Below are 57,671 nucleotides of genomic sequence, written 5' to 3' on the forward strand. Positions count from 1 at the left end.
TTTTATTACCTCACTTACAGGTAAAGTGTACTAGTCTATTTGACATTAATGATGTCTATATCCTGTTTTATTAAATGTGTCTTTTCTATTAAAATAATTCAATATTGCCTTGTGTCCTAAACGAATTTTGACATGTTCAACCTTCCATTCTTCACCACAGACAATTGCTTTAAAACTTAAATAATTCTTTTTTAATTCTTCTTTATCTATCTGCAAATCTGTTGAATACCGAAGATTTTCATAACAAGTTGGACAACAAATAAACTCAAAAATATCTTCACCATCTTTATATTTATAAAGTCTCATCCCTGTTAATTCAGTGTGCACTTTTGCACCACAAAGAGGACACCTTCTGGCATATCCGCCAATTACTTTATCCTTAACGTGTTGTGGTTTACACATAAAATCTTTCACACTATTAAAATTATTATAATCTAAAGTGCTTGCTTTGTTTGTTACGATACTTTCATCTAGTGAATTATACTCAATTGTATATGTATATTCAAAATTCTATCTGGTATATTTTTCTGCTGTCCTTGTAATACTCAATGATAATGAGAAATTATCTAAGAAAAATTTCTTTAAGCAATCAACAACATCATGCTCAGAAGTTATGTTTTCGTTAATTAATAGAACATTTTGGTCTTCTAAACTAAAAGGAATTACTTGTCCTTTTATTGCTACTCCTCCTATAAAGTCATTTAATTAACACTAATTATAATTCGCATTATTATTAATATTATCTATAACGCTCTTAATCTCCATCCAAGTTTGAATATCATTTCCAAACAAATCTGCAACAGAACCTTTATCTGTAAATGGTGATTGTTGTAAAACACTCATATCTTTCATTAAACCATTTCTTACAATATATTCTACAATTTGATTTACAAAATAGATTTGTTCAGAATTAAGATTTCTTTCATCTAAATATTTAGAAAAAGCATCTTTGGCAGCATTCATATCCAAGCCAACAATTTCTCGAACAAATTCGCAGATAGGCTTTTCTCCTACTTCTGAATAATAGTCTTTCTTAGAACCTAATTCTTTCCATAAGATATTTTCTAAAGAAACTAAATCTGTACTACTTAATGGTTTGTTTTCTTTGATTTTCAAAATCACAGGATTATCTTTTTGATGTTGGCGAATATAATACTCAATTTTAGATTTATAATTCTTTAAATCATCATTCTCTAATTCTGAATCATTAAATTGAACATCTAAAATATCATCTTCAAAATTAGTTTCATAAGATAATCCTTGTCTTGGAATATATTTAATTAAATCTCTTAATCTTAAACGAATATTTTCAAATTCATCTATACCACTATATTCTAAATAATTCGTATTTAAGATAGCATGAATAATTTCGCTTTCCTTTTCAATTGCAGGAATATTCGATACTTTAGATAAACCTGTTACCTTTTTTAATAAATCTTTAATTCTACGCTTACTCTGTTTCTCCGCCAAATGAGCTAATTCAATACCATACATTAAAGCATCAAATCGCACAGCACTTACCTCATCTTCATCTGGTAAGATTAGTGGTGCTAATTCTTGACGCACCATCAAACAATCTTCATAAGTAAGCATTTGATAATGATCTGGATTCGAATAGAGATCCACATATTTTAAATGTTGTCTAACATCAAAACGATTACGATCCAGCTCTTTTACTTTACTAACCATATAATCGACAAGTTCTTTACGCCATTTTTTTAATTCATCCGTTTGATAATTCAAAGCTTGTAATTTATAAGCAATCTCAAACTTTAATGCAAAAACAGCTCCCTGTACTGCAAGCATATTCGGTGTTGCACTTCCTGTCTTCATTCTGAAAAATTCAAAATTACCACAGAAATCAAAAATCAAGAACTTATCTTTATCTTTTCCATCTAAAAGTCCAGGACATAATCTTGTTCCACGACCAATCATTTGCCAAAATTTAGCCTTACTCATTACTTTTTTAAAGAAAATCAGATTCACACATTCAGGCACATCAATACCAGTGTCTAACATATCAACTGAAATCGCAATTTGAGGTAATTTTTTTGGATCAGAAAACTGGTCAATTAACGTCTGAGAATAGTTGATTTTATTATCAATGACTTCTGCATAACCTTTTAATTCAGGATAATCCTTATTAAAAATTTCTAGAATAAATTCTGCATGCTTATGATTTTTCGCAAAAATAATTGTTTTACCAATTTTTTGCCCATAATCAATACGAATACCATATTTAAATAAAGTTGCTAATACCTTACGCACTGTATCTTTATTAAAAACATATTGGTTTATAGCTGAAGCACTAATAACTTCTGGAACATTCCCCTCTTCATCGACAAATGTTTCTTCATACTCTTCTTTTTCATCATTATCCAATTCATCCCAATGAATTCCGTTCTTCATAAATTCTGTAGAACATTCTATAGATTTATAATCAACTAAAAATTCATCTTTTACAGCCTGAGCTAATTCATAACCATATGTCGGAATTCCATTTTCTAATTCAAAAACTTCATATGTATTCTTATCAATTTCATCTTTAGGTGTTGCCGTTAAACCAACTAAAGGTGCATCAAAATATGAAAATATATCTCTATACTTGTTATAAATAGATCTATGCGCTTCATCACAAATAATCAAATCAAAATGCCCGCAAGTAAATAATTTCTTTCCTTCATCCTTAATCGTATCTATACAACCAATCATTGTTTGGTAAGTCGAAAATACTGCATGTGCATTATAATTTTCCTTATCTTCCACTAAATTTGTAGCCGAGAGGTCCGGCAACAAATTCACAAAACTACGTTTTGCCTGTGTAACTAAGGAGTTACGATCTGCCAAGAATAAAATATTCTTTATCCAGCCATTATTTAATAGCACATCAACTAAACTAATAACCGTTCTGGTTTTGCCTGATCCAGTAGCCATGACTAATAAAGCTTTTCTTCTATTCCCCTTATCAAAGGCTTCACATACAGCACGAACTGCAGCTTCCTGATAATAACGACCAGCTATATTCTTATTAATCGCAATATAATTCAAATGAGATTTTGTTCTTCTCAAATTAAAATACTTTTCTAAATCACGTTTTGAATAAATACTCGATACTCTTCTTTCAGGATAATCATTATCTATTATGCGTGTTTCAAAGCCATTCGTAATAAAGATTACTGGTCTTCTTTTATATTTCTTCTCTAATAAATCCGCATACAATTTTGCTTGTTGTCTTCCTACCGCAGGATCTTTACAACTTCTCTTAGCTTCAATTACCGCTAATGGAATATTCATATCATCATATAGAACATAATCCGCATAGCCAACTTCTGACTTATTTGGCATACCATCAAGTTCAACTTCATTAATCCAGTCTTTACCTTCAATCCATCCAGCATCCATCAACATCGCATCAATATATAATTTACGTGTTTTAAATTCAGATAAATCTAATGGTTTTGAAACATATGTCTCTTGTTGTTGAACACGACGAGAACTCAATTCCTCTTTCAAAGATTTATTTTCAGCAATCAAAGCCTCTAAATCAACATCAGGAACCACTTTAACAGGAGTCACTTCCTCTTGTTCTAATAATGATTCGTCAAATTCTCTTTCTTCGTAATTATCACCATAACAATACGCAATAAAATCAGTAAAATAGAACAAGTTACGTAAACATATTTTGGCAATACTAGCCGTTTTTGTCGTTGAAGTATGAACTGCTTCATTTCCATATCGACGGATAAACTCAATTCGTTTCCAAATATCATCATCCATGATTGATTTAAAAGCTCGTGTATTCATTAATGTATGCAAATTATCCTGGTATGGAACATCCAAATCTGCATCTACTGAATACATCCACTTAATGCCTGCCTCTAGTGCACGTCTACAGTTGATAATACACGTACTAACATCAATCTTATACGTCTTTTCTGCAACAATAGCTATATCTACAAAGCTATCAAAATCTTTTTCTTTCTTTAAATAATCGAAGTTAGTCATATACTACCTCTCTTTCTAGTTCTATAATACTCTTCTTAATATCAAACCTTGATTTATCGACTTGTTGGATGAAGTCAGCAAATTGATTTTGTAAATCAATCGGTGGTTGATATATATTAAAATCTAATACATCTTTCTGATTAATGCTTGCTTGATTTACTGCTTTTTTTGCATGATTAACAATCTGATCATATATAAACTGACTACACAACAATTTACAAATATATACTGAATTATAAGTTTCTGGATCAAAATGCATTCTCATCATATTAGATTCATACACTGTATCTTCCAAAAGCCCTTTTATATGTGCACATTTTCCTAAATATTCAATACTATTCACTCGATTAATGACAATGTCATCTTCTAAAAGTAGATATTTCTGTTTTTCCGTTTCAGAACATTTTAGTCTTTTTAATGAAGCAAAATCAGTAACTATTCCATCATAAAATCCATCTATTCTTAAAATTGGAATACCTGATCTATCTGTAACATAATCTGACTGTGGTTTATACAATCCATTTTGTGGTTCAACTGTAACAGCATCTTTTATTTTTAGTTTTTCCCATTTCAAAGGATTAGTATATGGATCACCAAACATCTCTATAAATCGGGCTTTAACTAATGAATCAAGTTTATCTATGGTTTTCTTTCTTAATTCTATTAACTCTAAAGAAATATTCATTAAATTCACAATATACTTTTGTTCCACAATAGAAGGCAATTCAACTAGTACATCTGTTAAATTTCCTAATTTAATATACTTAATAACTCCACCGATTGATTGTTTCCTAAGTTCTCCTATATATCCTTCTAAAAAATGATATAAGTAAGGCATATAAAGCAGGCCATTACTATTATCCTCTATAATATAGGTTCTTTGATAGGCATCAAATTTACCATTATAGTACTTAACATTTAAATCACCATTTCCGGCAACTAATACACATTCACAATCATAAGAATAGCTATTTATTCTTAATGGATCCTTCGAGCAAGTAAAAAAAGGATATTTCCCGTCTGCAGAAGAAGCGTTAGCATCAAGTTTACCTGTTTTTATTTTTGTTATTTCACCAACTTTTACCTTCATCTATATTCAGTAAATCCGAATTTACCTCTGCAAAGATTATCATACATGACATTTAAGCAACAAATTTTCTATGGGATTCTTTAACATTATTTTGGTTTACCATTGCATAATGCATTGTAGTATCTATTTGAGAATGTCCTAATAGACTTTGTACTTGTTCTATAGGCATGCCTTTATCAATTGCCTTAGTAGCAACTGTTCGTCTAAATTTGTGTGGATGCACTTTATTAATGCCAAGTTTTCTACCTAATTGACGAAGTCTTATCTCGACTCCACTAATATTCAATCTGTCATGCGGTGCATCTAATGAAACAAATAACGCTACATTGTCATCATTTCTAGAATTAATATAGTTTCTTAAATGAATCTTTGTTCTGGCATCAAAATAAACCGGTCTTTCTTTATTACCTTTACCAAAGACAACACACTCTCTATTCTCAAAATCAATATCATTTATGTTTAATCTAACTAGTTCACCAACACGCATACCGGTAGATGAAAGAAGATCGATAATTGCTAAATCCCTTAGATTATTACAATTATCTCTTAACAATTCTAAAGTTTCATCTGAATATGTTTCTTTAATAACTTTATCAGTTTTTATTTTATGAATTCTTTTCATTGGACTTTTCAAAATATAATTTTCTTCTTCCAACCAAGAGAAAAAACTACTTAAATTTCTTCTAATGTTATCAATACTTGCTTTGGAACAATTATTAATCTTCTGATATTCAGTCAAATACATTCTTAGATCATCTGTTGTTAAATGAGTAACATTCTTAGTAATCATCGAATCCATTTTAATTAAAGTAGCATAATAATATTTTGTAGTTCTTTCACTGCAACCTTCAATTTCTTTAGCAGCAATAAATTTATTTATAAGTTCTATATTCGTGAATTCACAAATATGGATATCCGTATCTTCAACCACTTTTATTTCTACTTTATCTAAGCAACGACATAATACAGTATGTAAAACATCTAACTGAGAATTATCTAAATAATTCAATAATGACTGTTCTATTTCTTGTATGATTGTATTTTTCATGCTAATAACCTCCATTACCAACATCTCTACAACCATAAATTTTAACTATCTTATCCAAAATATTCTTGCATTAAACTATCATATAATTGCTGTGTCTTTTCTAATGACTTCTTAACTTCTTCCCTTGATTTATCGACTTGTTTAACAAAGTTATCAAATTTTCTTTGGATATTTAAATCTGGATTCATCACTTTAATTGTTCTTACTTTTTGTATGCCAAAAGCAGCTTGTGAAGTGGAATTTTTAGCTTCAGCAAACTGTCTATCTACGTAACCAGATTCCAATGAATATTTTAAAAAATAAGGACTTACCAAATTGTTATTTGGTTGAACTAAAACAACATTTGCTGATAAAGTATAATCATCACGTGGTGGAATAAATACTGGATTACCTATAGTCCCTATCTTTCCAATTACAAAATCACCATCATGTAGCGTATATCTTTTCGATTGTTCTTCTAAAATTTTCCGACTAACTTTCCGGGCACCTTCAAAATCTATCCTTCCCGTCTTATAGTTACAATCCCTTATGCTAATATAAGGAATTCCACTTTCATCTATAGGTGGTGTTCTATGGCTCGGTTGCGGATCTATGGTATCAGCAACTTCTCCTACTTGATGAATTGGATATTTAGCAGACCCATCCAAAGGATCACCAAACATCTCTATAAATCGGGCTTTGGTTAATGAACCAAATAATTCTAATTCTCTATTTAACTTTTCTATGTTTTCCGTTATTGTATCCAGATGAGAAACAATTTTTTCTTGAGTGGTTAAGTCTGGAACTTTGCTAACATTTATCTCCTCAATATATTTCTTATTTGTATGTTTCAATCCAGCACCTTTGAATCCAGCTTCCAACACACTCATATGCGATTTAAAGAAATAGTATAAATATTTACATTTTATTTTAGAATTAGGAAATAGCACTAAGCAATCCGTTGAGACACTAAATTTCCCATTATAATAATGAAGTGTCGCATTACCACCAGTTCCCATAATAATAGCTTCTTTATCAAATTGAAAATCTGTATAACGTTTATTTTCATCTGCGCTCGAAGTAAAAAATAAATATTTAGCATTTTCAACAGCTTCTCCAGCTTTTATTCTTGATTTTGGAGCATATGAACATAGGTCCTTAATTTTCATTCGCTTCTACAAATCCGAATTTATCATTCAGATTCTTCCTCCTTTCCATCATTCAACAAAGCCTTTAACTCTGCCAAATTCTTATCAATTTCTCTATTTAAAGCTTCAATATCAGCTAAAATTTCACTTGTTGGTGGATATTCTACCTTTTCATAGACAACTTCTTTATATTTATTGATAGATAGATCATAATCATTATCAATAATCTCTTGCTTATCAACCAAGAAACTTTGTTCAGTACGCTTTCTTTCTACTTCTTTATCTAAATTCTTGAATCTTTCTAAAATGTCTGGAATATCACTTTCTTTTACAGGAGCACGTTTATCATCTAACGAGAATCCATCGGCTTTCATGTCATAGAACCAAACTTTATCAGTTCCACCATGACCGGTCTTTGTGAAAATCAAAATACCGGTTGATACACCAGCATATGGTTTAAATACACCTGATGGCATTGAAATAACTGCTACAAGACGATTATCGTCAACAATAGCTTGTCGAATAGCTTTGTGTGCTTTACTTGAACCAAATAAAACTCCATCCGGAACAATACATGCACATCTTCCACCAACTTTTAACATACGAATAAACAATGCTAAGAATAATAATTCAGTTTTCTTAGTTTTCGCAATCTTTAATAAGTCTGTTGAAACAGAATCATAATCTAAAGACCCTTTAAAAGGTGGATTGGCTAAAATCATAGAGTACTTATTGTTATCTGTATTTTGATCTGATAAACTATCGCGATATTCAATATTTGGAGATTCAACACCATGCGTCATCATATTCATTGCTCCAATACGAAGCATAGTTCTATCCATATCAAAACCATTAAACATATGATTCATAAAATGATCACGATTCTGTTTATTCATCAAAATGTCATTTCTATATTTTTCCATTAAATAATCACTAGCAACCACCAAAAATCCACTTGTACCACATGCTGGATCACAAATTAATTCTTGAGGTGTTGGATTCATTAATTCAACCATCATACGAATAATATGACGAGGCGTTCTGAACTGTCCATTACGTCCTGCTGAAGCAATCTTAGACAATAAGTATTCATATACATCACCACGAATATCCATACTTGTAGTTTTATCCATTAAGCTATAAATCTCATCCAAAGAATCAATGACCTTAGATAATACTAATGCTGTTGGAATTTTAAAAATTGCATCATCCATATATTTAGAATAGGCACTATCCTTATCACTATGTAAAATCTTTATAAATGGAAAAACCCATTCCTGCATAATTTCATATTGTTTATTCGCAGGATAATCATGGAACGTAGACCATTTCAATTGATTTCCATCAATACTACGCTCACCAATCATTACCTCATCGGCAAATACACTTGTATACGGAATCCCTAGCATATTAGACTCCTTTGCCTTTTTATTATCTGCAACATCCAAATCACGAATAAACATCAAATATGTTATTTGCTCAATAACCTCTAATGGATTTGTTAATCCACCTGCCGCAAACACATCCCAAAGCGCATCAATTTTATTTTTAATTTCTCCTGTAACCATAACTCTCTCCTACTTAATCAATTCCACTACATCATCAAATGAGCAATCCAAACAATCGCAAATACGAATCAATGTATCCATAGATACAGTTTCCTGTTTAGATAATTTTGCGAGTGTAGCCGGTGTTAACTTAGCTTCTTTCGCTAAATCCGTCTTTTTCATGCCCTTATCAATCAATAATTTAAATAGCTTATTATAACTTATCTGCATAAAACGGTCCTCTCTTAGAATCTATTATACGTGAAACGCTTACAGTTATAAATAACAAATGTTTAGAAATGTGAATATTTTGTCAACAAAAGTTAAGCATTATTAAAAATACACTTTTCTAACAAAAAATAACTAGAACAACCTAGTTACTTTACAATATGTTCATACACCCTACAACTTGTTATGTGATCATCTAATTTAATGTCTACAGACGTATATTCTTAAATACCTTAAATGTAATCAATCATAAAACAGATATCAAATTTCTGTTATTTACTGAATTTTATTTATCAACAAAAATAAAAAACAGGATTCTAAAACCCTGCTTATAATTAATCATTATGTGTATACACTTTTGGCGATGAATCTTTTCCATAAATTCTAGGATTATGCTCGTAAATTTTATTACTATCTTTTAGGATATTTTCAATAAATCCGATAAAACTCTCTGCAACTTCTTCTGAATCACTTTCACAATTAAACTTTGTATTGTATACGATTCGTTTATTTCCAACACAATAATTACCATCACCTTTATTCGGATACATTATGTGTAAATCGCCATTTGAAGAACGATAATTTAAAGTTTCTAAACGTGGATAGGCTACAAATTGGATCTTATCCAAATAACAATTCAATTTATCTTCATCAAAACATAATGTCTGAAACTCTAATATAAAGATAATTTGATTAACATCCATTTCAATCCACTTGTGATTTTTAGCACATGTCCTTCCAGATTGTACTCTATTTAAAAATTTCCAGTCGTTTGATAATTCTTTTTTATTAAGATTTTCACGAATATTTTTCATATACTCTTCAATCTTACGGATTTCTGGAACGATATGATAATTAAGTGTCCTCTCATCAAAGCTAATATAAAACGGCTGTGCAATCGCACCATCATATTTATAACAATTTCCTAATTTAACTTTTTTAAAAATAGCTTTTTTACCCTTTTAAATCATCTAATACATGATTATTATTTATTAATGCATGGTACATCATTAAACCACCTAATCCTTTCTCTATTCTTTTATTTGTTGCCTTTAATATCTCTTCATTCTAAGTCCGATAATTTCTTATTTCCCCAGACATATTCTTCGTTATATTTGTTTCTCATAACCTTAAGCAATGCAGCAAGATAATCCATATAAAGCTGATATCTCACTACAGGATTTGGACGCTCCGTCCATTCTTCAGCGGAACGATCTTCTACTTTCTCAAGTTTTTCAAAGTTTTGAATATATCTAATTAATCGTTCACGCTCTTTTATCATTTCTTGATAATAAACATTTTTAAATTTCTCCACATACACCTAAGGTCCAATCATCATAAACGTTATCCTCCATCCTTTTTAGAATTTCTTCACAATCATGAAGAAACCTCTCTATAATTAACTCTTATAAGCTATTTCAAGCAAGACTTGCATCACCAAAAAGATTTAATGAACATTCTCATTTATTTAATATAATATCGCAAAGACTATTTTTTCAAACTGTATAGGAATATATATCCAACTTTTAAAGCCAATTTTTAGTCATCCCTATTCAATTGCAGATTACCGTTTTAATGCGTTATGATACTCTTCTACATCATTATAGTCACAAGGATCAATGTTTGTATGTTCATTGTTTGGATCATACTTGTTTTTCCAAGCTTTTCTTAAATTGATTTGATGCTTATACTGAATTAAATTGTCATAATTAGACGCATCAATTTTAGAATACTTACCTTCTGGATCACATTCTTTGATCCAATTGAGTCGATCATTTAATTCAACTAAATAATCATCAATAGTAGTGAATTTATCAAAGTTAAAACCATTAAATTGATGCTTAGAATCAAATGTCTCTTGCCAATCTAGTATTAATGCATTTCTGTAATCTTCTTCAGTATCATAATCATCTACATCAATATTTGTTTTAAAGCTTGGATCATACTTATCTTGCCAACAAGATCTTAGTGCATCCAAATACTCTTCTTCACAATCATAATCACTAGGATCTAATTTATATACATTATCCTTGTCATATTTATTCATCCAATTCTTTTTATTTTCAATTGCATTCGAATAATCATCCTTATTTGAATATTCATTTGGATCTATAGAACTAAACTCATTAAAATAATCATACTTACGTTTCCATAATTGTCGTAATGCATCTACATACTCATCTTCATCATCAAATTGACTAGGATCTACATTATATTCATCATTTGAATCATGCTCGTCCTTCCACTCTTTACACTCATCTATTCGATCCTTATACTCATTTACATCATCAATCAATTCTAAATCAATATATTCAAACTCATCATAAGGATCCAATTCCTTTTTCCAAGCCCGCTTTAAAGCCTTAACATAATACTCCTCATACTCAAAATCACATGGATTCACTTCAAATTCACAATCACAATCCCATTGATCACGCCATTCTAATCGACTTTTATATTCAACCACATCACAAGCATAATCATCATAATTTGAATATTTAGACACATCCACATAGTCTTCAAGCTCACATTCAGGATCTTCTAAATCCTGCCACTTTTCACGAAGTGCATTCACATATTCTTTGCTAGTAAAATAATCATATTGATTCACATCAAATTGATGATTCGCATTATACTTCTTTTCCCAACGATCCTGACGCATCATTGTACCAATCGCAAATCGTATTATTCTTTTTCTACTTATCATATTCCCAAGTTCCTTTTATACAATTATACACCAATAAAGCCGCCTTATTATAGGCGACTTAGACATCAATTTTATTATTCATCATTACTTTGAGATTTCTAGAAAGCGACTATTTCAACAACTCCATAATTTCATCTTCACTCTTAGATAATGATTTAGAAACAAACTCTAAACTCATCCCATTTGCAAGCATCGCTTTAATCCCTTGTTTCATTACTTGGTTCATCTGCTCAATTTGTCTATTTGCATCTTCTACTTTCTTATCAGCTTCTTCCACTTGTTTTCGAACGTCTTCTTGTGCTTTTCGAACATCTTCTAGCTCTTTTCGAACGTCTTCTTCTGCTTTTCGAACGTCTTCTTGTGCTTTTCGAACCTTTTCTTTTGCTTTTTGAAGCTCTTCAAGTTCAAGCTGTAGTTCGATTCGTTCTTCATTTTCATGCAGTTTTTGAAAATCTTCTATTATTTTTTTCCAACGATCATCCGATATAGTTTCTACACGTTTCTCTAACATCTGAATCACCTCATCACTTTCTATCATCATCTTAATCTTACTATCTTCCATTCCTTTATGGCAATTCAAAAAGTAATAAATCATCTTTTCCTGTTCATTCATGTCTTCTAGCGGCTTATTTAAATCTACTTTTGGCATTTCAATTGTACGTAACTTCATACGATCTTCTTTTTCTTCTTTCACAAAAGGTAAGTCACCATCACATTTGTACCTGAATGTATTACATATATTATCGTTATCAAAAATATTCACATTAAAGAAAATCATAACTATGGTTTCCTTTAGTTGACTGTAGCTTTTCCCCTCCATATCTTGTGAGCCATGAAGTCTAGCCGAATAATAAGGAAAGCGATTCATTAAATTATCTTTGGTTTGTCTTAACTGCATTTCTAAATCTACCATCGTTTGATCATCAAATTCAACTAACAGATCCAAACGTGGACTTTTCATTTTACTAAAGTCTTTTACCATTTCTGAATTCTTTACAACAACTTTATTCACACTCCTTTCTAAAAATACCGTAAGTAATGATTTTAAGGCATCATTAGCCTCTTTACAATCTTCGCCAAACACATACTTAAAGGCGAAATCATTTAATAAATTTGCACTCCTCATGAGCACCTCTTTTCTAGTAGGCATTTCATTTAAATCATTCATCTAAAATATTTGAATGTGTATTCGTATATTTACTTGTAGTTTGAACACTTTTTGTAACAATGATTCGTTAGATAAATGAACTATTATCACTCACATGTCAAAGACCAAAAAAAATTATACCTTCATTTTTAAAACTTCAAAGCAGGATTTAACGATCGAATCAACTAAGTGTATTAAACACCAAATGTTAGATTGCCTACATACTCTTATACGAAAAAAAAGACACTTTTTCGAAAAAAATTTAACTTTTTGCATAAAAAAACTAGAATCCATAGACTCTAGCTTTTCTGTTTATTCAAAATATCCGTTAATACCACAAACAAATCTTCAATATTAATTGGTTTTGCGATATGACCATCCATACCAACATCTATCGCTTTTTTCTTGTCTTCCTCAAACGCATTAGCCGTTATTGCCACAATAGGTATGCATGCTTTTGCCTTATCTTGTAAGTTTCTAATTTCACACGTAGCTTTATATCCATCCATTTTAGGCATTTGAATATCCATTAAAATGACATCATATGTACCAACCGGATTTTCTATGACCCTATTCACACACTCAATACCATTCTTTACACGATCTACAAAAAGTCCTGCACGCTCTAATATGGTTTGTGCAATCTCGGCATTTAAATCATTATCCTCAGCCAAAAGAATATGTTTACCATTAAAAATTGCATTATCAACTTCACAATTCTCTTCTTGTTTATCCAAATAATATTTTTCATCCGCCATTTTATATTTCAACGTGACAATAAACGTACTCCCCTTACCAAGAACACTCTTCACATCAATCGTACCACCAAGAAGATCCACATATTTCTTTACAATGGCCATACCAAGACCTGTACCACTAATTTTACTAGATATCATTCTTTCTCTTGAAAAAGATTCAAAAATCTTCTCCAAATACTCCTGACTCATACCAATACCCGTATCCATAATGCTTGTACGAACAATCATATATCCAGGCTCATCGCATGAAAGCTCATCCACATTCACTTCAACAGAACCATTTGAAGGCGTATACTTAAGGGCATTACTTAAAATATTCACAAAAATTTCTTCAACCTTAGTCACATCGGCCATGACATGTTTATGCTCCACATTAAAAGTGTACCTCACATGAATATTCTTTTTCTTCGCCTCATCCTCAAACATCTCAATCAATCTTTGTCTTATATCCTCAATATTCGCATAGTTTTCATCCAATTCCATATGACCACTTTCTATGCGAGCCATATCTAAAACGTTATTAATAATTGATAGAAGAATATTCCCCGCCTTTTGAAGTTTATTTAAATGCTCGAAAACCTTAGGCAAATCATTATCCTTCAACTCATTCTTCATAAGTTCAGAATAGCCCAAAATCGCATTCATAGGCGTACGAATATCATGCGATACATTATGAAGAAACTGTGTCTTAGCTAAGCTTGCATCCTCAGCACTCTTTAATGCAACCTTAGCACTCGCCTCTGCTCGTCTTGCCTTTTGTAAAAGTAGAAGAATTACAATAATAACACTAAAGCCTAGAACAAGAACAACAACCAAATGATCTTTTAAAAAACTGTAAAAAGTCGTTTTATAAGCCGTACTATCATACATCGCAATTGCACTTGTCAACATATCCGAAGGCATAGCCTTTATCGTCTTATTCAATATGGATAATAGTGTTGCCTGCCCATCTTTAACCGCAAAACAAGCCTCCATTGTCTTAGTCAAAGGAATAATTTTAAAATTCTTTTTACCATCAAAACTCAACACCTGACTCGATCCCATGATAAAACAATCTACTTTACCATCATCAACCATATTCGCCCCATCCTCAATCGAATCACAATCCACGAGTTTCCAATGCGGATAGTTATACGCAATATGTTGTTTTAAAGCCACCTTGTTTTTCGGTACAGCTACCACATATGAATCATTCTCATTAAAACCTTCCTTATTTGTAACGGCAATCAAATTATACGTCCAAGCCGTATTCGAAAGTGCATATCCCTTCTTTTCGGCAACATTTGAATTTCGACTCGCATAATAAATCACATCAATCTCATTATTCTGTAAAGCCTCAATCATTTTGTCGTAATCATCAAAAGCCTGTATATCAAATTTTAATGTATGATTCCCTAAACAATCTTTGGCATACGAAATATATTCAGAAAGTGTACCACGAATCTCTCCACTCTTTTTGTCCATAGAAAACACAACAGGATCATTATCTAAAAAACCAATGCGAATACCACCATGCTCTTTGATATATGACTTTTCAACACCTGTTAAAAATTGCGTATAATCCAAAGTAAAATACTTCTTATACAAATCCGCCTTGAAAAAAGGACTATCACTATCCAATTGACGCATCGCATAATCCAATTCTTGTTTAATATCACTACGCTCTTTATTGAACACAAAATATATATCAGACTCTCCAATTGTTGTTACACTAGAAATCCCTCTTTCAGACCAAATTGACTCTTCTAAAGACACGAAACAATCAATCTCATTATTCGCCAATTTCTTTTTTACATCCTCATTACCACTTACATTCACATGCTCAGTATGAATACCATACTTATTCTCCCAATTTGTAAGCATATATTCAGAATTTGTACCTTTAAGCACACCAATACATTTTCCATTCAAAGACTTAAAATCCGAAGACACAATATCCATATCCGATAAATCCGCATACAAAACATACTTTTCTTCACCCATCGTTTCCTCAGAATAAAGCATTTCTTTAGCACGATCATCCGTATACGCAATATCACCCATGATATCAATCTCACCATTTTCAAGCTTATCAAAACAGTTTGACCAATCACACTTTACATACTCAAACTTCCAACCCGTATACCCAGCCAAAGCCTGCATTAATTCATAACCATAACCACGCCTTGCACCATGTTCATCCACATAATTAAATGTATCTTCAAAAGATCCAACACGAATCGTTTTCTGCGTCTCATCCGCCAAACAAGGCATGCACATAGATAAAACCACAAAAATGATTGTGCATAACACAGCTAATCTTTTCCCTTTTTTAAACATATTATTTCTCCATATCCATTTGTTAATAGTATATTTTATTTCACAAGATTCAGTCAATAAAAAAACTAGAATCATAAAGACTCTAGCTCTTTGTTTCTATTGGTCCACTATGAAATTCTCTTTCAATATCTGGACTATACAATTTACTCCACTTTTCTTTACCCAATATCTTCTTTGCCTCACTATTTAAATTAAAAAATATAGCATGTGGCACGCAACAAGAAATGTCCAAATTATACTTAAACAATTCAAGTTCAGTGTCCGTGATTGTTTTCTTTAAAATCTTAATATATAAAGAAACCATCTCTTCAAAATTAAGTATTTTAGGTATCATAATATAACACTCCATTTAATCCACTAATCTGTCAGGAATTAATTCATTACCTTCATATTTAAAGACATATTGTTTGTTTAAATCTTTATTTTTTAATGAAAACCACACTTCACTATCTGACTGTTGAGTTATTGAATCCACATAATATGCTTCATCCTCAATTTGATCATTTGCACTTTCAATCAATTCCTCATCTGAATAAGGGATTGAAGTTTGAACTTCTTTAGTCTCTCTAAGTTCTGGTTGTGCTTGTGTACAACCCGTTAATAATAGTAAAACTAAAACTAATATTTTCATACAATTCTATACGTGTTCTCCTTTGTGTTGATTTCAATTGTGATGTTGTTACTATAGGTACATTGTTGGATATGATCATTAATGATTTTATGTTCTACCATCTCTTCATTTTTAATTTTTTGATAAAAATCAAGGACAATATTGGCTCTAGTAATTTTATCCTCTATGGATAAACCATCTGAACCAAAATTACCATCCACATTATCATACGGTGCATTTCTTACGACATATGGAATACCACCATTTAGTAATGCATACAACATGTAGTCTTCTTGTCTTTTTTCCATTGGCCAAGGCAAAATGAAACAATCATGATACACAAGGTTAAATAATGGTACAGGTATACCCATTCTTTTTTCATTTTCATCTTTCATCATAAACTCATAAGGACCATAATGTGAAAACACAAGTTCTCGCATCGCCCAATCGCTACACTCTTCACTTGAAGGAATGATTCCCTTTGAGATCATATATTGAAAACAAGCCCTTCTATATTCCATGCACTCTTTTCTTGTCATCAAATGTTCTAAATTAAAACACTCATCCATTTCATTACAAGAAAAGACATCCAAATATACACAATCCAAATTTATATGTTTTAAGATTTCAGTGTAGTTTCTCTTTACATACTTTGATGCAAGACTAGCACACAAATAGTTTTGTCTTCCACCAGCCCAATTGGCATGTTCAAACACACTACCATCCTCTAATTGAATCGCTTGGTTTTCATCATGTGTTTTAGCCTTATAGTAATAATCACGATACTGATCGTGTAAACCAAATAAATCATTTTGTGAACTCAAACTTTTTTGAAGATCCTTTAAACCAGACCATCCACCCGCTTCAATACATGCCGGTAAATAATCCGGATGACAATTATCATAACCAGGATCTGCCCAACCGTCTAAATGAAGATAGAGTTTGTTTGAACCTAATTTATGAAGACTTTGAACCATCTCTTTTACCGAATCAAAAGAATGAATCACATCCTTCTGACCGGTATAAAACCGAGAATCCTTTTCCGTATGTGCCTTAATACCCGTATGTACAACTGCACATTGTTGAAGATCTGATATTTTAGGAAGTGTGACTTCTTTTTCTTTTAAAGACTTAAATAAGCCTGTTTCTTTAACATACTCTCGATAAATCTTAGCAGCACGATTATAATCCATATTACTTTCAAAAGAATATCGAACAATACGCTTATATCGCATCTTACCTAAACTAGTTAACCATACAAATTGAAGTGTTGTACCCTTGTCATCATGATCAATTGTATATTTAGAATCCCAAGGCGTTTCATTGATTGCGATATACCCTTTTCCATTATTGGTTTGACTAAGCCAAGGCATATAGGCAGCACAACTAGTAAACTGACCATCAAAGGCAATATGACTATAATCATACTCATAACGATTGGGAATCAATAATCCTTGCATATAAGGAATCGTTGAATAGCCATTCTTATCTTCACACACAAAACTATCTGGAAAATGAACCTCTTTAATATTCTCATCCACTTTTGGAATCCACTCAAAATAATAATGATTTGTGCTATCTTCTTTCCAAATATATGTATCAAAATATTTATAAGTACTATAAATACCCTTACCTAAGCCTGTTGTTCTTTCTTCGGATGAAATGAAATCATCCCTAAACATTATTTTTTGATCATCCTTCGTTATATAAAACGAATCTAGATTATGAATCCAATTTTCCATACGCAAATACCTCATGTCTACTTAATTATAACACAATAAATATGTTATAATATTTTAAGAAAGTTGGTGCAACTATGGGCATTTATTTAAATCCAGATAGTGATCGATATGAAAGATTGTGTAACAGTCCCATCTTTGTAGATAAATCATTATTGATTGAATACACTAATCAGATTATCAACACTGAAAACAATTGTATTTGTGTATCTCGTCCAAGACGATTTGGGAAAAGTACAGATGCGAATATGTTGGTAGCTTATTATTCAAAGGGTACAAATTCAAAAGACTTGTTTAATACATTAAATATCAGTCACTGTCCTTCTTTTCTTGAACATTTAAACAAGCACAATGTGATTCATTTAAACATACAAGACTTTTTAAGTACCACAAATTCAATTGATGAAATGCTTTTTAAAATCACTCGAATGATTTTAAAAGACTTGAAATTTGAATTTAAAGATGTCATAACTGAAACCGAAATCATCGATGCATTCAATGAAGTCTATGCGTATACAAAAAATAAATTTATCTTTATTATTGATGAATGGGATTGTATCTTTAGAGAATTCAAAGAAGACAAAACTGCACAAGAAACATATTTAGATTTCTTAAGGAGCCTTTTAAAAGATAAGAATTATATTGAAATGTGTTACATGACAGGAATATTACCAATCAAAAAATACGGAACTCACAGTGCCTTAAATATGTTTGATGAAATATCTATGACGCAACCAAAGCCACTGGCAAACTACATGGGATTTACCGAAGAAGAAGTATCGAATTTATGTCGAAAGCACAATGTAGATTATCAAAAAATGAAAGATTGGTATGATGGATACCATATGACAGACACCATCTCAACTTTTTCACCAAGATCTGTAGTTGCAGCTATTTCAAAACATGATTTTTCAAATTATTGGACTAAAACAGAGTCTTTTGAAGCTTTAAAAATATATATCGATTTAAACTTTGATGGATTAAAAGACAATATTATTCAAATGATGGCAGGAAAAGAAGTGTATATCGACACATCTTCATTTGAAAATGATATGTCGACATTTGGTTCAAAAGATGATGTTCTTACATTACTGATTCATTTAGGGTATTTGGGATACAACCAAAAAGATCAAACCTGCTACATTCCAAATAAAGAAGTCATGGACTCATTCTTTACATCCATTAAAAATTCAGATTGGAATGCGACCACTAAAGCCATTCAAAATTCACGAAACTTATTAGATGCTACGTTTAATATGGATGAAACAAAAGTAGCTGATTATATTGAACAAGCCCATCTAGAAACTAGCCACATTCAATATAATGATGAAAATGCTCTAAGCTATACAATTGATCTTGCCTACTATGCCGCAAGAGATCACTATACTGTGATTCGAGAATTACCAACTGGTAAAGGATTTGCAGATCTAGCCTTCATCCCTAAAACAGATAAGCCAGCCATATTGGTTGAATTAAAATGGAACCAAGGTGTAAATACAGCCATCACACAAATCAAAGAAAAAAAGTATCCTTCTGTTTTAGAAAAATACAAAGGCAATTTATTGCTCGTTGGTATTACTTACGACAAGAAAACAAGAAAACACATATGCAAAATCGAGCGACTTTAATCGCTCGATCTTTTTAATATTCTTATTTCATAAGGCTTGAACTCAAGTGCATTATTAATAGGAAGTTCTTCATTTGTTTCAATGTCGATGAAGTTACCTTGTCCATTAAAACCTAATGTTTGAACTTCATTTTTCATATTCATACAAATCCATAGACATTCCTTTTCATCTTGTCTTTGATAGATACAAGCCGTATTTGTGATACCAATCTGTGTATAGTCTCCATAAGATAAAGCGGAATGATTATGTTTTAGATGGATTAACTTTTGAATGGTATTCGTTAATTCATTCCATTCAAACACTTTGATTTCTGGTCTAAGATCCGTATCATTCCAGTTCTTTTTCCCTTCGATTCCCCATTCACTACCATAATAGATACATGGAATACCTGGCATTGTAAATAACATCGTATAAATTAAAGGCAATTGATTTTTATCCTCTAGAATAGATGCGACCCTTTCAACATCATGATTATCCACAAAGTTAAATAAATGTTTACCCGTATATAAGCACCATGGATCTTTGCCAAATTGACGATTCAATGAATATAGAATTTCATAGAAGTTAGCCGAATTAAAACTTGAATACAACCCCTTATAACACTCATAATTTGTGACAGAATCTAACATATTGTCATTCATCCACTGATTGTAGTCTCCATGTAAAGTTTCACCTAAAAGGAAAAAGTCTCTACTTACATGATTGTGTAAAGTTTGAAGGAAGTTTTTATCCAAACAATATGCGACATCCAATCTTAAACCATCAATCTTGAATTCTTCTTGCCAAAAATCCACTACGCTTAGAATATAATTTACGACCTCTTGATTTTGAAGATTTAACTTCACCAAGATATCATTACCTTCCCAATCCTGGTACCAAAAGCCATCATTATAGTGATTGTTTCCATTAAAATCAATATAGAACCAATCCTTATAAGGTGAATCCCACTTCTTTTCTAATACATCTTGAAACGCAAAGAAATCACGACCCACATGATTAAATACGGCATCTAATATAATTTTAATGTTGTTGTTGTGGAATTTTTCTATGACTTCTTTTAAGTCTTCATTTGTACCAAGACGCGTATCTAACGTTTTAAAATCCGTTGTATCATAGCCATGTGTACGACTTTCAAAAATTGGATTCAACATGATACAGTCTATTTTTAATTTCTTTAAATGCGGAATAAATTCCTCTAACTTATGAATTCTATGTTCTAGAACATGGTCATTCTCAAATGGCGCTCCACAAGCACCAAAAGGATAGATTTGATAAAATACACTCTCACTTGCCCACATGCTATATTACTCCTTTATGATATCTACAGCTTGCACATGAATTAAATCCACTAATACTTTAGGATCCATCTCAATCTGCATACCAATCTTACCAGCACTAAAATAGATTGTGTCTTGATTTAAACTGTCCTCATACATAAATGTACGAAACTGTTTTTTCATACCTAACGGAGAACATCCACCACGAATATAACCCGTGATCTTATTAATATCCTTTACATGAATCATTTCACAAGATTTAACACCTGCTACTTTTGCGCACTTCTTTAAATCTAATTCCTTTTCAACTGGAATCATATAGACTAAGTATTCCTTTGTGTTAGCTTGTGTAACCAATGTCTTATATACCTTTTCAACAGGCTGATTTAACATATTCGCAACATGCACACCATCTACAGAATCCCCATCTTTATGTTCATACGTATGCGCTTTGTATTCCACCTTATGCTGATCTAAAAAACGCATCGCATTCGTTTTTTGAATCTTTTTCATTTTGAAAACTCCTCTAATAATTCTTTAGCCACAAGAAACTTCGTTTTTTGCTGCTCCATCGCTATCTTTTCAATGTAGTAATGCGCCTTTTCTTCACTCCAATGATAATTTGAGATCAAAACCAACTTACAATGATCCACCATCTTAAGCTCTAAATATTTCTGCTCAAGCTTATGGATCTTCTTTTCATACATCAAAATCTTCGATTTTAAACTCTTTATCATTTGGAAAGTTTCATACAAAACTTGTTTCTTAATGGGATACGACAAAAGTATTATACCACTATCTTTACATTGATATAAAACTTGATCATAGATTTCCTGCTTACACACCATAAGGACTTGCGCATTTAAACTCTTCGCAAAATTCAAAAGACCACTTTGCGTTTGCGAATATAAGATCACCACAATATCAAATTGAGTATTCCTTAACTTGCTAAAGGCATCATTATATGTTTTTGAAAGTACATATTGATAATTGGCCGTATTTTTTAATAAAGCTAAGAAATTCTCATTTCCTATTACTAATACTTTACTTGCCTCCATACGCACTTACCCAACATAAATATCCACTATATCGTTCCCTAATATTTCTTTTAACCAAGATGCATTTGAAGCTATTAATTTTGCCTCTTTTAAACTTTGAGGAAGTCTTTTTGTATCAACACTAACTACATCCGTACAAGGATCTGGAATCATATTCTTTTCAATACCCTCTAAACCAGCATAAATCAATAAGGCATACGCAAGATATATGTTACAACTACAATCCGGACTTCTTAACTCCATACGATTCGAACTATGCGTAGCCGGAATACGAATCAATTGATTTCGATTTTGGTAGGACCAAGAAATGAAACTAGGCGCCTTATCCTTACCCATACGCTTATATGAATCTTTTGATGGATTTAAAAATAAAGTCATCTCCTCAATATGATGTAAGATTCCAGCCATAAAAGGCATCAACAACTCCTCATGACTTTGCACACTCATATTAATATGCATACCATTACCTGGAGCATTCTCAATTGGTTTTGGCGAAAAGTCCGCCACTAAACCTTGCATATTCGCTAAAGCCTCTACAACCCACTTAAAAGTAGCTGCATTATCAGCTGCCTGTAAAGCTTGTGAATAACGAAAATCAATTTCATTTTGACCCGGACCCATCTCATGATGTGAAACCTCCGGATCAATACCCATCTCAGATAAGGTTAAACAAATTTCACGACGAATATTTTCACCCTTATCTAAAGGGGCAATATCCATATATCCACCTTGATCTAAAGGAACAAAGGTATTGTTGCCATTTTCATCTTGTTTAAATAAATAAAATTCAAATTCCGAACCAAAATTAATTGTGATTCCCTTTTCCTTTGCCTTTTTAACTGCCTTTCTCAATATATACCTTACATCCCTTTCAAAAGGCGTTCCATCCGGATATTGAATATCACAATACATACGAATTACACTGCCATCCATACTTCGCCAAGGAAGAATACTCATCGTATTTGGATCTGGAAATAAGAATAAATCACTATGCACTTCATCTAAAAATCCATCAATGGCACTGGCATCAAAACTAATACCTTCCGTAAATGCTCTTTTTAATTCGGTTGGTAAAACGGAAACATTTTTCTGCCTACCATAAATATCAAAATAAGAAAGACGAATAAAGCGAACGTCTTGTTCTTCGCAAAAACTCAATACATCTTCATAAGTCATAATTTTCACCTCGAATAATTAATACACTATTTTCATAATGTTTTCAAATCTTTTTACATTTTTTCATTGACAATACAAAATATCTGTTTATAATGAATGCATACATGGCAAGGACGCCAAAAAAAGCAGAGGTTTATCCCTCATGTTTTTCGTGTCCTTGCCCTTTTTTATGTAAAGGAGAGCCATTATGAAATCAAACGTAGAAGAAATTTTTGGAAGTAAAGTTTTCGATGAATCTGTTATGCGAGAAAAACTCGCAAAAGATACTTTCCGCGAATTAGAAAAAACCATTCGCGAAGGTAAACAATTAAATATCAAAATCGCAAATGCGGTAGCCCACGCCATGAAAGAATGGGCTTTAGAACAAGGTGCAACACACTATACACACTGGTTCCAACCAATGACAGGAGTTACAGCTGAAAAGCATGATGGCTTTATTAATCCCGATAAAGATGGCAAAGTCATTATGGAATTTAGTGGTAAAGAATTAATCAAAGGTGAACCTGACGCCTCAAGTTTTCCAAATGGTGGACTAAGAGCCACATTTGAAGCAAGAGGATATACAGCTTGGGATCCAACAAGCTATGCCTTTATTAAAAATGGCGTACTATGTATTCCAACCGCATTCTGTTCTTACTCAGGACATGCCCTAGACAAGAAAACCCCACTACTTAGAAGTATGCAAGCCATTAATAAACAAGCCTTACGTATTGTGAAACTATTTGGCAATGACGATGTTCAAACCATTAAAACAACCGTAGGACCTGAACAAGAATATTTCTTAGTTGACCAAAAATATTATGAACAAAGAAAAGACTTGATTTATACAGGACGTACACTATTTGGTGCACCATGCCCTAAAGGACAAGAATTGGAAGATCACTATTTTGGAACTATTAAATCGCGTGTACAAGAATTCATGTCGGATTTAAATCAAGAATTGTGGAAACTTGGCATCTTAGCTAAAACGGAACATAACGAAGTAGCCCCTGCTCAACATGAATTAGCCCCAATTTTTACAACGACAAATATCGCAACAGACCATAACCAATTGACGATGGAATTGATTCAAAGAGTTGCCAAAAAGCATGGATTGGTTGCCCTACTTCATGAAAAACCATTTGAAGGCATCAACGGTAGTGGTAAACACAATAACTTCTCTTTATCTACAGATACAGGAATCAACCTACTAGAACCAGGCGATACACCTCATGAAAACGCTCAATTCTTAGTTTTCTTAGCTGCCATTATTAAAGCCGTTGATGAACACCAAGACTTATTAAGATTAAGTGTAGCTACTGCAGGAAACGATCACCGATTAGGTGCAAATGAAGCTCCTCCAGCTATCATCTCCATCTTCTTAGGTGATGAATTAACTGCTGTATTAAAGGCCATTGAAGAAGAGAAGCCATATGATGGAAAAGAAAAAGAATTGATGAAGATTGGTGCTACTGTTCTTCCTAAATTCCCTAAAGATTCTACCGATCGTAACCGTACTTCTCCATTCGCATTTACAGGAAATAAATTCGAATTTAGAATGCCAGGATCAAACGCAAGTATTGCCGGATGCAACATTGTATTAAATACAGTGATTGCGGATGAAATCGAAAAATTTGCGAATATCTTAGAAGCTGCAGATAATTTTGACACGACATTACACGCATTGATCAAAGATACAATCAAGAACCACAAACGCATTATCTTCAATGGCAATGGCTACGATGATTCTTGGGTTAAAGAAGCTGAATCGAGAGGTCTATTAAATCTTAAGACAACGCCTGATGCTTTACCATATTTCAAAACAAAAGAAAACATTGAATTATTTGAAAGACAGAAAGTCTTATCAAAAGAAGAAGTTCAATCTCGTTATGAAATCTTAATGGATGAATATGAAAAACAAATCAACATTGAAGCTTTGACTATGTTAGACATCGCCAAAAAAGACATTTTACCAGCCGCAAGTAAGTTCTCTAAAGAATTGACAGATACCATCACAAACAAAAAAGCCATTGGCATTGACTTAACATATGAACTTGAAACAGCTAAAAAGGTCAGTGAATATTTAACCGAAGCTTATCAAGCTTTGATCACATTAGAAAAAGATGTTGAAAAACTACATGAGATCGATGATTTTGAAAAATCAGCCTTCTATGTAAGAGATTTCATTATCCAAGACATGGCGGCCTTAAGAAAACCTTGTGACAAATTAGAAGTCGTAACATCAAATGAAGATTGGCCATTCCCAACCTATGGAAAATTATTATTCTCAATTCTATAAACCGGCAATTGCCGGCTTTTCCGTTCTAAGGAGATATTATTTATGTGTACAATTATAGGATATAAATCATTAAAAATAAGCGAAAACACAATTCATAAAGCATTAGAAAGCACCTATTCTAGAGGACCTGATGATGAAAGAATTCAACAAGTAGGATGTGGCTATTTAGGCTTTCAAAGACTATCCATTATGGGACTTAGTCCAGAAGGCATGCAGCCATTTGTTAGAAATAACAACCTTGTCGTATGTAATGGTGAAATCTATGGCTTTCGAAAATTAAAAGCAGAACTCGAAAAAGATGGCTACACATTTATTTCGCAAAGTGATTGTGAAATTCTTTTACCACTCTATGAAAAATATGGTTTAGACATGTTTAAAAAGCTAGATGCCGAATACGCATGCATTATTTATGATGCCAAGAAAAATGACTTTGTCGCTGCCCGCGACCCCATTGGTATTCGTCCCTTGTTCTATGGCTATGATAAAAACCATAATATCGTATTCGCTTCCGAAGCTAAAAATCTTGTTTCAATTGTTGAACAAATCTTTCCCTTCCCTCCGGGATTCTATTATACCGATGGAAAATTCACTTGTTACTTAGATGTTACTAAAGTGGATAAAGTAATCACTTCAGATCTTGAAACCATCTGTACAAACATCCACGATAAATTAGTAGAAGGTGTTAAGAAAAGATTAGATGCCGATGCTCCACTAGGATTCTTATTAAGTGGAGGATTGGATTCAAGTCTAGTATGTGCCATCAGCCAAAAATTACTAAACAAACCCATCGAAACCTATGCGATTGGAATGGAAGAAGATGCGATTGATTTAAAATACGCCAAAGAAGTCGCTGACTTTATTGGTAGCAACCACCATGAAATTATAATTAATAAAGATGATGTTTTACATGCTATTAAACCCGTCATCAAAGCTTTGGCAACCTTTGACATCACCACCATTCGCGCCAGCATTGGAATGTATTTAATTTGTAAAGCCATTCATGAACAAAGCGACATTCGCGTATTACTTACCGGAGAAATCAGTGATGAATTATTCGGCTATAAATATACCGACTTTGCCCCAAGTGCAGATGCATTTCAAGAAGAAAGTGTAAAACGAGTACATGAACTTTATATGTATGATGTATTAAGAGCCGATCGTTGTATTTCCACAAACTCCATCGAGGCTCGTGTTCCTTTTGGAGATTTAGACTTTGTCAAATACGTCATGTCCATAGATCCTGAAAAGAAAATGAATACATATCATAAAGGAAAATATCTACTTCGTCATGCATTTGAAAAAGATGAAATTCTTCCTTATGACATTTTGATGCGTGAAAAAGCCGCCTTCTCGGATGCGGTAGGACACTCTTTAAGTGATGACATCAAAGAATATGCCCAAAGCTATTACACAGATGAAGAATTTAAGGAAAAAGTAAAAAAATACAAATACTGTACTCCATTCACAAAGGAATCCCTATTATATCGAGAGATTTTTGAATCCTACTATCCAAACCAAGCGAGTATGATCAAAGATTTCTGGATGCCAAATAAGAACTGGGAAGGATGTAACGTCAATGATCCAAGCGCTCGATATTTATCAAACTATGGAGACAGCGGAAAATAGGAAGGATTGTGTAAACTATGAATTTTGAAATTGAACATGATGCCTGCGGTATTGGTACCGTAGTCCAAATCGATGGCAAACAAAGCTATGACGTTGTCGATAAGGCATTACACATTGTAGAAAAATTAGAACATAGAGCCGGTAAAGATGCGAGTGGTAAAGTGGGGGATGGTGTTGGAATCTTACTTCAAATTAGTGATGATTTTTTTAGAAAAACATTAAAAAAAGAAAATATTAAACTTCCAGAATACTATGGAGTGGGTATGTTTTTCTTGCCAAGAAACAAACTTTTATTAAATCAACATAAAAAGATATTTGAAAAATTTGTAGAACAAGAAGGTTGCAAATTTATCACATGGCGAAAAGTTCCTTGTAACGAATCTATCTTAGGTCAAAAGACCAAGGACTGCATGCCAAATATCTATCAAGCTTTTATTGAAAGACCTCAAAATATTTCGAGTAATGTAGATTTTGACAAAGTCTTATATGTCATTCGTCGTGAATTTGAAAAGAGTTGTAAAGAAACCTATATCGCAAGCTTAAGCAGTCGTACTATTGTCTATAAAGGCATGTTTCTAGTATCCCAATTAAGAAACTTTTACCTAGATCTTCAAGATAAAAATTATAAATCTGCCATTGCGATCGTACACTCTCGTTTCTCTACCAATACCACACCATCTTGGCAAAGAGCGCATCCAAACCGTTTTATTGCGCACAATGGTGAAATCAATACCATTCGTGCCAACGTCAATAAGATGTTAGCGCGTGAAGAAAGTATGCACTCTGAATTCTTAGACAAAAATTCAAGTAAGATTCTACCTATCATCAATACTTCAGGATCGGATTCTGCCATGCTAGATAATGCCCTTGAGTTTTTAGTTATGAATGGCATGCCACTAGAAAAAGCCGTTATGATCTTAATTCCAGAACCATGGAAACACCAAGACATGGACCAAAAGAAAAAAGATTTCTACCACTACTATGCCACAATGATGGAACCATGGGATGGTCCTGCCGCCATTTTATTTAGTGATGGTGAAAAAGTCGGAGCTGTCCTTGATCGTAACGGACTAAGACCAAGTCGTTATTATCTAACAAGCGACAACATGTTGATTTTATCAAGTGAAGTCGGTGTTTTAGATATTGATGAAAAGAAAATCGTAAAAAAATCTAGACTTGAACCAGGCAAAATGTTGCTTGTGGATACAAAGAAAAAAGAATTGATTGAAGATTATGATTTAAAGAAAGAATATGCCTCTTCGAATCCATATGGAGAATGGCTAGATACCTATCTATTACACCTTAAAGATTTGCCAGCTCCCGATAAGAAAACCCACATCCACTCTCAACATGAAAGAGATATTCTTTATAAGATTTTCGGATATACCTATGAAGATGTAAAAGACATTATTTTACCAATGGCCCGCGTCAAACTTGAACCAACAAGTGCGATGGGTACCGATATCCCTTTGGCAATTTATTCCAAAAATCATTTAAGTTTATTCCATTATTTTAAACAACTCTTCGCCCAAGTAACCAATCCACCAATTGATTCTTTACGTGAAGAAGTTGTTACAGATACAACTATCTATATTGGTAGTGATGGAAACTTATTAAAAGACAAATCCGAAAACTGTACAGTCTTAGAGGTTAATAATCCAATCTTAACATCACGTGATATGGATAAGATTCGTCAATTAAATCAGACAGGATTTAAAAACGAAACCATTTCCCTATTGTTCTATCGTGGTACGTCTTTAAAAGAAGCTTTAGACAACTTATTTATTGAATGTGACAAAGCCTATAGAAATGGTGCAAATATCTTAATTCTTTCTGATAAAGGTGTAGACGAAGGTCATATGGCTATTCCTAGTCTTTTAGCTGTATCTGCCTTAGAACAACACTTAGTCAAAACCAAAAAGAAAACCGATGTATCTATCATTGTAGAAAGTGGTGAACCTAGAGATGTTCATCAATTCGCTACATTACTTGGCTATGGGGCAACCGCCATCTATCCATATTTGGCACATGAATGCATTGAAGAAATGATTCAATTGAATATGTTAGATAAAGAAGTCAATATTGCGATTGATGATTATAACGAAGCCATTTTAAAAGGCATTGTTAAAATTGCAGCTAAAATGGGAATCTCTACGCTTCAATCGTATCAAGGAGCCCAAATCTTTGAAGCCATTGGAATTTCAAAAGATGTCATCGATACCTATTTCACAAATACCATTAGTGAAGTGGAAGGTATCACTTTAGAAGATATCGAAAAAGATTTGATCTACCATCATGATTGTGCTTATGATCCATTAGGACTTACAACCGATACAAGTCTAGATTCCATTGGATTCCATAAGCTAAGAAAGGGAGATGGAAAAGAAGATCACTTATATTCTCCAGAAACGATTGTGAAACTTCAAAGAGCTACACAAACCAACGATTATGATTTATTTAAGGAATATTCCAACGAATTAAATTCAAACCGTCAAAAACATCATTTGAGAAGTCAATTGCACTTTAAAAAGACAAGAAATTCAAGTCCATTATCGGAAGTGGAAAGTGAATATGAAATCGTAAAACGCTTTAAAACAGGTGCCATGAGTTATGGTTCTATCTCTGAAGAAGCGCATACTTGCATGGCGATTGCGATGAACCGTTTGGGTGGTAAATCCAATTCGGGCGAAGGTGGTGAAAAACCAGAACGTTTAGGTACAGAAAAGAACTCCGCTATTAAACAAGTGGCAAGTGGTCGTTTTGGTGTCACCGAAGAATACTTAGTCAGTGCCAAAGAAATTCAAATCAAAATGGCACAAGGCGCAAAACCAGGTGAAGGTGGACACTTACCAGGCAAAAAAGTCTATCCATGGATTGCAAAAACTCGTTATTCAACGCCAGGCGTATCTTTGATTTCCCCTCCTCCTCACCACGACATCTACTCCATTGAAGACTTAGCTCAATTGATCTACGACTTAAAAAATACCAATCCACAAGCTCGAATCAGTGTCAAATTAGTTAGTGAAGCTGGTGTTGGTACGATTGCCTCTGGTGTTGCCAAAGCCGGTGCTAGCGTCGTCTTAATTTCTGGCTATGATGGAGGTACAGGGGCGGCTGCACAAAGTAGTATTCACCATGCAGGTCTTCCTTGGGAATTAGGTTTAGCCCAAGCCCACCAAAACTTAGTGGAAAATGGCTTAAGAAGTCGTGTTTTAATTGAAACCGACGGAAAATTAATGACCGGAAAAGATGTAGCCATTGCCTGCTTATTAGGCGCTGAAGAATTTGGCTTTGCGACTGCACCACTTGTTACTATGGGATGTATGATGATGCGTGTATGTAATCTAGATACTTGTCCATTTGGTGTGGCAACACAAAACCAAAAATTAAGAAAACGTTTTAAAGGAAAACCGGAATATGTCATGAATTTCATGTTGTTTATTGCCCGTGAATTAAGAGAAATTATGGCTGACCTTGGCTATCACACAATCGATGAAATGGTTGGTCATACAGATAATCTTGAGGTTGATGAAGATGCGAATATGGATTACTCAAACATTTTAATGACTCCACACAACATTCATTATGAACCTAAAGATACATATAACTTTGAACTTGAAAAAACGGTGGATATGAAGACATTACTTCCTAAGTTTGAACCTTACTTCAACGAAAAAAAGCCTCATTCTGAAACAATCTCAATTTCAAGTACGGATCGTACCGTAGGAACTATTTTATCCAATGCCGTCACTAAACAATTTAATAACACATTAGAAGATGATACATATACAGTCCATTGTAATGGTGGAGCTGGACAATCTTTTGGTGCCTTTGCACAAAAAGGAATCACTTTAGATGTTCATGGCGATGCCAATGACTACTTTGGTAAGGGCTTGTCTGGTGGTAAATTGATTATTCAACCTAAAGAAGAAGCGACTTTTAAGCCAAATGAAAATGTCATTATTGGAAATGTTGCCTTATATGGTGCTACAAGTGGTGAAGCCTATATTCGTGGTATGGCTGGTGAGCGTTTTGCGGTTCGTAATTCAGGTGCAAGTGCGGTTGTAGAAGGTGTTGGAGATCATGGACTTGAATATATGACAGGTGGTACTGTCGTCATTTTAGGTCAAACTGGTAAAAACTTAGCTGCCGGTATGTCTGGTGGTGTTGCATATGTATATGATCCGAATCATGATCTATATATGCGTTTAAATAAACAGTTAGTCAATACATATGAAGTAAGTGGAAAAGCGGATAAAGAAGTATTAGAAGAGCTTTTAAACAAGCATTATACATATACAGATTCAGATGTAGCTAAAAAGATTCTTTCAAATCTAGATAAAGAATTATCAAACTTTAAAAAGATCGTTCCTAAGGATTATGAAAAGATCACAACATTGATTCAAGAACTTCAGGCAAAAGGCTATCACGAAGATGAAGCCAGTCTTATGGCTTTTGAACAAGTACACGCATAGGAAAGGATGAAGGATTATGGGAAAACCAACAGGATTTTTAGATTACAAACGACAAGAAAATGAAGCGATTGAGCCACTTAGTCGAATCACAAATTTTAATGAATTTCATCCTTTTTTAGATGAAGAAACACGACGCAAACAAGGTGCACGCTGCATGAATTGTGGCGTTCCCTTTTGTCAGTCCGCTATCAAATTAAAAAACATGGTCACGGGTTGTCCTTTACACAACTTGATTCCGGAATGGAATGATGAAATCTATAATGGCAATGATAAACGTGCTTTATCAAGATTATTGAAAACCAATCCATTTCCTGAATTTACAGGTCGTGTATGCCCTGCTCTTTGTGAGAAGGCATGTTTAAATGGTTTAGATCAAGATCCAGTCACAATTAAAGAAAATGAATTGTATACGATTGAAACGGCCTATACTAACAATTGGATGAAAGCTTTTATTCCTAGTGTTCGCTCCGATAAAAAAGTAGCCATCATTGGTTCAGGACCTGCAGGTTTAGCTTTGGCTCATGATTTGAATCGTAGAGGACATGCTGTTACAGTCTTTGAAAAAGAAGATCGTCTTGGTGGTTTATTGATGTATGGTATTCCGAATATGAAACTGGAAAAGAAAGTGATTCAAAGAAGATTAGACATACTTACCGAAGAAGGAATCGTTTTTAAAACCAATGTCAATGTTGGAAAAGACATCACAAAAAAAGAATTGGAAAAAGAATATGATGCGATCATCTTTGCGACTGGATCCAAAAAAGCACGAGATTTACATGTAAAGAATCGTGATTGTACAGGCATTTATTTTGCGGTGGACTATCTTACAAAGGCAACGAAACATTTGTTGGATAATACCGAAGAAATCTCTGCCAAATATAAACATGTTGTGATTGTTGGTGGTGGTGATACGGGAAATGATTGTGTTGGAACAAGTATTCGTCAGGGGTGTGCAAGTGTAGTTCAAATTGAAATGATGCCAAAAAGCCCAGATGAAAGACTTGAAAGTAATCCATGGCCCGAATGGCCTAAGATCTGTAAAACAGATTATGGTCAAGAAGAAGCAATAGCTGTCTTTAAAAAGGATCCTCGTATTTATGAAACAACTATTAAAGAATGTATATTAGATGACAAGAAAAATCTAAAACAGATCAAAACGGTAAAAGTACGCTTCAACAATGGAAAGCTTGAAGAAGTGAAAGGTACAGAACAAATCTTGGATTGCGATTTATTATTGATTGCGGCTGGTTTTATTGGTGTTGAAGATGATTTAAAGAAGAGTTTTAAATTGGAAACAACACAGAGAAATACGATTGTGACACAACCAAATTCTTTTCAAGTCAAAGACAAATACTTTACGGCTGGAGATTGTCATAGAGGTCAGTCTTTGGTTGTTTGGGCAATCCATGAAGGTAAAGAGTGTGCTAAAGAAGTGGATGCGTATTTAATGGGTTATACAAATATGGAATAATTTAAACTTGTTTTAAGCTTGTTAATATATCCTTGTATTGTAAACAAGGAGGTATAAGGACATGAAACAAGAAATGCCAAGAATTCCAAATTCTAACTATAATTTATTCAAGAAAGGATCAAAATTAATTTTAAGTGCAGCTACATTTGGTGTGGTTGCGGCCGGAAGTTTTCAAGGTGTCAATTATGTAGTGAATAACTACAATAAAGAAAATACAACGGTGCAAAGTACAAATGTAGTCAATACTTCAAGTTCATCAACTTCAAATGTAAGTAAAGTCGCTCAAAATTGTATGCCTAGTATTGTATCAATTACCAATGTTTCCGTTTCGGATGTACAAAATTATTTTAGTATGTATGGAAATAACTCAAGAAGCAATCCGTTTACCCAACAAGAAAGTACAAGTGTAGGTAGTGGTGTTATTATCAATAAACAGAATGGTGAAATCGATATTTTGACAAACTATCATGTTATTAAAAATGCCAAGACCTTGACTTGTACATTAGCGGATAATACAAATGTAAAAGCCACAGTAAAAGGTGTAGATGAAGATCGTGACTTAGCTGTAATTTCCATTAAAACAAGTGATTTAAGTGAAGATACTTTAAAACAAATTGCGATTGCGACAATTGGAGATAGTGACAAACTTCAAGTTGGTGAACAAGTCGTTGCGATTGGTAATGCGTTAGGCTATGGTCAAAGTGTTACAACAGGTATTGTATCGGCGACAAATCGTAGTGTTTCTACAAGTTCAGATACAGATAAATCGCAATCTTATATTCAAACCGATGCGGCAATCAATCCAGGAAACTCAGGTGGTGCCCTACTAAATATGAAAGGTGAGCTTATTGGCATCAACTCTGCCAAATTAAGTGATACAGATGTAGAAGGTATGGGCTATGCGATTGCGATCAGCGATGTCAAAGATTCAATCAACACAATGCTTCAAGGAAAAGATGTAAGTAAATCATCTACGCAATCTTCTTATTATTCACAGTACAACAATAATGAAGAAGAATATGATGATGATGACTCCACTTCTCCATTTGACTTCTGGAACTAAAACAGGGACTTGATTCCTGTTTTTTTTTATTGTAAACTATTGAAGATGTTTTTTTGTGGATATGGATCGCATGACCATAATCTATGTATGAAGACATCTATTTGATTAGTTACATCGTATTCTTAAAAAGAAACGAAAGTAGGAGGAAATATGAACAAATCAAAACTATCAGTACGCCAGATGTGCGTTTTGGCTTTATTTTTAGCCATCGAAATCATCATGTATCTAACACCAATTGGATACTTACGTATCAACGCATTAAGTGTTACATTGATGCACGTGCCTGTAATTATTTTGGCTAGTACAATGGGACCGGCAGCCGGTGCTTTCTTAGGATTCGTATTTGGTTGTACTTCTGTAATTGGAGCTACAATGACACCTGGAATCACAAGCTTTGTCTTCTCTCCATTTATCACAGTTGGTGGAATTTCTGGTAACTTCTTTAGTTTAGTTATAGCTTTAGTACCACGTATTTTGTTGGGTGTCATTGCTGGTTATGTATTTAAATTTGCGAAAAAATACGCAAAGAATACGCCAGTCGCTGCAGGTATTGCAGCCGCTGTTGCGACAGTATGCCACACAATCATGGTATTAGGATTGATCGTTATCTTATTCGGTCCTCAATACTCACAAGCTTTAGGTATTAGCCAAGCTGCATTGAACGGTGTTATGGCCGGTGTCATTGGAACAAATATGATTCCTGAAGTCATCGTAGCTGTTGTTTCAAATATGGCTTTAGCGACTGCATTAAGTTCAAGATACGTTGGAATTGCTCAACAAGCATAGTCAATGAATAGTGTAACTTTGGTTGCACTATTTTTTTTAAATGGATTATAATATTACGGGTGATAAAAATGGATTTAAATTGGAAATTAAATAAAACAGAACATATTGTACAAGATGAATGGATCGACTTTCGTAAAGAGTCTTTTATTCTTCCAGATGGAAAGGAATTCTCTCCTTTCTATAACTATTCAAGAAGAAACTTCGTAGTGATTATCGCAAGAACAAAAGATGATAAATATATAACGGTAAAACAATTCAGACATGGTCTAAAAAAAGTAACCACTGAATTTTGTGCTGGTGGCATTGAAGGAAGTGAACATGAAAGTGCGTTACTTGCAGCTAAACGTGAACTTGAAGAAGAAACGGGCTATATTTCAGATAACTGGAAACATATATATACGATTCCTAGCAATCCGACAATAGCGGATAATCATGCATTTTTATATTATGCTGATAATTGTGAAAAAGTATCAAATCAACATCTAGATTCCACTGAATTTTTAGAAGTCAAAGAATATACAGAAGATGAAATCAATGATTTAATTAAAAACAATGAATTTGTTCAACCAATTCATCTAATGGGTTGGCTAATGGTGAAAAAAGGCGTATTATAGGGATGTAAAGGAGACTTATAAACATGGAAAAATTAACTAAAAAGGACATCATTTCTAACATTGCCGAAGATTCTCACTTAACTAAAAAGGACATCACTGAAGTTGTTGACTTGGCACTTACACAAATCTTTGAAGGTTTAAGTGAAGGAAAAACAGTCGATCTTGCAGGATTTGGAAAATTTGAAATCACAGAAAGAAAAGCTAGAGAAGGAATTAATCCTCTAACGAAAGAAAAGATTCAAATTGAAGCTAGCAAATCTGTTAAGTTCAAAATTGCCAAAGCATTAAAAGAAGCCGTAAATAAATAATATCAAAGCAAAAAAGCATCCCTAGAGATGCTTTTTAATTACTTTAACACACTGTCCCCTCGTTTAACAGATTTTGGTTCTGTAAATTGAGCAGGCGTATCTAAATTATTTGTGATAATCAACATTGTATTTATATTATATTTTTTTGATAGCTTTTTAAAATCAACTTCAACAATTGGTTGTCCCGCTTTAACAACATCTCCTTGTTTAACATTCATGACTTTAAAACCATCTCCATCCGCTTCTACTGTGTTAATACCAATATGAACTAATAATTCAATACCATTCTTCATTTGAATACCAAATGCATGTCCAGTTGGAAACAATACAGATAATATACCATTTGCAGGTGAACAAATTGTTACTTTTTCATTTCCAAAATCAAAAGCTGTTGTCTCTCCCATTAATTTCTGAGAAAATATATCATCAGGAACTGTACAAATATCAATCAATTCACCATCAGCCATTGCGACAACAGAAATGTCATCAACATTTAATGATTCTAATTTTTCTTTCTTTTCAAAAAACTTAAACATATTTATTTTTCCTTTCCATTTGATGCGATAACCTTTTTATACCAATTAAAAGAATCTTTTCTTTCACGAGAATAATCACCCGTTCCATCATCAAATTTATTCACATAGATAAAGCCATAGCGCTTTGCCATTTCTCCAGTCGAAGCACTGACTAAATCAATACATCCCCATGGTGTATAACCAATTAAATCCACACCATCTTCAACTGCATTCTCCATAGCTTCAATGTGACTACGCAAATAATCAATACGATATGTATCATGAATCTTACCATCATCACTTCTCTTATCATATGCGCCTAAGCCATTTTCTACGACCATAATTGGAATTTGATAACGATCATAAATCTCATTCAAACTATATCGAAGCCCATCTGGATCAATTTGCCATCCCCATGCAGATACTTCTAAGTAAGGATTTTTTACGCCCCCCGCCAAATTACCTTCTACAGTTTCAACATCATCATGTGTAGTAATACAAGACGACATATAGTATGAACATGTATAAAAATCAACCGTTCCCTCTTTTAATATTACTTTATCCATTTCGCTGATTTTTAAATTTACGTCATTATCTTTAAAGAAACGATTCATATAAGAAGGGTATTCACCACGAACTTGTACATCCGAACAAAACCAATTCAATACACGATTGTGCCTTTGATTTTCTAAAACATCCAAAGGATCACAAGTTCTAGGATATGATGTTAAGAAAACATTCATATTTCCCATCTTAAATTGAGGATAATTTTTATGTGCATATGCAACAACTTTTGCGGATGCGACTAACTGATGATGTAAAGCTTCAAAACGTGTTTGTGGACTACAATCTGCCTCTACAACAGGACCATTATAATCTTTGACACATCCTAAAGATAAAACCGTACCAAGCTTTGTAATCCCACCATTGATTTCATTAAATGTTAGCCAATACTTCACTAAATCTTTATATCGATCAAAAACCGTATAACAATATTTTTCAAAAAGAAGAATCACCTCAACACTTGCCCAACCATTATACTTTTCAACTAATGCATATGGCATTTCATAATGACTCAAAGTAACTAAGGGTTCAATTCCATATTTTTTACATTCTTTAAAAACATCCTCATAAAATTTTAAACCTTTTTCATTTGGCTCTTCTTCCATTCCCGTTGGATAAATTCGAGTCCAATTGATTGAAGTTCTGAAAACTTTAAAACCCATTTGGGCAAATAGTGCGATATCCTCTTTATAATGATGATAAAAATCAATCGCTTCATGACTTGGATAAAAGGTATTATCTTCAATTTTCGTAGTAATTCGCTTTGGATTTGACTTTGTACCATTTGTACACAGATCAGCAACTGAAATTCCTTTTCCATCTATGTTCCATGCCCCTTCAAATTGGTTAGCCGCACAAGCTCCACCCCATAAAAACCCATCTTTAAAAGCCATCATCATCACCTCTATTTTTATTTCTTTCAATCATATAAGCTTTTTCTTTCGTAATTTTTGTATTACTATCAAAATTATATTTATACAAAAAAGAAAATAAACAATCTAAAACAAAATGAAAAGCACTATATATTGCAAAAGTATCGATTTTTGCCTCATACGAATTATTTTCTTCAATATCTACTAAAATTACTTCTTTACATTCACGTGCTACTGTACTGTTTGGAGTTGAAGTCATACCAACTGTATAACGCCCCTGTTCTTTTAGTAAATTCAAACTCTCAACAACATCTCTATTTTCACCAGATAAAGAAATCACTAGATTTACAGTATTTTCAGTCCCAGCTAAGGCATAACCAGGCAAAAAGCATGCTTGTTGCGTTAAATTTACAATTTTACCAAAACGTAGCATCTTTTGTTGAAATTCCATAGCTACAGTCACAGATGTTCCTACACTAAATATATTAATCATATCTGCTTTATCCATTCTTCTAACAATACGATTAAGCTGATTGTAGTTAAAACAAGAAATAGTTTTCGCAATCGTTTCCTGGTTCAACCTTTCCAATTGTTTAGCAATTTGTTCATACGAATCTTCTCCTGTAAAAGGGTAATTTACATTAACTAAGCCTTTTTTTTCGTATGCTTCATATTCTGAATTGAATAAGATTTGAAACTTCTTATATCCATCCAACCCTAATTTGTGGCAAAATCTAGTAATGGTAGACGTTGATGAATATGTAACTTGAGCAAGAGAAGAAATAGACATATTTTTTACTTCATATCCATTCTTTAACAAATAATCTGCAATACTTTTTTCAACATCCGTAAATTCTTCTTGTTTTATTATTCTCTCGATTATCATAAAAAGCTCTCTCCTTTAGTTATTATAAACACATCGTAATATTAACTATATTATAGCAAATATAATAACTAGTATTAAGGAGAGAACTTCATTTAATTTATAATAGTTTTAATCAAATTCCTTAACTTTTCCACTCTTTAATAAGACCGATGTTGTTATAAATCCAACTAAAATTGCGGTTACAATTCCAATACAATACATTGGGAAATTTACACATCCTAGCCATCCGCTAAATGCCAGAATTCCTGAAAATGCGAAGTTTGTAGCAGCAACTTTACCAATCCCTAAAATCAAACCACCAACAGCTCCTGAAACAATCATAGATCCAATTAGCCATTTACTTCTTAAAATAATACCATAAAGTCCAGGTTCTGTAATTCCACATAAAGCATTTGTGAATGCTGCAGATCCAGCAGTTGCTTTGTCACCAGCATTTTTAGCAAATAATGCTACAGCCAAACAAACACCTAACGCAGCATAGTTTCCCATACCACCAGCAGCTAGAGCAGGTTCAAATCCTTGTTCTGCCATAACACCTAATAAAATTGGAGTAATGGCCCAATGCATACCAAGTAGAATAACCAAGGAGAAGAACGCTCCGAATACAACACCTACTAAAATGGTATTTCCACAAATCAAGTTATAAACAGCTGTAATACCGTTCGCAATCATTCCACCAATTGGTCCAAACACTAAAATAGTTAACGGAACAAAAACAACTAAACATAATAATGGCAATAGAATAAATTGTGTAATTTCTGGAAGAAGTTTCTTTAAAGTTTTTTCAAAATAACTCATGAAAAAGATTGCCAATAAAATAGGAATAAATGATCCTGTAAAGTTATATGCTGTAAAATTAATTCCTAATAAAGAAGCTTTTTCACCTGTCACTAATAAATTTGAAACACCAGGATACATAATAGCAGCACCTAAAGTAACGGCTACATATTGATTACATTTAAAGTGTTTTGCAGCTGTAAATGCTAATAGGATTGGGAAGAAGTTGATTAATGCATAAAAAATCGCATAGAATGTTTGATATGTTAGTCCTGCACTATCTACAATACCCATATTTGCTAATAAACCAATAATACCTGATGCGATACCACCAGTTGCTAAAAGAGGAATATATGGTGCATATACGTCAGACATTAATCTAGAAAATCTGTCTAATAAACCTACTTTTTCTTTGGAATCAACTTCCTCAGAAACCACCAATCCTTTTTCTTTTAATTCAGGAAGATCCATCAATTGATTATACACATCTGTAACATGAGTACCAATCAAAACCTGATAGTATCCAGAACTCACTAAAGTTCCAAGTACTCCCTTCACATTTTTCAATGCTTTCTCATCAAATTTACTACCATCCTTTAATGTAAAGCGTAATCGAGTGGCACAATGAATACAATTTTCGATATTACTTGTACCTCCAACTCCTTTAATTATTTCTTGAATCAAAGTTGAATAATCTTTCATTTTCTTCTCTCCTTTACTATTCTAATTTTCTAAATATTTAAAGCATTCACAAAACCTTCATAGTTTGCGTTCATAATGCTTGATGGTTTTATACAATCCCCTATCGCAACTGTATCTCTACATATACCATAGAATTGTTCAACTAAATCAATCTGTGGCAAAAGTCCCGTCGATAAGATTAAATTATCGTATGTAAAAATTTGTTCTTGTCCATTTCTATCTTTATACAAAATTTTTTCATCCTCAATCTTTGTACAACTACAACTTAATAAAGAATGAATGTTATCATGAAGTAAGAATTTTTGTCTTAATGCCTCGCGATACAATGAATTCGCATTGGCAGCTAATAAGTCTGTTACTTCAATAATAGAAACATCTTTCCCATCTTCTGCAAGCTCTAAAGCAATCTCACAACCAATACTTCCACCACCAAGAATTGCGACCTTTTGACCTAACATATCAGGATTCATAATCGCATTTGTTGCCAAAACAACTTTTTTATTGTCAATTCCTGAAATAGGAAGAATTCTTTCTTTTGCCCCAATCGCAATTAAAATGGAGTCTGGATTCAGTGCTTTCACCATTTCTGGAGTAGCTTGTGTATTTAATAACACTTGAATTGGACGTTTATCAATCTGTGTACGATAATACTTCAATAATCTTTGAACTTCTTCTTTATGTTTCTCACTCGCAATTACTTTTAATAAGCCACCTAAAGAATTACTTTTTTCAATCAATGTCACATCATGTCCTCGATCTGATGCAGTTATAGCTGCTTTTAATCCTGCTGGACCAGCTCCAATAATTACAACATGTTTCTTTTCAATAGCTTTTCCAATACATCTATTTGACGGGATAAAATCTTCATTGTGATATCTAGGATTTACAGAGCATCCTACATTCCAATGATCGGTCGCAATATGATAACAATTTGAGCAACGTAAACAAGGTACAATATCTTCTGGATGCCCTTGCATTGCTTTTTTCGGCCAATATGGATCAGCTAATAGTGAACGTCCAAATGCCACCATATCCACATATCCCTTCGCAATAATTTCATCCGCCATTTTTGGTGTCAAAATTGCACTTACCATAGAAACTGGAATGTCTAGCTCTTCTTTAATTTTCTTCGCATATTTTAGATTTGGCATTACTTCCTCTAAATTTGTTGTAATACAATGAATATTTGACTCAAATATTTTATCAATACCTGAAGAAACCTGTACTGTATCTACATAATTTTGAGCCTTTTTCAAAAAGTATAAAACATCTTCAAAATCAATTGAATCATCAATCCATTCATATGCACTAATGCGCATATCAATTGGATAATTAGTTCCAACTGCTTTTCGAATGGTTTCTAGAATTCTTAATGGAAAACGACAACGATTTTCAATACTTCCTCCATATTCATCTGTTCGATGATTATAATGTGGAGATAAGAATTGAGCTGGTAACCATCCATGACCAAAATGTAAGAAAATACTATCAAAGCCAATCTTCTTTGCACCTTGTACTGTTTGTGCAAACCAATCCAATGTTTCCTCCATCATTTCTTCGTCCATTTCTTTAACTTCTACTCCATCTGAACGAACAAATCCACTTGGCCCTTTTGCATAGTCATGTACTCGTGCATCTTGACCTCCATGGAAAATTTCAATAGAAGCTTTAGCTCCACCTTTATGAATTTTCAAGACTCTTTCTCTCGTCTTTTCTCTTTCATATTTCGAAAACAAATATGGCTCATCCGGACTGGCAAAACTTGATTTGCCTGGCTCTACAATTGCATGACCTGCAATAACCAAAGCAGCGCCTCCCATTGCCTTTTCTTCAAAGTCATCTCCTGTAGGGGTCGCAATAATTCGATTTTTTAAAATCATTCCATTAATATTAATTGGTTGAAATAAATGATCGAACATTTCATTTCTCCTTTCTCTGTCATCACGCAAATTCATCATAAAGTGCATAAAACCCTTTTTCAACATGTCCAGTTTGTTTAGAAAATTATTTTCTTTGCTTAACAATTCAATCTGTATTTTATGAAAATTTTTACCAATTGTTAGTGCTTACATAAATAATTTGCCTAAAAAAACATCTGTTTCTAAATTCACAGATGTTTTATATATATAAAATTAATCACTTATTCATTATGGCTTCTTCTTCGATCATTATCACTTATATTATAATACTCAGATTTACTCTTATACATTCGTTCATCAGCTAACTTACTTATTTCATAAACCGAATCAAAAGATTGTTCAGAAGACTTGACGACACCATACGATACAGATATCGAATTTGAGTACTTACCATGCCAATCCGAAATAGTCGCATCAAATACTTGTAATATAGAATCTATATTCGATACAGATTCTTGAATCAATACGACAAATTCATCTCCACCAATACGATAAATTTTTCCATAAGAGGCAAACGCAAACTTCATGCAATTGGCAGCCGCACAAATAAGTTCATCCCCAGCACTGTGTCCAAGCGTGTCATTCGCTTTTTTTAATCCATTTAAATCCAAAGATATATAAGCCCACTTCGTATTTAAATCCAACTTTTGCATATCCGAATCATAGGCACGTCGATTGAAACATTTCGTCAATTCATCCGTATTTGAAGTATACATATACTTTTCTTTTTCATACTTCTCTTTTAATACTCTAGAAAGCATTAAAACAAGTAAGCATGAAGCTAAAGTCAAATAAATACCGACAATCAATATCGCAACAATATTACTTGAAGAATTTACAGATTCTTCCATAGTTACGGCAACCAAATAATTGCCATGTTTTCTAGATATACATTTACATTTTTTATGATCCAATACGATTCTTTGCATCTTAGATGATGCATTTACATTCGTTAATGTATTTCCAATCTTTGTACGATTTGTAGCACCCTCAATTTTTTTTGTTGTAGTATTCACGACAAAAATTTCCATCCCTTTATATACAGGCATGTCGGCTATGACATTTGAAATTTGGTTTTGTTTCAACTCTTTTAAAAGACGCTTTGGCGTAATACCCACTTGAACCATATGCGTTTTCGACTCATTCCAAGTAATCGCATACATCATCTCTTTAGCTTCAGCCGTATTCGGTGTAACATCCTGACATAATGTTAAATCATAATTGTTTAACATCTGTTTAAAGAAAGCCATTTGTTCACCTGAATCAAAACTATATCCAAAATATTTAGGTAACGAACCCGAATAGATCGTTCCCGTATCATCAATAAAATGAATTTCATCAACAGACATTAATCCTGCAATCTTTTGAAGTTCATCGACATCATATTCCACTTCCGGCTTAGCATCTACAATATAAGATATGGCCTTAGCACGAACAATATAATCATCTTTTAAAGATTTTACGAATTCACTTTCACTCGACTCATTCTTATCTATTACCGCAATCACTCGATCTAATAATACATTGGATGTCGTTTGTGCATTTTTATCGTTCACATATTTAAGAATACACGTTTCAAGTATAAGAGCTACGGCAACAATGGTGATTGAAAGTATTAAAATTTTTCTCTTTCTCATACTTATTATTGTAGGTTATATTTTACAAAAATAAAAGTGGCATTTGTTATGCCACAATCTTTTGAATCGATTTTTTAAGCTCTTCAGCCGCCTTTTTTGTATCATCCGCATCCATAATAGCCGATACAACACAAACACCTTGAATAGGACTCTTTTCTAAAACAGAAAGATTATCTTTATTTAATCCTCCAATCGCACAAACCGGAATATTGACAGACGAACAAATGTCATTCAGTGTTTCGACACTTGTAATCTTCGTCTTAACATGCGTCTTTGTCGGATAAATAGCACCACAACCCAAATAGTCAGCCCCATCGGCCTCTGCATTTTTGGCAACTTCTACTGTTTTTGCGGTAGCCCCAATAATACAATCTTTTCCCATGATTTTACGCGCTACAGAAATTGGCATATCTTCATTTCCTAAATGAACACCACATCCTACAGCCATGGCGATATCAATTCGATCATCAATAATTAATGGGATATTATAGGCATCCGTTATATTTTTTACCTTTAATGCCAATTCATAATAGTCTAAAGTCGACTTATTTTTTTCACGAAGCTGAATGATTGTTGCACCACCCAAGCAAGCACCTTTTACTTTATTTAAAAATGTTTCTTCATCCATACCATCTGAATTGGTAATAAAATATAATGTATAATCTACTTTTTTCATCCTAACACCTCAATTTTAAACAAAGATTCATCAAAACTAGTAAGCTTATAAATCTCATCCATAAAATGCATATGGAAAGTTCCTGGACCAGAACATTCTGTTTTTTCAGCAGCTACCTCATAATAACAAGTTGCCTTAACACAAGCCAATAATGGAGAATAACTAGCTAAAAAAGTCGCAATCGCAACATTTAACATACATCCCGTTCCTGTGATTCTTGAAAGCATTTCACAACCATTTGAGATCAAATTAACTTCTTTACCATCTGTAATGACATCCACCTTGCCGCTACAAACAACTACACAACCTAGATTTAAAGCCATCTCTTTTAGCCACTTACAACTTTCATAGATATTCTCTTCATCTTGAATATCTGCATCTACGCCATGCGCATGACTTGTCATTCCATAAAAAGCTTTGCATTCACTAATATTACCCTTAATAACGGTTGGACAATATAAAGAAACAAGTTCCTTAGCATAATTCAATCGAAGTGTTGAACAAGCCACTCCAACCAAATCTAAAATAAATGGAATTTTATTTTCTTTAGCACATTTAGCACTAATCATCATAGACTTAGCTCTTATATCATCAAAGTTACCTAAATTTAATGCCAAAGCACTTGAATTTGAAGTAATCGATTCAACTTCATCCGGATGACAAGCCATAATAGGCTTTGCTCCCAAAGCTAATATAAGATTAGCACAATCATTGATTGAAATCGGATTTGTGATACAGTGAATCAAATTATTCGTTTGTTTCAACAAATTTTTGCACTCCTAACTTTCTTTGAATATTTTCTAGGATTCCACTACGAGACATTGACTTCAATAAAACATACGCAATACTTCCACCAATAATTGTACCCATTAAAAAGCTAGGCACATAGAACATCCAAGTAAGTCCCGTTCTACCCCATAAATATGTCATTACTGGATATGAAAGAACAGAACCAATTAAACCTGTACCAATGACTTCACCAAGTACGGCAGCCCAAATCTTTCCTTTACTTACACGATATAAGATTCCAGATAATGTAGCTCCAAAAATAGCGCCAGTTAAAGCTAATGGTGGAATTCCCATAACTGTCATACGAATTAAACCAATAGCTAAAGCACAAAGAAATGAATACCAAGGCCCCATAAATACAGCCATTGTGATATTAATAAGATGTGCCATAGGACACATTCCTTCCACACGTAATATGGGTGAAATGACCACTCCAACAGCTACCATCATTGAAAAAAAGACTAAGCTTAATAAGTAATTGTGTTTATTCATAATACTACCTCCTACAGATACAGATGGCCTAGAAAACACGCAAAAAACCATCTGTGGTTTCGGTATTAGACAAACAGTCCTCTCTCATCCTGTCAATTCAGGCTCCCTCGCTTGTTTTCTATACTCTAGGCGCTCCCCTACAGTAAGGCAATAAAATAAAAAGACCTGCAACGTAAAAAGACAGGTCAAAAAAACATCTATACTTCCTACGCCGGCATTATCCGTCAGGTTTAATGGGTCGAAGTCGTACTTCCTCTCAGCAATAGCTCCCCAGATTTATTTACTACATTTAGAATTTTAGTACAAAACACACTAAAGTGCAAGCCAATATGTAATCAATCATGAAACAATACAAAAATTAATTCTTATCTATCTTCTTATTCTATATGTTGTATTTATTATTCAAAACCATCCTATCTCAAGATAATTAATGCTTATTTTAGCTTTTCAACAACTTTTAAAAACTTCTTCTCATTCATAACATCATTCGTTACATAATCACCATTGTAAAATAGCGCATATGTGGTGATAGGTGTTGGCGCATTTTGCGCCTTTTCTTTTGTATCTAGATGAATCGCTTTAAATTCTATATTCATTTCTTTAGACAAATTTTCAATGATTAGAACATATTTCGCATTAAAAGGACATTGGCTTGTATAATATAAGACAAAACCAGATTCAGATATATGACAATTCTTAGCACAAGATTTAAATTTTGGTAAATTAGAATCATTAAAAGCTAAATACCATAATTGAATACCATTATTCGCTTCATCACACACTTTAAAACCTTTATACGCAAGAAATTTAGGATCGGCAAGATACGATGTTTTCTTTTTGGTAGATAGAATACAAATTCCATCCATACCCTTCTTCTTACTATCCTCAATACACATATTCAATAATTCACTCGAATAGCCATGACCTTTTAAAGAACCAGCGACCCATAAACAATCAATATACATATAATTATCTGCATCAATTGGAATCCATGCATTCTTTGCGGGAATATACTCAATAAAACACTTTCCCCTTACACTTGATTTAAGAAAGACAAGTCCACCCTCAAAACGATCACTTAACCAGTCTTTCTTTGATCTTACTTGAACATCTGAATTACTACTAATGGCGCAACAAATGTGTTCTTGTTCTATATTTTCTTTTGTCACATATACATAATCCATTTTAACCACCTCAAAATCAGTATACTAAAAGGAGTTGAAATCAATCAACTCTTTGTTAATATTTAACCAGTTTCATTTTCCTATAATAAGTTGAAATTATATCATTACTAGATATTCCTGTAGTTTAGTGTAAAAAAACGTTAAAAATACACCAAAAATTACACGAATATTTTGTAAATAATCACACTAAATGACACGTACTAAGAAAAAGGAGTTGAAATCCATCAACTCCTAAGTGTTTTATTTATCGAATTTAATAGCAGCCTGTGCAGCAGCAAGTCTTGCGATTGGTACACGATATGGTGAACAAGAAACGTAGTTCAATCCAACTCTATGACAGAATTCAATGCTTGCTGGATCACCACCATGTTCTCCACAAATACCTAATTTAATATTTGGATGAGTACTTCTACCAAGTTCTGTAGCCATCTTAACAAGTTTTCCAACACCTCTTTGATCTAAGTGTGCAAATGGATCTTGTTCGAAAATCTTCTTGTCATAGTAATCTTGTAAGAATCCACCCGCATCATCTCTTGAGAATCCAAATGTCATTTGTGTTAAGTCATTTGTACCAAATGAGAAGAATTCAGCTTCTTTTGCGATTTCATCTGCCAATAATGCAGCACGAGGAATTTCAATCATTGTACCAACATGATATTTCATATCGAATTCGGATTCTTGAATCAATTTGTCAGCTACATCACATACAACCTTTTTAACATAACGAAGTTCTGCAACATCACCAACTAATGGGATCATAATTTCTGGTTCAATCTTCCAGTCTGGGTGTCTTTCATTAACAGCTAAAGCAGCCTGAATCACTGCCGTTGTCTGCATTTCAGCAATTTCAGGATATGAAATAGCCAATCGACATCCACGATGACCCATCATAGGGTTGAATTCGTGTAAGCTAGAAATAACAGATTTCAATTCATCCAAACCAATGTGCATATCCTTAGCTAATTGTGTAATATCATAAGAGTTTGTAGGTAAGAATTCATGTAAAGGTGGATCCAAGTAACGAATTGTCACTGGTAATCCTTGCATAGCTTCATAGATTCCTTCAAAGTCACTTCTTTGCATAGGCAAGATTTTTTCTAATGCGACACGTCTTTGAGCTGCAGTTTTACTAACAATCATTTCACGAACCGCTTTAATACGATCACCTTCAAAGAACATGTGTTCCGTACGAACTAAACCAATACCTTGCGCACCAAATTCATGTGCTTGTTTTGCGTCATGTGGTGTATCTGCATTAGTACGAACTTTTAATGTACGTCTTTCATCCGCCCAATTCATGAAACGTTCAAAGTCACCTGAAATACTTGCAGGAACGGTTTTAATCGCACTACCATAAATATTTCCTGTTGAACCATCTAAACTGATCCAATCTCCACGGTGATATTTCACACCATCAATTTCAAAATATCCTTCATCATCATGCATATTAATATCGCCACAACCACTTACGCAGCAAGCACCCATACCACGAGCTACTACAGCAGCATGACTTGTCATACCGCCACGTACAGTTAAGATACCTTGAGATACGTGCATGCCTTCAATATCTTCTGGACTTGTTTCTAAACGAACTAAGATTACTTTGTGGTTACGACTTGCTTCTTGAATTGCTTCTTCTGCACTAAATACAATTTGTCCACAAGCAGCACCAGGGCTTGCTGGAAGTGCAGTCGCAATTGGTTCAGCTTTCTTTAATTCATCCGCATCAAACATTGGGTGAAGTAATGAATCCAATTGTTTTGGTTCTACCATCATTAAAGCTTCATCCGTAGTAATCATACCTTCATCCACCATGTCACACGCAATCTTTAATGCAGCTTGTGCTGTACGTTTACCATTACGTGTCTGCAACATGAACAATTTACCTTTTTCAATTGTAAATTCCATATCTTGCATGTTACGATAGTGAGTTTCCAATTTCTTAGTGATTGCGACAAAATCATCATATGCTCCAGGAGCTACTTCTTTTAATTGGTCGATCTTTTGAGGTGTACGAATACCCGCCACAACATCTTCACCTTGTGCATTCATTAAGAATTCACCATATAATTTATTTTCACCAGTACTTGGATTACGCGTAAAGGCAACACCCGTACCACAATCATTACCCATATTACCAAATACCATCATCTGTACGTTAACTGCAGTTCCCCAGCTTGATGGAATATCATTCATCTTACGATAATAGATAGCACGAGGATTGTTCCAAGAACGGAATACAGCCTCAATAGCACCCATCAATTGTTCTTTAGGTTCTTCAGGGAATTCTGATTTTAATTCATTTTTGTAGAATGCCTTAAACAATTCTACCAATTTTTTCATATCCTCTGCATTTAAATCTAAATCATCCGTAATGCCTCTTTCAGCCTTTACTTCATCAATGATCTCTTCAAAACGCTTTTTACTCAACCCCATTACAACATCTGAATACATTTGAATAAAACGACGATATGAATCGTATGCGAAACGCTCATTATTAGTTAAGTTAGCCACAGTTTCTGCAACTGTTTTGTTCATACCTAAATTTAAAATAGTATCCATCATACCAGGCATACTTGCACGTGCCCCTGAACGAACAGATACTAATAAAGGATTGGCTTCATCCCCTAATTTCTTTCCAGATTTCTTTTCTAATAAATCTAGATACTCCATGATTTGAGTTTTAATACCATCATTGATAGTTTCATTATCTTCATAATATTGGTTACAAGCTTCTGTAGTAATTGTGAATCCATAAGGTACAGGCATTCCAAGTTTAGACATTCCAGCTAAATTGGCACCTTTTCCACCTAACAATTCACGCATTGTTTCATCGCCTTCATTAAATTCATAGACATATTTTTTATCCATAATACTTTACCTCCTTTTGTAACCGTTTACATGTGTAAATTATTATAACATACAAAATTACATAATGATAGTTTTTTTTGAAATTTCACAAATAAAAAACCTATCAGTTTTAACCAATAGGTTTATCCACGCTTAACAACCGCACTTTTTTGTCTAAACGCAATACCAATCTTTACAATATTTTTAACTCCAAAATCCTTTAATTCTGTATCATATTTCATATCATCAATCTGTCTAAGTGCACTATTAGCCAATGAATCTAAATCAACATTTATATCTTTTGTATGTTTAAACTCAAAGATAAAGCCAGGCATTTCCTTCATCATCGGCAATAATTCAACATCAAACCGACCTAGTCCTGATTCTCTATTTGATCTTACCTTATATTGACTTCCTAGTACAGCACATAATCCAAGCATCATTCCGTGATAGAATGCTTCATTAGCCCCATCCATCGTTGATATACTTTTTAACATAAAATCCTCCAATAACGACTGCAGTTTACGTGTATCTTTAGAAAAGATAGCCTGATGAATTGAAATTGAAACATTATTTTGATTTGTGCGATTCAGCACTTCCTTTTCATATACATATAAAATTTCTTTATTAGGAATAGCCACATCACACATATAATTTCCATCATTTTGCGGATATATCGCCGCCACCTTTAGATAACCCGCAACCAATAAGAAACTATATATACTATAAGGATTAGTTTGAACCTCAGGATATATTACACTAGTATCTACATAAGTTGTGATTGTATTTCCACAAAATAATTTATATAAATTCTCAGTAATTTCAGGTGTTGCAGTTCCAATAATTTCACCAATAATATCATTACTACCCGTTGATTGCCAAAAAGCTTTTGGAAAACATTGATCCGAAATATAATTGATCACAGACCAAGGATTAAATATCTCCGAACTTCCAAAACGATATCCATCATACCATTCCAAGATTTCTTGATATTTATCTTCATATTCATAATATGCAAGCATCTCTTTGATTTCTTCATTTGTGAAACCAAAATATGAACTATAATTATCATCTAATATCGAGTTGGTTTTTAAATTGTTCATTCCACTAAAGATACTTTCTTTCGCAACTCTTAGAATTCCAGTTAAAAATCCAAAAGCCAAATGTGGATTGTCTTTTAGACCACCCGAAAAGAAATTGCGCATAAAATTAACAATTTCGTTATAAAAACAACAAAGATGACCTTGTTGAATTGGTGTATCATATTCATCAATAATAATGACACACTCTTTATCATAATGTTTATGAAGCAATAAAGATAAAAGTTGAAGCCCTATTTGACAATCAACCTCATTTATACTATTACTCGCAAATCGATGATACTGTTCTTTTTCGTATGAGCTTAGTACAGAACTACTTTCCAATTCATCATGACGCATAAACTCTAGAGAAATTAATTTACTAATTTTTTGAAAAGTCTCTTCCCAACTCGAACATTTAACATCTTTAAAAGACAAGAATATCACAGGATATTGACCTTGATGTTTTGTGTAGTATTCCCCACACTGCCATATATACTTATCCTTAAAATAAACAGATGTATCTTCCGGTGTTTTTTCAAAAAAAACACGCAACATATCCATATTTAATGTTTTTCCAAAACGCCTAGGACGCGTAAATAAAGACACCATCGGTATCGCATTCAAAAAATCACGAATCAATAAAGTCTTATCTACATAGTAATAATTCGTTATTGCCGACTTAAAATCAGATACACCGATGGGCAAAGGCTTTTTCGGACTTAAAATTGCATTATCAGGAATCAGCCAATTGCGTCCATCCTTTATTGCACCAACTATTTCTTTTTGTTTACACATCTGCTGAATTCTACGAGTCGATACACCCATCTTTTTAGCAGCAGACTCACAAGATATATAATCCATAAAGCACCTCCTAAACATCTTTATATTCTAAGTATATCTGTTTAAGCGAAATACATCAACTACATTTCGTTTGTGTTTCGTTTGAAAACGAAAAAAATTAGATAATAAAAATCAAGCCTAATTCATAAAATTTTGTGTCTTTCCATGAAGAACACATTTTTTGATGATTTTCCACGACAAAAAGATTGGATTTCTCCAATTTTTTAAATTTTTGTTTATAATGTATTTAAGACTACCTTTCATATGTGGTCTTGTTTTTGCATATACCGTATATTATTTTTAACAGTTTGGCGGTACATGCGGTTTTGGCAGCTTTCGAATTTAGCGGGTTCGATTGCTGCTTTTTCTTTTGATAGAATCGATTCACTGGATTATCTTTAGCTCCTCTTATAGAACATCCTACAGCCAAAAACAATAGACACCTTAGATATTTATTTCCTTTTTTGGATATCTTTAAATGTTTTCCATCCTGGTCTCCTGACTGATATATATGCGGATCCAATCCTGCATATGCCACAAGTGCTTCTCTTGATTCAAATTCTTCTATATCTCCAATCTCTGCAATGATCCTTGCAGCAAGATTGGTCCCTATTCCATCAATGCTTAAAATATATCTATATTCTTCTAAAGTAGAAGCAACTGTTATCATTTCATTCAATGTTTTTTCACATTCCCTCTGTGTTTCGATTACCTTATCAAGTAATATTTTAAATATTTCAACTTCTACATCATCCTTTTCACATCCGGGATATGTCTTTTTCGCAAATTCTATTATTTTTAATGCATATTCTAAAGATACCTTATGAGTATGACATGTATTTTTCTCAAGATATCTGGCAACTGTTTCAGCCTTCTTGTTCTTCAATAAATCCGGATGTGGATATTTCTTTAGGATTGTCATTGGAATATCACTGTATCCATCCTTAAATAAATCAAGATATCCCGGAAAACAGATGCTTAACTGATTTTGAAATGTAACCTTGTATTTTCTAAGATGATTCAACTGATCTTCATACAATCGATTCTTTTTCCTGAGCCAGTTATATGTTTCATCCTTCTTTTTTAGTTCCATCATTTCTTCTTTATCATAATAAACTTTTGAAATAGATATTGGATCAAGCTTATCCGTCTTCTTATTATGTATTTCTTCTTTCCGTTTTCTGGCAGATTCTAAAGGATTGATCATATATGTCTTTATACTGTTCTTACTTAGAAATCTTTCTAAAGGTTTTGTATAAACACCGGTTGCTTCAAATACGGCACATACCTTTTCATTGGTTTCAGCTTCCAGCTTTTGAATATCTTCTAGAAGTCTTTTGAATCCTTCAATATCATGATCAATTTTCTTTACTTTACCAAAACGTTTATTGTTCTTGATAAAACACATGTAATGACTGTTTCCATTGGAAACATCAATGCTTACAATTGGACCTTCCATACAATACTTCCTGGTCATTAAACAGTAGAGATAACTTCCAAATTTCTGCTCCATATTGTTTCGTTTTACATACTGACTTGATTCAATTACCGTCTTTTTAGATATAAGCTTATTCATAAACAGAAATAGGAAGAATGACGTTTTTTTTCACTGACTCAAAGGTCTAAAAAGAACCACGTCATTTCTTCTCTAAGACTTTATTCTCATTACATGCCTGCAAAAAGAAAAAGCCAGGAATATTATATCCTGACTTGAATACCATGAATAACTAAACAAACAGTTGATTCTCTTTCAATAGAAATGATTCTTGATCTGTTCATCTACATTATACAATTCTATATTAACCAGAATACTTTTCTTCCTGGTTTCATAATACGAAAAGAACTAGATTCCTCTAGTTCATACTTGCCTGTTCTCTACACTTACCACAAACTGAATAATTTGGACAAGCATCTGTACATGCATTGTCGACAACCGTTCTTAATTGAGCTGGCATCATTGTCGTGATCTCATCATCATCATATCCAACCACAAGACTTTTTTCAGATAAAAGAATCGGCCTTTTTAAAATCGATGGATTTTCCTGAATCAAAGATACAAGTTCTTTCATTGAATAATCATCAATATCCTTTTTTAAAGCCTGAAACGCTTTTGAACGAACCGAAATAATATCTTCCGTTCCATTTTCACATCGCGACAATAAATATTTAATTTCACTTTCCTTCAATAATGAAGTAAAAATATTTTTTTCAATAAATTCAATTTGGTTGTCTTTTAACCATTGTTTTGCCTTACGGCAACTCGCACAACCTGGAGAAGTATATAAAATTACCATAATAATTGCCTCCTTCAACTAATTATATCATATTACTAGGTTTAAAATAAATAGTTGTATCTATTATTTATATGTGCTATATTCTTCTCTAGTGAGGTAAAAAATGGAAAAAGCTATTCTATCTAGAATTAATTTAAAAACATTAGATACAAATATCGCATATGATTATTTTGAAACAATTTCAGATTTAATTGATACAAAAGAAGTTCAAGATTTAAAAAAATGCAGCCAACACTTAGCTACATCCCGCTTTCAACATTCATTGAATGTTTCCTATTATTCATTTTTGATTTGTAGAAAATTCGGACTCGACGCCTACAGTGCAGCTCGTGCCGGTCTTTTACACGACCTATATTACTATGATTGGAAAACCAATGACAAACGTCCCTTAGAAGGAAATCACGCCAAGATTCATCCAATCATCGCTCTAGAAAACGCAAAAAATATTACAATAACCAATCCAACCATTGATGATGCCATTTTACATCACATGTGGCCACTAAAGACAAGTCATCCAAACACAAGTGTTGGATGGATCATTCAAGCTGTAGATAAATTTTGTGCCATTACAGAAATGGGACACCAATCCCTATTTAGAGCAAGTCGTTCAAACAATTTATTAAGCTATTGCATTCTATTTACATTCTTATTGACAATATAGGCAGCTAGATCATCTAGCTGCCTTTAATTTTTCCTTAAATTGTTCTAACCATAAAGAACCATCTTTTTCTAAACCATACTCACCCATTTGAATACTTGGCTTTTTCTCCCCATGAAAGTCACTTCCACAAGTAATCAATAAATGATGTTCTTTGGCAAGATTTTCATAATATACATTCTGTTCTGGCGTATGATAATTACTATAAGCTTCAATACCATCCACACCAGATTCCAATAAGATTTTTAACATCTCATCGTTTTTATAAAAAGTAGTAAAAGGATGTGCAACAATCGCAAGCCCACCTGCTTCATGAATTTTTTGTACCGACTCTAAAAAATCAGGCATAGGTACATATACAAACAAGTCCGATCCATATTGACATTTATCCCAAAAGAAATTCACAGGAGCCGGATCACTTCTTTTACCGCCAGGAATATAATCCTTAAAATCTGGAATATCTTGATAACGAGGATCATTAAACATATGTGTACACATCACAAACCATGGATTTTTACCATTCGCCTCTTTTAATATCGCCTCTTCATCAATTTCAACCCCATATTTCGCACGCAATCGATCACAACGAGTTGAAAATGCATTTCTAGACTTTACTTGCGTTTTTTCTAATAAATTTTGAAAATAATCATTATCTAAATCAATACCATACCCAAGTAAATGCACATCTGTATAACCAATGCTTGTTGAACACTCAATAGCTGGAATCACTTCTATTCCAGCTTCATTTCCTAAGCGAATCATTTCCTTTACACCACTAATACAATCATGATCACTAAGAGCAATGGTCTTTAGCCCTTTTTCTTTAGCGATTTCAATCAATTCTTTTGGCGTGAATTGACCATCGCTCGAATAACAAGAATGCATATGCAAATCAAATCTATTCATACTTACCTCTTATAATATATAGAAAAATAAAATCACAAAAATACCAAGAATAATGCGGTACCATCCAAAAACAGTAAAATCATGATTCTTTACATAATTTAATAAAGCTTTTATCGCAAATAAGCTGACCACAAAAGCTACAAAAGTACCTAATACCAATAAGAATAATTGTCCAAAACTAAACAATCCAACCTTCATCAAATATTTGATGACCTTTAAAAGACTTGCACCAAACATAACAGGAATGGCTAAAAAGAAGGAAAATTCACTTGCGACTGTTCTTGAACAACCACAATATAAACCGCCCAAAATCGTGGCTCCAGATCTTGATGTACCTGGAATTAAAGCCAAACATTGAAAACAACCAATCTTTAAAGCCGATTTGTAATCCAAACGCTCGATGGTTTGAATCTTTTCTTTCTTTGGATGTTTTTCTACGAATATAAAGATCATTCCATATAGAATCAAAGTGATCGCAATCACAATATTCTTCGATAAATAATCCTCAATGATATTATCCAATAATAAACCAATGATGGCACAAGGAATTACTCCCACAATCACCTTTGACCACAGTTGCAATGTCTGTTTCTTCTTCTTTGCTGATTTTCTTGAATCAAACGGATTCAATTTTTGCTCATACAAAACTAAAACTGCCAAAATACTACCAAATTGAATGACAACTTTGAACACTTCAAAAAATTTAGCCGGCTCTAAAGGCCATATACTCGAGAACAAAATCAAATGTCCTGTTGAAGAAATAGGTAACCATTCGGTAATTCCTTGAATGATACCTAAAAAGATTGTTTTAATAATATCTATCATTCTTCATTCCTTTTTGATGCATAATCATGAACCATCTCTTTAAAGATTTCTCCACGAATCTCATAATTTTTAAATTGATCAAAACTAGAACATGCAGGACACAACAAGACAATATCACCCGGTTTCGCAAACAAGACAGCCTTTTCAAACGCATCCCTCATTGTTTCAACACTCACTTGATTCGAAAAAATATCTTTAAATTTATCTTTTGTTTGACCAAAAGATATACATTTCTTAACAACCGCATCATATTGTTTCAAATCATCAAAAGAAATATGTTTATCTTTACCACCACATAGTAAGATCACATTCTTTTCAAAAGCGGATAATCCAGCACAAGCCGCATGTGTATTTGTTGCCTTTGAATCATTATAGAAACGCACATTATCGATTGTATCCACATATTCAATACGATGCTCTACACCACTAAATTCACGAATTACTTCTTGAATATTAAATAGGGAAACACCCATTAAGTAAGCCATACAACTTGCCATCATCGCATTACCACAATTGAATTCTCCAACAATTTTTAAATCGGATAATTTAAACAATTGTGTATCTTTATAATAGGCATATTGATCATCTTTATATAAGTCAACATCTTTTCTTTTTAAAGAAAAATCAATCACATGACAAGGAATGTTTTGTGCATACTTCACAACATTTTCATCATCCACATTACGAATAAAATAATCATCCGCATTTGTGTTTTCATAAATACGCATCTTACTTTCAAAATAAGCCTCTAGACTATCCATATAATCTAAGTGATCTGGCGCTAGATTTGTGACAGTCGATACATGTGGTCTAAATGTTTCAATACCTAACAATTGAAAATTACTCAATTCCAAGGCTACATTATAATTTGTATCCGTATATTCCAAAGCCAATTCACATAAAGGCGTACCAATATTTCCAGCAACTAAACTCTTTTTTTGACGATTCAACATCTCAAATAATAAAGTTGTTACCGTTGTCTTTCCATCTGTACCTGTAACAGCCGCATAATCAAAGTTTTTCGCATAACGATATGCCACTTCAATTTCCGTATAGATTTTTGCGTTTTGTTCCACAAAATAATGAACGAAAGGAACACGATAAGGAATTCCAGGATT

46 protein-coding genes and 1 riboswitch (1 of these 47 cut by a window edge) are annotated in these 57,671 nt (G+C 33.1%); of the genes, 10 read left to right on the forward strand and 36 right to left on the reverse strand.

The features are described from left to right. Positions 1-45 precede the first annotated feature (45 nt). The 15 genes from EUBIFOR_RS06260 to EUBIFOR_RS06330 form a co-directional block, all read right to left on the reverse strand. Positions 46-402, reverse strand: coding sequence for a hypothetical protein (locus tag EUBIFOR_RS06260; protein WP_040466258.1), 357 nt, complete (start codon positions 400-402; stop codon positions 46-48). Between the two features lie 309 nt (positions 403-711). Continuing rightward, positions 712-4,005 (reverse strand): DEAD/DEAH box helicase family protein, encoded by a 3,294-nt coding sequence (locus EUBIFOR_RS06265; protein ID WP_003865133.1) that lies wholly within the window; start codon positions 4,003-4,005, stop codon positions 712-714. Then, positions 3,998-5,095, reverse strand: coding sequence for a restriction endonuclease subunit S (locus EUBIFOR_RS06270; RefSeq protein ID WP_003865134.1), 1,098 nt, complete (start codon positions 5,093-5,095; stop codon positions 3,998-4,000). Before EUBIFOR_RS06270 ends, EUBIFOR_RS06265 begins: the two co-directional genes overlap by 8 nt. Positions 5,096-5,147: 52 nt before the next feature. Continuing rightward, positions 5,148-6,143 (reverse strand): site-specific tyrosine recombinase/integron integrase, encoded by a 996-nt coding sequence (gene xerA / locus EUBIFOR_RS06275; RefSeq protein WP_040466259.1) that lies wholly within the window; start codon positions 6,141-6,143, stop codon positions 5,148-5,150. A 50-nt stretch (positions 6,144-6,193) separates the two neighbouring features. Next, on the reverse strand, positions 6,194-7,291 hold the full coding sequence (locus EUBIFOR_RS06280; RefSeq protein WP_003865136.1) for a restriction endonuclease subunit S: 1,098 nt from the start codon (positions 7,289-7,291) through the stop codon (positions 6,194-6,196). 23 nt (positions 7,292-7,314) lie between these two features. Then, complete coding sequence (locus EUBIFOR_RS06285; protein ID WP_003865137.1) at positions 7,315-8,838, reverse strand: class I SAM-dependent DNA methyltransferase; 1,524 nt, start codon at positions 8,836-8,838, stop codon at positions 7,315-7,317. A 9-nt stretch (positions 8,839-8,847) separates the two neighbouring features. Beyond that, complete coding sequence (locus tag EUBIFOR_RS06290; RefSeq protein ID WP_003865138.1) at positions 8,848-9,048, reverse strand: helix-turn-helix domain-containing protein; 201 nt, start codon at positions 9,046-9,048, stop codon at positions 8,848-8,850. Between the two features lie 332 nt (positions 9,049-9,380). Then, positions 9,381-9,860 (reverse strand): hypothetical protein, encoded by a 480-nt coding sequence (locus EUBIFOR_RS06295; RefSeq protein ID WP_003865139.1) that lies wholly within the window; start codon positions 9,858-9,860, stop codon positions 9,381-9,383. A gap of 248 nt (positions 9,861-10,108) precedes the next feature. Beyond that, a complete protein-coding gene (locus tag EUBIFOR_RS13110; RefSeq protein ID WP_003865140.1) occupies positions 10,109-10,360 on the reverse strand; it encodes a hypothetical protein in 252 nt (83 codons plus the stop codon). Positions 10,361-10,609: 249 nt separating this feature from the next. Next, positions 10,610-11,752 (reverse strand): hypothetical protein, encoded by a 1,143-nt coding sequence (locus EUBIFOR_RS06305; protein WP_003865141.1) that lies wholly within the window; start codon positions 11,750-11,752, stop codon positions 10,610-10,612. Between the two features lie 109 nt (positions 11,753-11,861). Then, positions 11,862-12,878: a PD-(D/E)XK nuclease family transposase gene (locus tag EUBIFOR_RS06310; protein WP_040466260.1), complete on the reverse strand. Its 1,017-nt coding sequence runs from the start codon at positions 12,876-12,878 to the stop codon at positions 11,862-11,864. Between the two features lie 320 nt (positions 12,879-13,198). Next, positions 13,199-15,976, reverse strand: a complete 2,778-nt coding sequence (locus tag EUBIFOR_RS06315) for a transporter substrate-binding domain-containing protein (RefSeq protein WP_040466261.1) — start codon at positions 15,974-15,976, stop codon at positions 13,199-13,201. Between the two features lie 82 nt (positions 15,977-16,058). Further along, positions 16,059-16,310, reverse strand: coding sequence for a hypothetical protein (locus EUBIFOR_RS06320; protein ID WP_147587389.1), 252 nt, complete (start codon positions 16,308-16,310; stop codon positions 16,059-16,061). A gap of 15 nt (positions 16,311-16,325) precedes the next feature. Further along, positions 16,326-16,607 carry a hypothetical protein gene (locus EUBIFOR_RS06325; protein WP_003865145.1) on the reverse strand — a complete coding sequence of 94 codons (282 nt, stop codon included), beginning with the start codon at positions 16,605-16,607 and terminating at the stop codon, positions 16,326-16,328. After that, positions 16,604-18,328, reverse strand: a complete 1,725-nt coding sequence (locus tag EUBIFOR_RS06330) for a DUF5696 domain-containing protein (RefSeq protein ID WP_003865146.1) — start codon at positions 18,326-18,328, stop codon at positions 16,604-16,606. Before EUBIFOR_RS06330 ends, EUBIFOR_RS06325 begins: the two co-directional genes overlap by 4 nt. Positions 18,329-18,402: 74 nt before the next feature. On the opposite strand from EUBIFOR_RS06330, the gene EUBIFOR_RS06335 reads away from it, so the two are divergent. Continuing rightward, on the forward strand, positions 18,403-19,953 hold the full coding sequence (locus EUBIFOR_RS06335) for an AAA family ATPase (protein WP_003865147.1): 1,551 nt from the start codon (positions 18,403-18,405) through the stop codon (positions 19,951-19,953). On the opposite strand, the gene EUBIFOR_RS06340 is transcribed toward EUBIFOR_RS06335, so the two are convergent. From EUBIFOR_RS06340 to EUBIFOR_RS06355, 4 genes are read right to left on the reverse strand one after another with little or no spacing between them, the layout of a single operon-like run. Then, positions 19,950-21,251 (reverse strand): alpha-amylase family glycosyl hydrolase, encoded by a 1,302-nt coding sequence (locus tag EUBIFOR_RS06340; protein WP_003865148.1) that lies wholly within the window; start codon positions 21,249-21,251, stop codon positions 19,950-19,952. The two genes, EUBIFOR_RS06335 and EUBIFOR_RS06340, sit on opposite strands and share 4 nt — an antisense overlap. A 6-nt stretch (positions 21,252-21,257) precedes the next feature. Next, positions 21,258-21,743: a Cys-tRNA(Pro) deacylase gene (gene ybaK, locus EUBIFOR_RS06345; protein WP_003865149.1), complete on the reverse strand. Its 486-nt coding sequence runs from the start codon at positions 21,741-21,743 to the stop codon at positions 21,258-21,260. Continuing rightward, positions 21,740-22,288, reverse strand: coding sequence for an ANTAR domain-containing protein (locus tag EUBIFOR_RS06350; RefSeq protein ID WP_040466263.1), 549 nt, complete (start codon positions 22,286-22,288; stop codon positions 21,740-21,742). Before EUBIFOR_RS06350 ends, ybaK begins: the two co-directional genes overlap by 4 nt. Before the next feature lie 6 nt (positions 22,289-22,294). Further along, the gene (locus EUBIFOR_RS06355; protein WP_003865151.1) at positions 22,295-23,464 is read right to left on the reverse strand and encodes a glutamine synthetase family protein; all 1,170 of its coding nucleotides are present in this window, start codon (positions 23,462-23,464) and stop codon (positions 22,295-22,297) included. Between the two features lie 187 nt (positions 23,465-23,651). Here EUBIFOR_RS06355 and EUBIFOR_RS06360 point away from each other — a divergent pair, with 187 nt between their 5' ends. The 8 genes from EUBIFOR_RS06360 to EUBIFOR_RS06395 all read left to right on the forward strand — a co-directional run bounded on the left by EUBIFOR_RS06360 (position 23,652) and on the right by EUBIFOR_RS06395 (position 36,085). Then, the gene (locus tag EUBIFOR_RS06360) at positions 23,652-25,742 is read left to right on the forward strand and encodes a glutamine synthetase III family protein (RefSeq protein ID WP_003865152.1); all 2,091 of its coding nucleotides are present in this window, start codon (positions 23,652-23,654) and stop codon (positions 25,740-25,742) included. Between the two features lie 42 nt (positions 25,743-25,784). Beyond that, the gene (gene asnB, locus EUBIFOR_RS06365; RefSeq protein WP_003865153.1) at positions 25,785-27,368 is read left to right on the forward strand and encodes an asparagine synthase B; all 1,584 of its coding nucleotides are present in this window, start codon (positions 25,785-25,787) and stop codon (positions 27,366-27,368) included. Positions 27,369-27,385: 17 nt separating this feature from the next. Further along, complete coding sequence (gltB, locus tag EUBIFOR_RS06370; protein WP_003865154.1) at positions 27,386-31,843, forward strand: glutamate synthase large subunit; 4,458 nt, start codon at positions 27,386-27,388, stop codon at positions 31,841-31,843. 16 nt (positions 31,844-31,859) lie between these two features. After that, positions 31,860-33,314, forward strand: a complete 1,455-nt coding sequence (locus EUBIFOR_RS06375; RefSeq protein WP_003865155.1) for a glutamate synthase subunit beta — start codon at positions 31,860-31,862, stop codon at positions 33,312-33,314. A 61-nt stretch (positions 33,315-33,375) separates the two neighbouring features. Next, complete coding sequence (locus EUBIFOR_RS06380; protein ID WP_003865156.1) at positions 33,376-34,377, forward strand: S1C family serine protease; 1,002 nt, start codon at positions 33,376-33,378, stop codon at positions 34,375-34,377. Between the two features lie 150 nt (positions 34,378-34,527). Beyond that, the gene (locus EUBIFOR_RS06385; protein ID WP_040466264.1) at positions 34,528-35,163 is read left to right on the forward strand and encodes an ECF transporter S component; all 636 of its coding nucleotides are present in this window, start codon (positions 34,528-34,530) and stop codon (positions 35,161-35,163) included. A 68-nt stretch (positions 35,164-35,231) separates the two neighbouring features. After that, a complete protein-coding gene (locus EUBIFOR_RS06390) occupies positions 35,232-35,777 on the forward strand; it encodes an NUDIX hydrolase (RefSeq protein ID WP_003865159.1) in 546 nt (181 codons plus the stop codon). Positions 35,778-35,800: 23 nt separating this feature from the next. Further along, a complete protein-coding gene (locus tag EUBIFOR_RS06395; protein ID WP_003865160.1) occupies positions 35,801-36,085 on the forward strand; it encodes an HU family DNA-binding protein in 285 nt (94 codons plus the stop codon). A 38-nt stretch (positions 36,086-36,123) separates the two neighbouring features. Here the strand turns inward: EUBIFOR_RS06395 and EUBIFOR_RS06400 are convergent, their stop codons facing one another. The 14 genes from EUBIFOR_RS06400 to EUBIFOR_RS06465 form a co-directional block, all read right to left on the reverse strand. Continuing rightward, positions 36,124-36,621: a PTS sugar transporter subunit IIA gene (locus tag EUBIFOR_RS06400; protein ID WP_003865161.1), complete on the reverse strand. Its 498-nt coding sequence runs from the start codon at positions 36,619-36,621 to the stop codon at positions 36,124-36,126. 2 nt (positions 36,622-36,623) lie between these two features. Beyond that, the gene (locus EUBIFOR_RS06405) at positions 36,624-38,057 is read right to left on the reverse strand and encodes a glycoside hydrolase family 1 protein (RefSeq protein WP_040466265.1); all 1,434 of its coding nucleotides are present in this window, start codon (positions 38,055-38,057) and stop codon (positions 36,624-36,626) included. Continuing rightward, positions 38,047-38,922, reverse strand: a complete 876-nt coding sequence (locus EUBIFOR_RS06410; protein ID WP_003865163.1) for a MurR/RpiR family transcriptional regulator — start codon at positions 38,920-38,922, stop codon at positions 38,047-38,049. Before EUBIFOR_RS06410 ends, EUBIFOR_RS06405 begins: the two co-directional genes overlap by 11 nt. A 108-nt stretch (positions 38,923-39,030) precedes the next feature. Next, a complete protein-coding gene (locus EUBIFOR_RS06415; RefSeq protein ID WP_003865164.1) occupies positions 39,031-40,401 on the reverse strand; it encodes a PTS transporter subunit EIIC in 1,371 nt (456 codons plus the stop codon). A 29-nt stretch (positions 40,402-40,430) separates the two neighbouring features. Continuing rightward, entirely contained in the window at positions 40,431-42,320 is a 1,890-nt protein-coding gene (locus EUBIFOR_RS06420) for an oxidoreductase (RefSeq protein ID WP_050755950.1), read from the reverse strand. 221 nt (positions 42,321-42,541) lie between these two features. Next, positions 42,542-43,957, reverse strand: coding sequence for a GGDEF domain-containing protein (locus tag EUBIFOR_RS06425; RefSeq protein ID WP_003865166.1), 1,416 nt, complete (start codon positions 43,955-43,957; stop codon positions 42,542-42,544). 46 nt (positions 43,958-44,003) lie between these two features. Then, complete coding sequence (gene thiE, locus EUBIFOR_RS06430; protein ID WP_003865167.1) at positions 44,004-44,633, reverse strand: thiamine phosphate synthase; 630 nt, start codon at positions 44,631-44,633, stop codon at positions 44,004-44,006. After that, positions 44,630-45,400: a hydroxyethylthiazole kinase gene (thiM, locus tag EUBIFOR_RS06435; protein WP_040466266.1), complete on the reverse strand. Its 771-nt coding sequence runs from the start codon at positions 45,398-45,400 to the stop codon at positions 44,630-44,632. Before thiM ends, thiE begins: the two co-directional genes overlap by 4 nt. Continuing rightward, complete coding sequence (gene thiW, locus EUBIFOR_RS06440; RefSeq protein ID WP_040466267.1) at positions 45,381-45,914, reverse strand: energy coupling factor transporter S component ThiW; 534 nt, start codon at positions 45,912-45,914, stop codon at positions 45,381-45,383. Before thiW ends, thiM begins: the two co-directional genes overlap by 20 nt. A 186-nt stretch (positions 45,915-46,100) precedes the next feature. Continuing rightward, positions 46,101-46,197: riboswitch (TPP riboswitch) on the reverse strand. 151 nt (positions 46,198-46,348) lie between these two features. Continuing rightward, the gene (locus EUBIFOR_RS06445) at positions 46,349-47,098 is read right to left on the reverse strand and encodes a GNAT family N-acetyltransferase (RefSeq protein WP_003865170.1); all 750 of its coding nucleotides are present in this window, start codon (positions 47,096-47,098) and stop codon (positions 46,349-46,351) included. A gap of 240 nt (positions 47,099-47,338) precedes the next feature. Continuing rightward, positions 47,339-49,969 carry a pyruvate, phosphate dikinase gene (gene ppdK / locus EUBIFOR_RS06450; protein WP_003865171.1) on the reverse strand — a complete coding sequence of 877 codons (2,631 nt, stop codon included), beginning with the start codon at positions 49,967-49,969 and terminating at the stop codon, positions 47,339-47,341. Between the two features lie 122 nt (positions 49,970-50,091). Then, positions 50,092-51,891: an AAA family ATPase gene (locus EUBIFOR_RS06455; RefSeq protein ID WP_003865172.1), complete on the reverse strand. Its 1,800-nt coding sequence runs from the start codon at positions 51,889-51,891 to the stop codon at positions 50,092-50,094. A 232-nt stretch (positions 51,892-52,123) separates the two neighbouring features. Further along, on the reverse strand, positions 52,124-53,329 hold the full coding sequence (locus tag EUBIFOR_RS06460) for an IS110 family RNA-guided transposase (RefSeq protein ID WP_040466268.1): 1,206 nt from the start codon (positions 53,327-53,329) through the stop codon (positions 52,124-52,126). 394 nt (positions 53,330-53,723) lie between these two features. After that, entirely contained in the window at positions 53,724-54,164 is a 441-nt protein-coding gene (locus tag EUBIFOR_RS06465) for a Spx/MgsR family RNA polymerase-binding regulatory protein (protein ID WP_003865175.1), read from the reverse strand. Between the two features lie 103 nt (positions 54,165-54,267). Between EUBIFOR_RS06465 and EUBIFOR_RS06470 the strand changes: the two genes are divergently transcribed. Then, a complete protein-coding gene (locus EUBIFOR_RS06470; protein ID WP_003865176.1) occupies positions 54,268-54,825 on the forward strand; it encodes an HD domain-containing protein in 558 nt (185 codons plus the stop codon). A 9-nt stretch (positions 54,826-54,834) separates the two neighbouring features. Here EUBIFOR_RS06470 and EUBIFOR_RS06475 read toward each other — a convergent pair whose 3' ends face one another. The 3 genes in view from EUBIFOR_RS06475 to murD are tightly spaced (at most 9 nt apart) and all read right to left on the reverse strand, a layout consistent with a single transcriptional unit that may run on beyond the window. Beyond that, on the reverse strand, positions 54,835-55,728 hold the full coding sequence (locus tag EUBIFOR_RS06475; RefSeq protein ID WP_003865177.1) for a PHP domain-containing protein: 894 nt from the start codon (positions 55,726-55,728) through the stop codon (positions 54,835-54,837). 9 nt (positions 55,729-55,737) lie between these two features. Beyond that, positions 55,738-56,553: an undecaprenyl-diphosphate phosphatase gene (locus tag EUBIFOR_RS06480; RefSeq protein WP_003865178.1), complete on the reverse strand. Its 816-nt coding sequence runs from the start codon at positions 56,551-56,553 to the stop codon at positions 55,738-55,740. Beyond that, a protein-coding gene (gene murD / locus EUBIFOR_RS06485) for a UDP-N-acetylmuramoyl-L-alanine--D-glutamate ligase (RefSeq protein ID WP_003865179.1) crosses the window boundary here: on the reverse strand, positions 56,550-57,671 show its 3' portion. 201 nt of this gene lie beyond the right edge of the window; only the last 1,122 of its 1,323 coding nucleotides appear in the window; its start codon lies beyond the right edge, outside the window — the gene reads right to left on this strand; its stop codon occupies positions 56,550-56,552. Before murD ends, EUBIFOR_RS06480 begins: the two co-directional genes overlap by 4 nt.

The sequence above is a fragment of the Holdemanella biformis DSM 3989 genome (assembly GCF_000156655.1).
Classification (GTDB): Bacteria; Bacillota_I; Bacilli_A; order Erysipelotrichales; family Erysipelotrichaceae; genus Holdemanella; species Holdemanella biformis.

What these genes read in the sequence shown, in the direction of transcription:
- EUBIFOR_RS06260 (WP_040466258.1), bottom strand. Translation starts at nt 402, where the DNA reads ATGTGTAAACCACAACACGTTAAGGATAAAGTAATTGGCGGATATGCC.
- EUBIFOR_RS06265 (WP_003865133.1), bottom strand. Translation starts at nt 4,005, where the DNA reads ATGACTAACTTCGATTATTTAAAGAAAGAAAAAGATTTTGATAGCTTT.
- EUBIFOR_RS06270 (WP_003865134.1), bottom strand. Translation starts at nt 5,095, where the DNA reads ATGAAGGTAAAAGTTGGTGAAATAACAAAAATAAAAACAGGTAAACTT.
- xerA (WP_040466259.1), bottom strand. Translation starts at nt 6,143, where the DNA reads ATGAAAAATACAATCATACAAGAAATAGAACAGTCATTATTGAATTAT.
- EUBIFOR_RS06280 (WP_003865136.1), bottom strand. Translation starts at nt 7,291, where the DNA reads ATGAAAATTAAGGACCTATGTTCATATGCTCCAAAATCAAGAATAAAA.
- EUBIFOR_RS06285 (WP_003865137.1), bottom strand. Translation starts at nt 8,838, where the DNA reads ATGGTTACAGGAGAAATTAAAAATAAAATTGATGCGCTTTGGGATGTG.
- EUBIFOR_RS06290 (WP_003865138.1), bottom strand. Translation starts at nt 9,048, where the DNA reads ATGCAGATAAGTTATAATAAGCTATTTAAATTATTGATTGATAAGGGC.
- EUBIFOR_RS06295 (WP_003865139.1), bottom strand. Translation starts at nt 9,860, where the DNA reads ATGAAAAATATTCGTGAAAATCTTAATAAAAAAGAATTATCAAACGAC.
- EUBIFOR_RS06305 (WP_003865141.1), bottom strand. Translation starts at nt 11,752, where the DNA reads ATGATAAGTAGAAAAAGAATAATACGATTTGCGATTGGTACAATGATG.
- EUBIFOR_RS06310 (WP_040466260.1), bottom strand. Translation starts at nt 12,878, where the DNA reads ATGAGGAGTGCAAATTTATTAAATGATTTCGCCTTTAAGTATGTGTTT.
- EUBIFOR_RS06315 (WP_040466261.1), bottom strand. Translation starts at nt 15,976, where the DNA reads ATGTTTAAAAAAGGGAAAAGATTAGCTGTGTTATGCACAATCATTTTT.
- EUBIFOR_RS06320 (WP_147587389.1), bottom strand. Translation starts at nt 16,310, where the DNA reads ATGATACCTAAAATACTTAATTTTGAAGAGATGGTTTCTTTATATATT.
- EUBIFOR_RS06325 (WP_003865145.1), bottom strand. Translation starts at nt 16,607, where the DNA reads ATGAAAATATTAGTTTTAGTTTTACTATTATTAACGGGTTGTACACAA.
- EUBIFOR_RS06330 (WP_003865146.1), bottom strand. Translation starts at nt 18,328, where the DNA reads ATGGAAAATTGGATTCATAATCTAGATTCGTTTTATATAACGAAGGAT.
- EUBIFOR_RS06335 (WP_003865147.1), top strand. Translation starts at nt 18,403, where the DNA reads ATGGGCATTTATTTAAATCCAGATAGTGATCGATATGAAAGATTGTGT.
- EUBIFOR_RS06340 (WP_003865148.1), bottom strand. Translation starts at nt 21,251, where the DNA reads ATGTGGGCAAGTGAGAGTGTATTTTATCAAATCTATCCTTTTGGTGCT.
- ybaK (WP_003865149.1), bottom strand. Translation starts at nt 21,743, where the DNA reads ATGAAAAAGATTCAAAAAACGAATGCGATGCGTTTTTTAGATCAGCAT.
- EUBIFOR_RS06350 (WP_040466263.1), bottom strand. Translation starts at nt 22,288, where the DNA reads ATGGAGGCAAGTAAAGTATTAGTAATAGGAAATGAGAATTTCTTAGCT.
- EUBIFOR_RS06355 (WP_003865151.1), bottom strand. Translation starts at nt 23,464, where the DNA reads ATGACTTATGAAGATGTATTGAGTTTTTGCGAAGAACAAGACGTTCGC.
- EUBIFOR_RS06360 (WP_003865152.1), top strand. Translation starts at nt 23,652, where the DNA reads ATGAAATCAAACGTAGAAGAAATTTTTGGAAGTAAAGTTTTCGATGAA.
- asnB (WP_003865153.1), top strand. Translation starts at nt 25,785, where the DNA reads ATGTGTACAATTATAGGATATAAATCATTAAAAATAAGCGAAAACACA.
- gltB (WP_003865154.1), top strand. Translation starts at nt 27,386, where the DNA reads ATGAATTTTGAAATTGAACATGATGCCTGCGGTATTGGTACCGTAGTC.
- EUBIFOR_RS06375 (WP_003865155.1), top strand. Translation starts at nt 31,860, where the DNA reads ATGGGAAAACCAACAGGATTTTTAGATTACAAACGACAAGAAAATGAA.
- EUBIFOR_RS06380 (WP_003865156.1), top strand. Translation starts at nt 33,376, where the DNA reads ATGAAACAAGAAATGCCAAGAATTCCAAATTCTAACTATAATTTATTC.
- EUBIFOR_RS06385 (WP_040466264.1), top strand. Translation starts at nt 34,528, where the DNA reads ATGAACAAATCAAAACTATCAGTACGCCAGATGTGCGTTTTGGCTTTA.
- EUBIFOR_RS06390 (WP_003865159.1), top strand. Translation starts at nt 35,232, where the DNA reads ATGGATTTAAATTGGAAATTAAATAAAACAGAACATATTGTACAAGAT.
- EUBIFOR_RS06395 (WP_003865160.1), top strand. Translation starts at nt 35,801, where the DNA reads ATGGAAAAATTAACTAAAAAGGACATCATTTCTAACATTGCCGAAGAT.
- EUBIFOR_RS06400 (WP_003865161.1), bottom strand. Translation starts at nt 36,621, where the DNA reads ATGTTTAAGTTTTTTGAAAAGAAAGAAAAATTAGAATCATTAAATGTT.
- EUBIFOR_RS06405 (WP_040466265.1), bottom strand. Translation starts at nt 38,057, where the DNA reads ATGGCTTTTAAAGATGGGTTTTTATGGGGTGGAGCTTGTGCGGCTAAC.
- EUBIFOR_RS06410 (WP_003865163.1), bottom strand. Translation starts at nt 38,922, where the DNA reads ATGATAATCGAGAGAATAATAAAACAAGAAGAATTTACGGATGTTGAA.
- EUBIFOR_RS06415 (WP_003865164.1), bottom strand. Translation starts at nt 40,401, where the DNA reads ATGAAAGATTATTCAACTTTGATTCAAGAAATAATTAAAGGAGTTGGA.
- EUBIFOR_RS06420 (WP_050755950.1), bottom strand. Translation starts at nt 42,320, where the DNA reads ATGTTCGATCATTTATTTCAACCAATTAATATTAATGGAATGATTTTA.
- EUBIFOR_RS06425 (WP_003865166.1), bottom strand. Translation starts at nt 43,957, where the DNA reads ATGAGAAAGAGAAAAATTTTAATACTTTCAATCACCATTGTTGCCGTA.
- thiE (WP_003865167.1), bottom strand. Translation starts at nt 44,633, where the DNA reads ATGAAAAAAGTAGATTATACATTATATTTTATTACCAATTCAGATGGT.
- thiW (WP_040466267.1), bottom strand. Translation starts at nt 45,914, where the DNA reads ATGAATAAACACAATTACTTATTAAGCTTAGTCTTTTTTTCAATGATG.
- EUBIFOR_RS06445 (WP_003865170.1), bottom strand. Translation starts at nt 47,098, where the DNA reads ATGGATTATGTATATGTGACAAAAGAAAATATAGAACAAGAACACATT.
- ppdK (WP_003865171.1), bottom strand. Translation starts at nt 49,969, where the DNA reads ATGGATAAAAAATATGTCTATGAATTTAATGAAGGCGATGAAACAATG.
- EUBIFOR_RS06455 (WP_003865172.1), bottom strand. Translation starts at nt 51,891, where the DNA reads ATGGATTATATATCTTGTGAGTCTGCTGCTAAAAAGATGGGTGTATCG.
- EUBIFOR_RS06460 (WP_040466268.1), bottom strand. Translation starts at nt 53,329, where the DNA reads ATGGAAGGTCCAATTGTAAGCATTGATGTTTCCAATGGAAACAGTCAT.
- EUBIFOR_RS06465 (WP_003865175.1), bottom strand. Translation starts at nt 54,164, where the DNA reads ATGGTAATTTTATATACTTCTCCAGGTTGTGCGAGTTGCCGTAAGGCA.
- EUBIFOR_RS06470 (WP_003865176.1), top strand. Translation starts at nt 54,268, where the DNA reads ATGGAAAAAGCTATTCTATCTAGAATTAATTTAAAAACATTAGATACA.
- EUBIFOR_RS06475 (WP_003865177.1), bottom strand. Translation starts at nt 55,728, where the DNA reads ATGAATAGATTTGATTTGCATATGCATTCTTGTTATTCGAGCGATGGT.
- EUBIFOR_RS06480 (WP_003865178.1), bottom strand. Translation starts at nt 56,553, where the DNA reads ATGATAGATATTATTAAAACAATCTTTTTAGGTATCATTCAAGGAATT.